Here is a 47,815-nt window from a genome sequence, read left to right as displayed (position 1 = left end):
CCGTGAACCACGCGACCACGCCGCCCGCCGCGACCGGCACCACCGCGACCGCCCAGGCCAGCGGCGACCCGGGCGCCTCCGCGGGGACCGCGGCGAGTAGCGGGAACTGGGGCAGCGCGGGGTTCCCCACCGCCGCGAGAGGCGTCGCCGTGGCGCTCGTTCCGAGTGCGAAACCCGGGCCGAGCCCGTACGCCGCCCCCCACACCGCCGCGTTCGGCACCAGCGCCAGAGCGAGCAGCAGCACCGCGAACCGCCCCGGCCAATCGCCCGCGAGCAGCAGGAACGACTTCTGCGCCGCCCCCGCATGCCATACCAGCGCCGCCGCGACGAGCAGCGCCCCGCCGCCGAGCAGCACCGCCACCGCCGCTCCCGCCGCCCGGAACGCGACGGGGACCCTGGAGCGGGCGAGGGCGATGCGAACGCGCTCGGGAATCCAGTCCGGCAGCGGCCCGAGCGGCAGGCCGTTCGCCGCCCACACCCCCGTCGCCGCCGACAGCCCCGCCACCACGGGCAGATGCAGCGCCGCGCTGAGCGGCTCCGCAGCGAGCTCCCCGCCCAGGGAGTAGAGCACCGCCGCAGCCGCGACCAGCAGATACCCACAGGTCACTCCGCACACGGCCATGCCACCTGACGGCTGGCGCCATCCCTCCCCCTCCTCGAGGGCGTCCCGCGCGGCCCGGTGCACCAGCCAGACGGGCAGTGCCACCAGCAGCATCGGCACGAGCCCGACGGGCGCGGGCGTCCCGGAGAGGGTGTCGGCTCTGATCAGCTCGGCTCCGTGCGCGAGCAGCCACAGCCCGGCGGCCACGTGCAGCGCCCCGCGCGGGCCGCTGTCCACGTACGGCGAGCTGATCCACATCACCATCACGGGCACGGCGAGCGCGCCGAGCCCCAGCCCCGCGGCGATCACCCCGCGCAGAAGCGATGTCACGAGCGCGGCGGCCGGCCTGCCGCCCTGCACGGGCACGAACGACGGACTGTGATCGGTCGTCTGGGTCACGCGGCCATGCTGCCAACGACACGCGCTTTATCCGCGTAGCGGGCGAATGACCGTTGTGTCGCTCAATATACGTTTATGTACTTTTTGGCCTGGTGCAGCTTCCCGGGGAGCCCCTCATGAGGGAGCACCCTGCGGAAGGCGCGGAGACGACCGCGCCGGCGCTGCCTTCACCCAAGGAGCGACGCAGGCTGCGCGAGGCGAAGTCATTGAGCGAGGAGCAGGTCGCGGAAGCCGTCGGCGTCACCAAGGCGACGGTCAAGTCCTGGGAGGCCGGCCGCACCAGCCCTCGCGGGCGCAAGCGCGAGGCGTACGCGAAGCTTCTCGCCCCGTACGAGGCGGAGATCTCGGCCATGAAGACCAAGGAGGCCAAGGAGGCCAAGGAGGCGGAAGAGTTGGAGACACACGAGGGCGGGGCGCTCTCCGCTTCCGCCCCTCCCGCCCCTCCCTCCCCGAGCAGGCATCGAACACCCCCCGTACCCCAGCCGCCGCCTCCCGCGCACGAGCCGGACCTCACCCCCGAGGAGGCCTTCGACGCCCTCTACGCCCGCACCGCCCCCGCTCTCGTACGCCAGGCCTGTCTGCTCACCGGACGGCGCGGGCTCGCCCTGGAATCCGTGGAGCATGCCTTCCATCTCGCCTGGGAGCGCTGGCCCGAGGTCGCCGTCGACCGGGACCCCGCGGGCTGGGTGCGGGCGGCGGCGTACGAGTACGCCCTGTCGCCCTGGCACCGGCTGCGCCGCAGCCACCGGCGCCCGGATCCGGACCCGGTCCCGGACCCGGCCCTTCCGGCCCTGCTGTCCACGGCGCCGGACCCGTGCCGGCTCACCCTGCGCAAGGCGCTGCTCGAGCTGCCCCCGGTGTACCGCCGCACCCTGCTGCTGTACGACGGACTCGGCCTCGACCTGCCCGAGACGGCGGCCGAGACCGAGGCGAGCACTCCGGCCGCCGCGAACCGCGTCCTGCACGCCCGCGCCGTCGTCGCCGATCGGCTGCCGGAACTGGCGGATCCGCAGGCGTTGCACGAACAGCTCGGCGGCCTGGTCCACGCCGTGTCCACGCCGAAGGTCCCCACCGCCCGTGCCGTACGGATCGCCGGCGAGCGCAGGACCCAGCTGCGGACGCGTGCGGTGTTCGGTCTCACCGCGCTGATCCTCGCTGCGGCGGCGTTCACCGCGGCCACCTCGGAGGGCCACTACGAGCCGCCGCAGGCGCCCGGCGAGGCGGTCGGCGGCGTACCGCCACGCGGCGGACCCCAGTCGTACACGAAGGCGGAAGTGAACCTCCGCAACATGCTCCACTCGCATCCGCACGCCGGCCCGCAACGGCTCATTCCACGCGTCGGCTGACCGCCCGTTCCGGTTCACACAGACCGTTCGGTCCCACAGGCCGTTCGGTTCAACGGGCCGTTCGGTTCAACGGGCCGTTCGCTCCAACAGTCCGTTCGCTCAAACGGCCGTTCTTCGATGCGAGCAGGCCGGCCGGATCAGGCAGACCGCGGGCTGAACATGCGCGAGGGCCCGCACCCCGGTCTCCCGGGGGCGGGCCCACACACTGCGGCGGAGCCGGTCAGGCTCGGCCGGCGAGGCCGTGTCAGCCGGCGAGAATCGCGCGCGCCAGCTTCGCCGTCTCGGTCGGCGTCTTGCCGACCTTCACACCGGCGGCCTCAAGGGCCTCCTTCTTGGCCTGTGCGGTACCAGAGGAACCGGAGACGATCGCGCCCGCGTGACCCATGGTCTTGCCCTCGGGCGCGGTGAAGCCCGCGACGTAACCGACGACCGGCTTGGTGACGTTCGCCTTGATGAAGTCGGCGGCACGCTCCTCGGCGTCGCCGCCGATCTCGCCGATCATCACGATCAGGTCGGTGTCCGGGTCGGCCTCGAAGGCGGCCAGGGCGTCGATGTGGGTGGTGCCGATGATCGGGTCACCGCCGATGCCGACGCAGGAGCTGAAGCCGAGGTCACGGAGCTCGTACATCATCTGGTAGGTCAGCGTGCCGGACTTGGACACGAGACCGATGCGGCCGGGCTTGGTGATGTCGGCCGGGATGATGCCGGCGTTCGACTGACCGGGGGTGATCAGACCCGGGCAGTTCGGGCCGATGATCCGGGTCTTGTTGCCCTTGGCGCCCGCGTACGCCCAGAACTGCGCGGTGTCGTGGACCGCGACGCCCTCGGTGATGACGACCGCGAGGCCGATCTCGGCGTCGATCGCCTCGATGACCGCGTCCTTGGTGAACTTCTCCGGGACGAAGATGACCGTGACGTCCGCGCCGGTCTTCTCGATGGCGTCCTTGACCGACCCGAAGACGGGGATCTCGGTGCCGTCGAAGTCGACGGTCGTGCCCGCCTTGCGCGGGTTGACGCCACCGACGATGTTCGTGCCGGAAGCGAGCATGCGCTTGGTGTGCTTCTGGCCCTCGGAGCCGGTCATGCCCTGGACGATGACCTTGGATTCCTTGGTGAGGAAGATAGCCATGGTGTTGGTGTCCCTCGTCCCTTACTTCGCAGCCAGCTCGGCGGCCTTGTCGGCCGCGCCGTCCATGGTGTCCACGCGCTGCACGAGCGGGTGGTTGCGGTCGTCGAGGATCTGACGACCCAGCTCAGCGTTGTTGCCGTCGAGGCGCACGACCAACGGCTTCGTCACGGCCTCGCCCTTGGACTCGAGGAGCTCCAGGGCCTGCACGATGCCGTTGGCGACCGCGTCGCACGCGGTGATGCCGCCGAAGACGTTGACGAACACGGACTTGACGTCCGGGTCGCCGAGAATGATCTCGAGGCCGTTCGCCATGACCTCGGCGGAGGCGCCGCCACCGATGTCGAGGAAGTTGGCGGGCTTCACGTTCGCGTGCTTCTCACCGGCGTACGCGACGACGTCGAGGGTCGACATGACCAGACCCGCGCCGTTGCCGATGATGCCGACCTCGCCGTCGAGCTTGACGTAGTTGAGGCCCTTGGCCTTGGCAGCGGCCTCGAGCGGATTGGCCGATGCCTTGTCCTCGAGCTCGGCGTGCGAGGGCTGGCGGAACTCGGCGTTGGCGTCCAGCGACACCTTGCCGTCCAGGGCCAGAACCCGGCCGTCGGCGACCTTGGCGAGCGGGTTGACCTCGACGAGGAGCGCATCCTCGGCGACGAAGGTCTTCCACAGGGTCTGCAGGATCTCGGCGATCGGCTCGGCGACCTCGGCCGGGAACTTCGCGGCCTCGACGATCTCGCGGGCCTTGTCGGCGGTGACGCCCTCGTTGGCGTCGACCGGGATCTTGGCGAGCTTCTCGGGGGTCGTCGCGGCGACCTCCTCGATGTCCATGCCACCCGCGACCGAGGCCATGGCCAGGAAGGTGCGGTTGGTGCGGTCGAGAAGGTACGAGACGTAGTACTCGTCGGCGATCTCGGGAGCCGTCTCGGCGATCATCACCTTGTGGACCGTGTGGCCCTTGATGTCCATACCGAGGATGTCCGTCGCACGGGCGACGGCCTCGTCCGGCGTGGCGGCCAGCTTGACGCCACCGGCCTTGCCGCGGCCGCCGACCTTCACCTGCGCCTTGACGACCGAACGGCCGCCCAGTCGCTCGGTCGCCTCGCGCGCCGCCTCAGGCGTGTCGATGACTTCACCGGCCAGCACCGGTACACCGTGCTTGGCGAAGAGGTCCCTCGCCTGGTACTCGAACAGGTCCACGCGCGTCCGTCCCTTTTCAGTGATTCGCGGTTCGTTGTCTGCGTGGGCGTGCCGCGAAGGGCAACGTGACTGCGCTGTCACTAGGGAGGCGTACACGGTGTCCGGGCACGCGGCATGTCCGTCTCGCAGGTTATCCCCGAGGGACGTGGGGGCCTAAATCGCAGATCACACCGGAGCGGTGATACCTGTCACAGATCGCGCGCGTGGCGGAACTCTGCGGTTACGGGACGGACACGGGGAGGGCCACGGACGGACACGAGCCGGGTACGGGCAAGGCCCGCGGACGGACACGAGCCGGGTACGGGCAAGGCCCGCGGACGGACACCCGGCAGGTACGAAGAAGGCCGCTGGCGGACACGAGCCGGGTACGGGCAAGGCCCGCGGACGGACACGAGCCGGGTACGGGCAAGGCCCGCGGACGGACACGAGCCGGGTACGGGGACGGGCGGCCCCCACCCCAATGGGAACCGCCCGTCGATGTCCGTGACCCGCCGGTCACCTGATGCCTGGCGTCGTCAGATGCCCTGGGTCAGGTTGTGGCCCAGGCTGTCGACGTAGCTCGGGGTCACCGCGGTGGCCGCGCCCTGCAGGCCGTAGACGGCGTTGCCGGCGACCGGGGTCGCGGCGACCGTGCCGGTCAGGTCCTGGGCGAACGGCTGGACCTCGGAGACGACCCCGCCGGCGAACGGCTGTACGTCTCCGACCACGCCGTACGCGAGAGTGCCCGCGCTGCCGCCGACGCCGTACGCGACCGGCTCGACCTGGTTCACGACGGTCTCGACCAGCGGCTGGACCGAGCCGACCACACCGCCCGCGAAGGGCTGGACCTCGCCGACCACGCCGCCCGCGAACGGCTGGACCTCGCTCACGACACCGCCCGCGAAGGGGGTCACGTCAGCGACGACGCCCGTGGCGAGGCCGCCGACGTCACCGACCGCCTGACCCGCGACCGGGAGCACGCCGTCGATCGCACGGCCGGCGACCGGAGGCAGGACGTCCTGCGCCGTCTCGTCGGCGACCGGGGTCGCCGCGGTGACCGCGCCCTGGGCGTAGCCCTGAGCCGTGCCGGGGGCCTGGTCGACCAGCTCGGGGGCGAAGGCGGAGAGCGGGCCGAAGAGGTAGTCGACCTCGCCCTGGGCGTCGGACAGCTCGCCCTCGACGTACTGGCGGGCCTGGTCCGCGGCGGACGCGACCGGGGCCTGGACGGACGTGACCGGGGCCTGGGTGACGGCCTGCGCGTCCTGTGCGGCGCCCTTGGCCTCGGCGACCGCGGCACCGGCGGTGGCCTGCACCTTGCCGGTGGCGGCGCCGGCGGCCGGAGCCTCGTCGGTGATGCCGGTGACCGTGTCCTCGGCGGTGTCGACCGCCTGGTCCGCGGTGGAGAGGGAGAGCGAGGGGAGCTCGTCCGCGCTGGCGGCCGCGGTGCCGATGGCCCACATTCCGGCTGCGCCGGCCGCGACGGCTATGGAGCGGCGGATGTTCTTGTTCATGTTCGGGAGATTCCTTCGAATTCGAGGGTTCCGGATGCCGGTTGCGTCGGTTGCGACGGCGTCAGCTCAGCTGGACGTCGGCATCCGGGCCGGCGGGCAGACCTGCTCCGCCCCCGCGCGGCAGGTCCTGAGGCGGGGGAACGGCCTGCCCTATCCGGGGAATTCGAGAATGTCGCGATGCCGGTCGCGGACGCCGGCACCGGTCAGCGGCTGCCGGGAACCGGGCTCGAGCCCGAACGCCACGGCGTTCGAGAACCACGCCGCGTGATGGTCGCCGGGGCGCGGCGTGTGGCCGTCACCGGCGGACTGAACGACGGCGCTGCCGCCCGGTCCGGCCGGGAAACGGCCGGGCAGGTCCGGGAGCCGCCCGTCACGCGTTCCGTCGCCGAGCAGGGGGACGGCGCGGGTGTCCGCCGCGCCCAGCCGGTGCGCGTACGTGGTCGCGTACCGGAGCTCATGGGAGGGCGTCGCAACAGCCTTGCTGCCCTTCGTGCGGCCACGGCCGGCGGACTCTCCGAAGCGTGGCTCGTCGCGGTGGCCGGTGACGGGCGCGGTGTCCTGCGGCCGGTCCTGCCCGGGCACGGGCAGGCCGTCGCCGGGCCATACCGGTGCGGGCAACGGCCGCGCGGGCACGTCCTCCACGACCGAGCCGACCACGTCACCGACGGGCTCCGCCACATCGTGGACAACCTGTCCCACGGCCCCTGCGACGGGCTCCACGACGGGCCTGGCCACGTGCTCCACGGCCGGGTCGACGACGCGATCGACCGTCTGCTCGGCCGTCTGCTCGGCCGCCTGCTCGACGGCCGGCTTCGTGACGCGCTCCGCAACAGGATCCGTGACGGGTTCCGTGACGGGCTTGAGGGCCCGCTCGGCGTCCTCGGCGTCCTCGGCGCCCGGGCCGAGCGGCTCGGCCGCACCCTCGGTCAGCGGCTCCGCGACGTCACGGAGCTGGCCGGCCGGACCGGCGGCAGGGGCGACCCGCTCCAGCGGGGAGCCCACGCCCGGCTGCTCCGCCGCGTGCGCCTGACCGCCGAGAACGAACCCCAGCACCAGCAGCCCGCCCACGAACAGCAACACACGCACCGCGTGCACCGCATGCCGCCCGGCCGCACGGCGCACAAGGCGCCCGGCGGCACGAGGCTGAGCAGCGGTGACAGTCAAAATGGGGCGAGCCCTCCCAGGCGCGGAACATGGCCCTCCACGGGCAACGGGGACGATGCTTGCACGAGCCTCCCGGGGTCACGCAAGTCCCTTGTTACTGATGAGTCGCCATGTCCGGTATGGGCAGTGGCCTTTTCTCGATCGCCGCGGCCATCACTTCCGGGAACAGGTCGGGCGTGCAGGCGAACGCCGGCGCACCCAGTGCCGCCAGGGCTGCCGCGTGCTCGCGGTCGTACGCAGGTGCTCCCTCGTCGGAGAGCGCGAGCAGCGCGACGAACTGAACTCCCGACGCCTTCATCGCCGCGACCCGCTTCAGCATCTCGTCCCGTATGCCGCCTTCGTATAGATCGCTGATGAGCACGACTACGGTGTCGGCGGGCCGGGTGATCTGCGACTGGCAGTAGGCGAGCGCCCTGTTGATGTCCGTACCGCCGCCGAGCTGCGTGCCGAACAGGACGTCCACCGGGTCGTCCAGCTGGTCCGTCAGATCGACGACCGCCGTGTCGAAGACGACGAGCCGCGTCGCGATCGACCGCATCGAGGCGAGCACCGCTCCGAACACCGAGGCGTAGACGACGGATGCCGCCATCGACCCGGACTGGTCGATGCAGAGGACGACGTCCTTCTTCACTGCCTGGGACGCGCGGCCGTAGCCGATCAGCCGCTCGGGCACGACGGTGTTGAACTCGGGGAGGTAGTTCTTCAGGTTCGCCCGGATCGTGCGGTCCCAGTCGATGTCCCGGTGGCGTGGGCGGTTGATGCGCGCGCTGCGGTCGAGCGCGCCGGTGAGGGTCGCGCGGGTGCGGGTGGCCAGCCGCTTCTCCAGGTCGTCGACGACCTTGCGGACGACCGCGCGGGCGGTTTCCTTCGTCGTCTCGGGCATCGCCTTGCTGAGGGAGAGCAGCGTCCCGACGAGGTGGACGTCCGCCTCGACGGCCTCCAGCATCTCCGGCTCCAGCAGCAGCGTGCGGAGGCCGAGCCGGTCGATCGCGTCACGCTGCATGACCTGGACGACGGAGCTCGGGAAGTACGTACGGATGTCGCCCAGCCAGCGCGCCACATTGGGCGCCGACCCCTCCAGGCCGGCCGATCGCTTTCCGCTCCCGCGCTCCTGACCGCTCCCCGGGCCGTAGAGCGCACCCAGGGCTCCGTCCATCGCGGCGTCCGTCCCGGTCAGGGCGCAGCCAGTACCCTCGGCCGCGCCCCCGCCGAGGACCAGCCGCCAGCGCCGCAGCCGCTCGTCGGATGCCATGTCCACCACGGTCTCCGGCGTTGTCATACGTGCTCCCCCACGGTCTCCGGTGTTGTCATACGTGCTCCCCCTCCAGGATCAGCCGCAGTACGGGCAGCACCGCGTCCGCCCGCTCCTCGTCGAGCCAGGCCCCGAATCCGGGCACGCCCCCTTCGCCGCGCGCCGGTCCGCCGCCGGCCGGGCCGCGCCGCACCAGCTCCCCCAGGGTGCGGCGTACGCCCGGCTCGTACGCCGAGAACGTGCGCCGCAGCAGCGGCAGTACGTCGGTGAACGCGTCCGCCGGGACGGATGCCAGCCAGGCGTCGACGAGTCCGAGGAGCCGCTCGTCGTGGACCAGGAGCATTCCGCCTCCCGACGCCCCGCCGACGAAGCCCTCGATCCAGGCCGCGGCGTCGGCGGGCGGGGTGCCCGGCGAGAGCGCCAGGCTCATCAGCCGCGCGGCCTCGTCCTCGGCGAGCCGCCCGTCGTCCAGCAGCAGACGGGCCGCGCGCCCTCGGATCACCCCGGGCACGGCGTCCCGCACCGCGACCTTGCGCAGGACGCCCGACCAGCGGCCGCTGAGCTCCTCGGACTTCGGAAGCAGTGCGATCGCCGTGTGGACGCCGTCGAGATGGCCGCGCATCTCGGCGGCTCCGTCCGCGTCGAGCCCGGTGCAGGCGGGCGGCAGTCCGACGCAGATGCGCTCGGCGAGACCGGCCGCGACCTCGCCGAGGGCTGCGGTGTCCGTCGCGCGCACGTCCCCGTAGCGCAGGGAGCGCGCGAGCGCGGGCAGGGCCTGGGCGAGGTGGCCGACGTCCGCGTCCAGGGCGGCCCGGTCGGCGAGGGCCTGCATCACGACGGGGAGCGCGTAGGGCAGTTCGGCCAGAAGACACCGCTCCGCGAGCGACGTGACGTCGGCGAGCGCGGTCGCCGACGCGGCCTGTCCCTCGGCCTTGGCGGTCGCGGCGGAGAGCACCGTGGTGCCCCAGACGCCCGCCTCGGCGACCTTGACGTACAGCTCGGGGTCCCAGCGCAGCCGCCACGTCTCCCGGAACGTGCCGGCCGATCCGCGCCCCGCCGTCGGTGTGCCCCAGCCGACGCCCAGGAGCCGCAGCCGGTGCAGCAGCCGGCTTCGCTCCGCGTCGGTCTCCTTGCGCAGGTCGAGCTCCAACTCCCGCTCCAGCAGCTCGGGTTTGAGCCGCAGGGTGCGATGGAGGCGGGTCAGGTCGCGCTGCAGCGGTACGGCCGGGGCCGTGTCCGGGACCTCACCGAGCACATCGCCGGTGATCAGCGCGTCCTGGATCAGTCCGAGCGGCACCTCGGAGCCGTCGCACATCACGGCCCGGATCGCGTCGGTCGTCTCGCTCAGTCCGGCGAGCGGACGGGCGCGCATCGCGGCGAGCGTCTCCGCGAGCCGGACGGCCTCGATGACATGGGCCGAGGAGACCATCCGGTCCTCGTCCCTGAGCAGTCCGGCGACCTTGGTCATCCAGCGCTCGACGGGGCGGTCGGGGGCGCTGAACAGATGCGCGTACCAGCCTGGCGAGTCGATTCCCGCGCCGTATCCGCTGTGCCGGGCGAGCCTGCGGTGCGTCCAGGGCACCCAGGTCATCTCGGTCCTGACCTTGGGCAGGCCCTTGAGCAGCGCGCGGTCCGCGGTGGCCGTCGACTTCCCGGTCAGCGCGGGGACGTGCCAGGCGCCGCAGACGACGGCGACCTCGTCCCCGAACTCCTTGCGTGCCGCGCGCAGCTGGATCCGCATATGGGCCTCACGGACGAGGTCGCGGGGGTGGCCGCCGTGTCCGTACGTCTCGCGGAGCGCGGCCATGGCCTCGCCGAGCACGGCGAACGGCGCGAGCGGGTCGCCCGGGCCCGCGCCGCCCGCCGTGGACGCGGCGCCGCGGTGCTCGATCACGTCCTCCCACCAGCGCTCGGGGTCGTCGTATCCGGCGGTCTCGGCAAGCACTGCGACCGGGTCGATCCGCAGGGTCGCCTCGCCGCCGACGACTTCGTCCTCATCGCCCCAGGTGGGATCGGCGGCGGCCGCCAGGGAGTGCGCGGCGGGCAGGTCGATGAACCGTACGGGCACCTCGTGCGCCAGCGCCCAGCGGATCGCGACCCACTCCGGGGAGAACTCGGCGAGCGGCCAGAACGCGGCCCGGCCCGGGTCGTCCACGGCGTGGGCGAGCAGCGCGACCGGCGGGGCCATGCCGTCGTCGGCAGCGAGCGGCAGCAGGGCGTCCCCCTCGGGCGGGCCCTCGATCAGCACCGCCCTGGGCTCCACCGCCTCCAGCGCGGCCCGCACCGCCCTCGCGGACCCGGGCCCGTGATGCCGCACCCCGAGCACGAGTGGACCGTCACTTGGCCATGTCCTCTCCGCGCCTGCGGCTGTGACAGGCGCCGGGACCGCGGGCCGTACGGGCGTCGCCGTCCGTGAGGTCATGCGCTCACCTCGCGGCAGGCGCGGTAGAAGTCCTTCCAGCCGTCCCGCTCGCGAACGACCGTCTCCAGGTACTCCTGCCAGATGACGCGGTCCGCCGCCGGGTCACGGACGACCGCTCCGAGGATGCCCGCCGCCACGTCGCCCGGCCTGAGCACTCCGTCGCCGAAGTGCGCCGCGAGCGCCAGCCCGTTGGTGACGACGGAGATCGCTTCGGCCGTGGAGAGCGTCCCCGAAGGGGACTTGAGCTTCGTGCGCCCGTCCGCAGTGACGCCGTCGCGCAGCTCGCGGAAGACCGTGACGACGCGGCGGATCTCGTCGGCGCCCTCGGGCGCGGCAGGCAGTTCGAGCGAGCGCCCGATCTGGTCGACGCGCCGGGAGACGATGTCGACCTCCGCCTCCGGGGTCGCGGGCAGCGGCAGGACCACGGTGTTGAACCGGCGGCGCAGCGCGCTCGACAGATCGTTCACCCCGCGGTCGCGGTCATTGGCGGTGGCGATGAGGTTGAAGCCGCGGACGGCCTGCACTTCCTGGCCCAGCTCCGGGATGGGCAGGGTCTTCTCCGACAGGATCGTGATGAGCGTGTCCTGCACGTCCGCCGGGATGCGGGTGAGCTCCTCGACACGCGCGGTCATGCCTTCCGACATCGCGCGCATGACGGGGCTGGGCACCAGCGCGTCACGGCTGGGGCCGTGGGCGAGCAGCTGGGCGTAGTTCCACCCGTAGCGGATGGCTTCCTCGGGCGTGCCCGCCGTCCCCTGCACGAGCAGCGTGGAGTCTCCGCTGACGGCCGCGGCGAGATGCTCGGAGACCCAGGTCTTGGCGGTGCCGGGAACGCCGAGAAGGAGCAGCGCGCGATCGGTGGCGAGCGTCGTGACGGCGACCTCGACGATCCGGCGCGGTCCCACGTACTTGGGCGTGATCACGGTCCCGTCGGGCAGTGTGCCGCCGAGCAGATAGGTGGCCACGGCCCACGGCGACAGCTGCCAGCGGGCCGGCCGCGGCCGGTCGTCGGACGCCGCCAGTGCCTTGAGTTCGTCGGCGAAGGCGTCCTCGGCATGGGGCCGCAGGGCCTCGGTGCCGGTGGCTGCGCTGGTTTCGGGCACGGTCATGGATCCCCCTCCAGATCGATCGACCGGATGTGGGTTCCACCGTGCACCATGCCACTGACAATCAGCCGTATCCGCAGGCCGTTGCCGTGATCGGGGCTGAAGAAAGGGGCGCTGGAGCCGAGTTGCCGGTGATCGGGGACATCGCGATGCGGTGTCGCGGCCGCGACACCCGCTCCGGACTCCTCGGTCCCAAGCTTCCGCAGGTCAGAACCGATTGTCAGTGGGGACCCCTAGCGTTTCTCGCATGAATCAGCAGGGGGTGCGCTGGACGGCGGAACAGGTGCTGGCTCTGGCTCCTGATGCCTCGTCACGCAAGGCGGGAAGCAAGCTCGGTGCGGCCGGGCCGTGGTCCGATGCGGGCAGCAGCGGCTCGGGGGCCGTCTGGGGCCTGTGCAAGGGCAGCGGCAGCAGGCCGTACCAGACAATCGTGGACACAACGGGACCGGCGTACAAGTGCAGTTGCCCGAGCCGGAAGTTCCCGTGCAAGCACGCGCTCGGGCTGCTGCTGCTCTGGGCGGGCGACGACGAGACCGTCCGGGACTCCGAGGCACCGGACTGGGCCGACGAGTGGCTGGCGGGTCGACGCAAGCGCACGGCGGAGAAGGAGGAGCGGGCTGCGGGCGAGGGGCCGTCCGCGAAGACCGCGGACCCGGAGGCGGCGCGGCGCAGGGCGGAGCGCCGGGCGGGCCGTATCACCGCGGGGGCGACGGAGCTGGAGCAGCGGCTGGCGGATCTCGTGCGCGGCGGGCTGGCCTCGGCGGAGCAGTCGGGATACGGCCTGTGGGAGGAGACGGCCGCCCGCATGGTCGACGCGCAGGCGCCCGGACTGGCCGGACGCGTAAGGGAGTTGGGCGCCATACCGGGATCCGGGCCCGGCTGGCCCGTGCGCCTGCTGGAGGAGAGCGCGCTTGTGCATCTCCTCGACCGGGCCTGGCTGGACATCGAGCGGCTGCCGGAGCCCTTGGCCGCGACCGTGCGGACGAGGGTCGGACTGACCGCGCCCGCCGAAGGGCCGGCGGTCAGGGACGACTGGCTGGTGCTCGCGCAGTACGACTCGGCCGATGCCAAGATCACCACACGGCGCATCTGGCTGTACGGGCGGGAGACCGGGCGGACGGCGCTGCTGCTCTCCTTCGGCGCGGCCGGCCGCGCACCGCAGCAGGCCCTGCCCGCGGGCCTGATGATCGACGCCGAACTGGTGCCGTACGCGGGCGCGGGGCAGCTGCGAGTCGACCTGGGCGAGCAGTTCGGCGTCCCGGTCCCGATCAAGGCGCCACCGCCGGGCGGTTCCACGGACGACGCGCTCGCCGCGTACGGGGCGGCCCTGCGCGAGGACCCATGGCTGGATTCCTGGCCGGTCACGCTGACCGGTGTCATACCGGTCCCGGCGGACGACGGATGGCAACTGGCCGACGCGGACGGGGAGTCCGCACTGCCGGTCGCCCCCACCGCACTGTCCCGGCCGGGACTGTGGAGACTCGCCGCGCTCTCCGGCGGCAGCCCGGTCACCGTCTTCGGCGAATGCGGTCACCGGGGCTTCACACCGCTGGCCGCCTGGTCCGACGAGACCCCCGAGACGGTCACCCTCACCTGAACGCACCACGGAGGACCGATGACCAGCACCACCCGCACGACCGTCTGGGAAGAGCTCGTGACCTCCGCTCTTCTCGGCACCGACCGGCGGACGCCGCCGGCCGGCGTCCTGACGCCCGGCGCAGAGGCGCCCGTCGCGCTGCTGGACGCGGCTGCGCTGCACACCGTGCGGCGGAGAGCCGGGCTACGGCCCGCGCCGGCCGGGCCGCGGCCGGAGCCCGCACCGCACGACGACCGCCGCGCCCTGCCCGAGCCCGCCCGGCGGAGACTCGCCCTGCTGCTGGCCGACCGGGCCGCGCCCACGGGCGCGGGAGGCCGCCGCGGCACGGCCCCCGACCTCACGGAACTGCTGCCGCAGTGGCTCGCCGCGGCCAACGAGCACGGTTACCGCGCCCCGGCCTCCGTGCTGCCCGCCCTGCTCGACGCGGCCCGTGCCCGCACCGATCTGCGGCCCCTCGCCCTGCGCTTCGCAGGCCCGCGCGGCCTCTGGCTCGCCCGGCTCAACGCGGACTGGAAGTTCGCCCTGCGTGGTACCTGGGGGTCCTCCCAGGCCGGAGGCTCTGGGGGAGGTTCCGCCCTGCCCGCCCCAACGGACACGGAGGCTGTCCGGCGGCTGTGGGAGGAGGGCCTGTTCGCCGAGCGGGTCGCCCTGCTCGCCTCCGTACGCGCTCACGATCCGGCGGCGGCGCTCACGCTGCTCACCGGCACCTGGCAGACCGAGCGCGCGGAGGACCGGCTGATGTTCCTGGACTCGCTGCGTACAGGCCTGTCCGACGCGGACGAGCCGTTCCTGGAGCAGGCACTGTCCGACCGCAGCCGCAATGTCCGGACGACCGCGGCCGAGCTGCTGTCCGCGCTGCCGCACTCCGCGCTCGCCGGCCGGATGGCCGCGCGGGCCGTCAGCTGCATCGGACTGGACCGCGCGGAGGGCACGGCGGCGATCGCGGTCGAGGCACCGCACGAATGCGATACGGCGATGCAGCGCGACGGGGTCGTCCCGACGCCGCCGTCCGGACGGGGCGAACGGTCGTGGTGGTTGGGACAGTTGGTGGAGGCCGCGCCACTGGCCACCTGGCCGCAGCGGCTCGGCGGGCGCACCCCGGAGGAGATCGTGTCCCTGTCCGTCGCCGACGACTGGGGCGACGAGCTGCACGCGGCGTGGTGCCGGGCGGCGGTGCGGCAGCGGGACCCGGAGTGGGCCCGCGCCCTGCTCGGCGCCCCGTCCGAGCCGCCGTCGACCGGACCCGGGACGTCATCGCTGGCGGAGCGGGCGAAGCTGCTGGCGACACTGCCGGAAGAGGAGCGGGCGGGGTGGGTCGCCGCGTTCATATCCGCGCACGGTCTGTCGGAGGCGTTCCAGCTGCTCGGTGTCTGCGCGGTGCCCTGGGCCGAGCCGCTCGGCCGCGCGGTGGTCGACGCACTGGACATCGCGCGGGACGCGGGGAGCTACCCGTGGAGCTTCAGCGGCGTCATGGGCCTCGCCGAGCGCTGCCTCGACCCGGCGGAGGCGAGCCGCCTCGACCTCCTCACCGCCACCCCGGACGAACCGGAGGGCGGCTCCCCCGGCGCGGGCGGCTACTGGTCCGAGGCCTTCCAACGCCTCGTCTCGACGCTCCGCCTCCGCGCGACGATGCACTCGGAACTGCACCCGTAGCCGGCGACAGGGGGTTTGTCCGGGTCGGCCCCGCCTCACCGGCACACCCCCACCGGTGGCGGCCGCAGGACGGCGACCCGCGCCCACGGTGCGGGGCACCCGTCCCAGGGGTTGGTCAGGCGTCCGCCGCCTGGCGAACGTTCGCGTTCACCCAGTCCACGATCGACGCCGTCGTCGCGCCCGGAGTGAAGATCTCCGCGACACCCTTCTCCTTCAGCGGGGCGATGTCCGCCTCCGGAATGATGCCGCCGCCGAAGACCTTGATGTCCTCCGCGTCGCGCTCTTTCAGCAGCTCGAGCACCTTCGCGAAGAGCGTGTTGTGCGCGCCGGAGAGGATGGAGAGACCGATCGCGTCGGCGTCCTCCTGGATCGCGGTGTCCACGATCTGCTCGGGGGTCTGGTGCAGCCCGGTGTAGATGACCTCCATACCGGCATCCCGCAGCGCCCGAGCGATCACCTTCGCGCCGCGATCGTGGCCGTCGAGACCCGGCTTGGCCACCACCACGCGGATCGGACCGGTCACACCCATCACTGCCTCCACATACCGACTGCGCCGTCATTGGCACGGGTCCCCACGCCTGTACGGGCCGGGGAGGTGAACGAACGTTATCTACAGCATCCCGCAACCTGCCGTTTCGCGGCGGATAGCGAGGGGGAAATCACACGTGGGACATGTTCGCTATGCGTCGTACCCGCATCGTGCACCACCCAGTCGCAGCCGGGGCGATCGCAAGGGGAGCCGCTACTCGGTCGCCGTACCACTGTGCCGCCAGCCGCGCGGCGCGGCGGTGGGCCCTGTCGGCAGCCCCATGAGGGCATACGGGGGACGGAGCCGTCGACCCGTGCGCCATTCGGGAGGTCGGCCATGGGTTTCCTGCCGCTCTTGCGGATACGGCTGTCGATCGCGCTGCTCCGGGCCACCGCCCTTGAGCTGGCGATCCTCGCCGGGCATCTGATCCTGTACCCGTCGGGCATCTCCCATGAGCGCCAAGCCCCGCTGCCGCCGTCCGGCGCGGCATCACCGCCGTCCGGCGCGGCGTCATCGGCGTCCGGCGCGGCGTCATCGGCGTCACCGGTGCCTACGACCCTGCCGACCGCCCAGGACCCGTCGCGTCCGCCCGCCGTCCTGCTGCACGGCTTCGTCGACAACCGCTCCGTCTTCGTCCTGCTGCGCCGCTCCCTCGCCCGGCACGGCTGGCACCATCTGGAGTCGCTCAACTACTCCCCGCTGACGTGCGACATACGGACGGCAGCCGAGCTGCTCGGCCGCCACGTCGAGGAGATCTGCGAGCGCACCGGCCATCGTGAGGTCGACATCGTCGGGCACAGCCTCGGCGGCCTGATCGCCCGCTACTACGTCCAGCGGCTCGGCGGAGACCGCCGCGTCCGCACTCTCGTCACCCTCGGCACTCCCCATTCGGGCACCAGCGTCGCCCCGCTCGCGAGCGCCCACCCCATCGTGCGCCAGATGCGCCCCGGCTCCCCCGTGCTCGAAGAGCTGCGGCAGCCCGCCCCGGGGTGCCGGACGCGGTTCGTCTGCTTCTGGAGCGACCTCGACCAGCTGATGGTGCCCCTCGAGACGGCCTGCCTGAAGCACCCCGATCTCCTCGTGCGGAACGTCCGCGTGAGCGGCATCGGCCATCTCGCGCTGCCCGTCCATCCCGCCGTCGCGGCAGGCATCCGTGAGGCGCTCGAATCGTCCGACGCGGAGGCCGGAGCCTCGGGCGCCGTTTCGGTCGCCTGAAGTCGAACAACAGTCGAACGTAAGGCCAAAGCTGTGCCCGCAGTCCGCCGAAAGACGGCCGAATGCCCGTTTCCCGTCCCCTCAAAACCTGCCGAAGATTGTCGGCGTCGCGTACCGCCGGGTACAGTCGCGCCACTGCTTTGCCTCTGGGACCCCCGCCGTGGGGTGACCCCCAGATCTTGGTCCTGCTGCCGAGGCGAGAGAGAAGTTGGTGAACGACCAGCACCCCAACGCCGGGTACGACGCGTACGCCACCGGCAGCTTCGACACCGACCCGCTCTTCGGCGCCCTGCCGGGCAGTTACGAAGCGGGGCACGGCGGACACAGCGGACAGTACGACGCCACGCAGTGGAACACGGGCTCCGCGACGGGTTACGACACCTTCGACGCGCAGGCGCACCAGCAGGCATACCCGCAGCAGTACGACGCCACGCAGTACGACACCACCGGCCAGTGGGACGCCAACGCCTGGAACCAGACAGGGCAGTTCGCGACAGGGCAGTACGAAACGGCCGCGGCCACCTTCGCGTACGACACGACCGGCCAGTGGCCGGCGGCCGGGTACGGCACGGCATCGGCGTACGAAACGGGCACGTATGACGCCACCGCCTGGAACTCCGGCGCGGAGGTCTCGGCTGAAGCCACGGCCGCGTATCCGCAGTACGTCGACACCCAGCAGTACGCCGAGCACATCGGGTACGCGGAGCAGCACCTCGACCACGTCGAGCACTCTGCAGAGCAGCACCTCGGCCACACGGAGCACGCAGAGCCTGCGGAGTACGCCGAGTATCCGGTGTACGACGGCCACCAGGACCTCACCGAGGCCGTCATCCCTGAACAGTTCTCCCCCGCGGACGAGTTCGACGCCGACCCCACGGCCGCGACCGGTTCCGACTACGACTACGGCTACGAGTCCGACGGCGACCACGACGCCGACTACGACTCCGGCCACGACTACGACGCCGACACCGACACCGACTCCGACTCCGACTCCGAGCTTGTCGCCGACGCCGACACCGCCACCGCGCCCGCCGTCATCCCCTCCGCCGCCGTACCGATCCGCCCCGTACGCCGGGCCGGTGGCAGCCGCGGACGTCGCCGCACCCCCGCCAAGCGCTCCGCGCTCCTCACCGTCGCCGTACCGTCCGCCTGCGTGATGGGCGTCGCCGGTGTCGCCGCCGCCTCGGTCGGCGGACTCACCAGCGGCGGGGAGACGAAGGACGCCGACACCGCGGTCACGGCCGCCGATCCGTCGTCCGTGAAGCCCGTCGCCGCGAACAACAAGCTGGACACCCAGCTCGCGGCGCTCAGCGCCGACGCCCGCGACTTCGGTGACCGCGCCAGCCGCACGCAGGAGCGCATCGACCTCAAGGAGCGCCAGGAGGCCGAGCGCAAAAAGCGCGAGGAGGAAGCCGCCCGGCGCGAGGCACTGCGACCCAAGTTCGCGCTGCCGGTCGCTCAGCACGGGCTGAGCGCGTACTACGGCCAGGCGGGCGTCAACTGGATGTCCATGCACACCGGTATCGACTTCCCCGTCTCGTACGGGACGCCGGTGATGGCCGCGACGGACGGCACCGTGCGCACCCAGTGGAACAGCGCGTACGGGAACATGGCGATCGTGACCGCCGCCGACGGCACGGAGACCTGGTACTGCCACCTCAGCAGCACCAAGATCCGCTCGGGATCGGTCAAGGCCGGCGAGGTCATTGCGTACTCGGGCAACTCGGGCAACTCCACCGGCCCGCACCTGCACTTCGAGGTCCGGCCGGGCGGCGGGTCCGCGATCGACCCGCTGCCGTGGCTGCGCAGCCACGGCCTCAGCCCGACCTAGGGCAAGTCCGGGCCGCACCGTGGTCCCAGTCCCGGCTCCGGGCCGCACCGCGGTCCCAGTCCCGGCTCCAGGCCGCACCGCGGTCCCAGTTCCGGCTCCGGCCCGCGCACCCTGCCCGCGGCCCGGGGCGGAAGCCGAGCCCCCGCCCCCGAACCGATTCCCTACAGCTTCTCGACCGGTGCGTACCGCAGAAGCAGCCGCTTCGGCTTGGTGTCACCGAAGTCGATCGTCGCCTGCGCGTCCGCACCCGAGCCGGTGACCGCCATCACGGTCCCCAGTCCGAACTGGTCGTGCGTGACCCGGTCCCCGACCGCCAGCGCGATCACCGGCTTGTCCGTCGTACGCCGCGTGGCGAAGCCCGAAGGGCCGGAGCGCGACCGGGACGACGAGAGCGAAGACGTGATCCCGGACGTCGGACCCGCCGGCGCCGCCATGGGCCCGGTGCGCTTCCACTGCAGATGCGCGTCCGGGATCTCCTCCAGGAAGCGCGACGGCGGGTTGTACGCGGGCTGGCCCCAGGCGCTCCGCATCGACGACCGCGTCAGATAGAGCCGCTCGCGGGCACGGGTGATCCCCACGTACGCCAGACGCCGCTCCTCCTCCAGCTCCTTGGTCTGACCCAGCGCCCGCATGTGCGGGAAGACGCCGTCCTCCATGCCGGTGAGGAACACGACCGGGAACTCCAGGCCCTTCGCCGTGTGCAGCGTCATGAGCGTGATGACGCCCGCACCCTCCTCGTCCTCGTCAGGGATCTGGTCGGAGTCGGCGACGAGCGCGACCTGCTCCAGGAACTCGGCGAGCGTGCCCGCACCCGCCCCTTCCCGCCCGCCAGGCTCCCCGCGCTCCTGCTCGAACTCCAGGGCCACCGAGGCGAGTTCCTGCAGGTTCTCGATGCGTGTCTCGTCCTGCGGATCGGTCGACGCCTGGAGCTCGGCCAGATAACCGGTCCGCTCCAGCACGGCCTCCAGGACCGTCGCCGGGCCCGCGCCCGATTCGACGATCGTCCCGAGCTCCTCCATCAGCGTGTTGAAGCGCTTGACGGCATTGGCGGAGCGGGCCGCCATGCCGTACGCCTCGTCGACGCGGCGCAGCGCCTGCGGGAAGGTGATCTTCTCCCTGAGCGCCAGGGCGTCGATCATCGCCTCCGCCCGGTCGCCGATGCCGCGCTTGGGCACATTCAGGATCCGGCGCAGCGGGACGTTGTCCTCCGGGTTGGCCAGGACCCGCAGATACGCCAGCACGTCCCGGACCTCCTTGCGCTCGTAGAAGCGCACGCCGCCGACGACCTTGTAGGGCAGGCCGACGCGGATGAAGATCTCTTCGAAGACACGGGACTGCGCGTTCGTCCGGTAGAAGACCGCCACATCGCCGGCCTTGGCAGTGCCCGCGTCCGTCAGCCGGTCGATCTCGTCGGCGACGAACTGGGCCTCGTCGTGCTCGGTGTCGGCGACATAGCCGGTGATCTGCGCGCCCGCGCCCGCGTTCGTCCACAGGTTCTTGGGGCGGCGGCTCTCGTTGCGCTCGATGACGGCGTTGGCCGCGGAGAGAATCGTCTGGGTCGAGCGGTAGTTCTGCTCGAGCAGGATCGTCGTCGCGTCCGGGTAGTCCTCCTCGAACTGGAGGATGTTACGGATCGTGGCACCGCGGAAGGCGTAGATCGACTGGTCGGCGTCGCCCACGACGCACAGCTCGGCCGGCTCCAGGTCCTCGTACCCCGTCCCGACCAACTCGCGGACCAGCGTGTACTGGGCGTGGTTGGTGTCCTGGTACTCGTCGACGAGGACATGGCGGAACCGGCGCCGGTAGTGCTCGGCGACGTCCGGGAACGCCTGGAGCAGATGGACGGTGGTCATGATGATGTCGTCGAAGTCCAGCGCGTTGGCCTCGCGCAGCCGCGCCTGGTACATCCGGTAGGCCTCGGCCAGCGTCTTCTCGAAACCGTCGGCGGCCTGGTCGGCGAAGGTCTCCTCGTCGATCAGCTCGTTCTTCAGGTTCGAGATCTTGGCGCTGAAGGACTTCGGCGGGTAGCGCTTCGGGTCGAGGTCCAGATCGCGGCAGACCAGGGCCATCAGCCGCTTGGAGTCGGCGGCGTCGTAGATCGAGAACGACGACGTGAAGCCGAGCTTCTTGCTCTCGCGGCGCAGGATGCGGACGCAGGCGCTGTGGAAGGTGGAGACCCACATGGCGTTGGCGCGCGGGCCGACGAGGTGCTCCACGCGCTCCTTCATCTCGCCCGCGGCCTTGTTCGTGAACGTGATCGCCAGTATCTGGCCGGGGTGCACATGGCGGGTCGCCAGCAGATGGGCGATCCGGTGGGTCAGCACCCGGGTCTTGCCCGAGCCGGCGCCGGCGACGATGAGCAGCGGCGAGCCCTGGTGCGCGACGGCGGCACGCTGCTGCTCGTTCAGCCCCTCGAGCAGCGCGGCCGGGTCCACGGCAGGGCGCGGCGCCCCGTCCCGGTAGTACGCGTCGCGGGCCGGAGGCGCGTCGAAAGCGCCCTCGAAGAGGTCGTGCGGGACCTCCTCGTGGGGCGGGTGCTCGTCGTGCTCGTCGGGCTCGGGCGGCGGGTGCTCCTCCGGGGCCGAGGTGCGCTGGAGGTCCGCCAGGAAGCTGTCATCAAAGAGGCTGCTCATCGCTCTATGAGTCTAGGCCGCCCCACTGACAGCCCGCCGCCGCCTTCACCACACTCACCGAGCCGGAGCGCAACGCCGGAACCGATCACATACCGTCACGTCTCGGCCACGACACGCCAAGGTCACGGAAATGTATCGGGCATATCGAACATCGTCCTTCACAACAGCAACACAGTTTGGCTAGCGTGCTCGCCCAGGCGGCCCGTACTGCCAACGGCGACCTACGCCAATCGGGCAGCCTGCGCCGAATCCGGCCTTCCGCAGGGGAGTTCGGAGCCGGGGACCCACCAGATATGTACAACTGGGGTGAATCGGGCCGCACTCCACTCGGCCCGTAGGACAGCCTTCCGTTCCGTCCGAACCCGACAGCTAACCCGGTAGGCGGTCCACGGAAGGAGATGCCGGCCTTGGCGTCGCATCGCAAGCCGCGCAGCCGTACTCGTACGAATTCATCCGCCGTCGGGTTCACGACGGCCGCCCTGGCGGGCGTGACGCTGCTCTCGACCCAGAACGCGACAGCCGACCCGAAACCGAGCATCGAAGAGGTCCAGAAGAAGGTCGACGACCTGTACCGGCAGGCGGGCTCCGCGACCCAGGACTACAACCGGGCGCAGGAGGCCACCGCGAAGCAGCGCCGCGCGGTGGACACGATCCTCGACGACGTCGCCAAGCGCACGGACTCCCTCAACGAGTCCCGCCGGGCCCTCGGTTCGTACGCGGCCGCCCAGTACCGCACGGGTGCGGTGGCCCCGACCGCCGCGCTGCTCTTCGCCGACAGCCCGCAGGCGTACTTCGACCAGACACAGTTGATGGACCGGCTGACCGACCAGCAGCGCAGCGCCATCGCCGACTTCGAGACCGAGCAGGCCGCGGCGGCGAAGCAGCGCGCGCGGGCCACCAAGAGCCTGGAGTCGCTGACCGCTTCGCAGCAGACGCTGCGTGAGAGCAAGCAGACCGTCCAGAAGAAGCTCGCCGAGGCGCGGGCGCTGCTGTCCCAGCTGACCGCCGAGGAGAAGGCGCGGCTCGAGGCGCTGGAGCGGAAGCGGGAGGAAGAGGCCCGCCGCAAGGCCGAGGCACAGGCCAAGGCGGAAGCCGAGGCGGAAGCCGAGGCGGAGGCGGAGCGGCTGCGCCAGGAGCGCGCACAGCAGGAGCAGGAGCAGAACCAGGGCACAGGTACGGGCACCGGCACCGGCACCGGCACCGGCACGGGCACCGACTCGTACGCGGCCAAGGCCGAGAAGGTCCTCTCCTTCGCCCGCGCCCAGATCGGCAAGCCGTACGTCTGGGGCGCGACCGGCCCCAGCTCGTACGACTGCTCCGGGCTCACCCAGGCCGCCTGGAAGGCGGCCGGCGTCGATCTGCCCCGGACCACCTGGGACCAGGTGGAGGTCGGACAGCGGGTGGCGACGAAGGATCTCCTCCCGGGTGATCTGGTCTTCTTCTACGACGACATCAGCCACGTCGGCATCTACATCGGCGACGGCATGATGATCCACGCCCCGAAGCCGGGTGCGAACGTCCGCGAGGAGTCGATCTACTACATGCCGATCTACGGGAGCGTCCGCCCCGCCTAGAGGCCACGCCGAGCGGGCTTGCGTGAGCCGGGCTTGCGTGAGCCGGGCTTGCGTGAGCCGGGCTTGCGTGAGCCGGGCTTGCGGATGCCGGGCTTGCGGATGCCGCGCCGGTGGAATCCGTCGCACGGCGCCCGACTCACGCCGCAACCGGCCTTTGACCAAGGGGAGTTGCGGCATGAGCGGCTCGGGCTCGGCCGACCGGCGCGGACCCCAAAATCCCCCGGGTCGCCAGGAACCTCCTGGACCCGGGCCGCATCACGTCCAGAGTGTCGCGATGAAGATGTTCGCCAGCGTCAGCGCGCCCACCGTCGCGAACGCCCCCTTGTCCACCTTCTCCTCGTCCCGCTTGACGTAGACCAGCGCGAGGATCACCACGAGCACCGCGAGCTTGATGCCGATCTTGAGGTTGTTCACCGGCTGGTCGTCCGCCTGATTCAGCCCCACCAGCACCACGCCCGTGACCAGCATGGTCAGCGCACCGTGCAGCATCGCGGGCGTGAAGCGCGCCGTCCCCTCGCCCATGGCCTTCATCTGGGTCAGGAAGCCGCCGAGCAGCGACGCGATACCGATGATGTGCAGGGCGACGAAGACATTGATGAGTACGTCCATGGCACCGGAGCCTAGCCGTACGATCCGAAAGTGACCCCGGCCGGTCCATCTCCCACCAATACCGGTCAGGACGCCGCCGTGTCGTAACCCCGAGGTTTAGCGTCCTCCCCCAGGTGGCCGGCTCTCACCACCGTCCCGTACCCGGACGGCAGCCGGTCGCCCCCGCCGAAAGAGCCGGCGGTGGACCGTCTCCCCTGTGCGGTCCGCCGCCGGTACCCGTACCGGCGGACCCTACGGAAGGACTGGCTCCCTCGTGGCAGCGCACCGCAAACCCAGGCAGCGCACGCTCTCCGGCCCCGCCGCCCGCCTCTCCGCCACCCTCGCGCTCGCCGGCGCCGCAACCGCCACCGTCTTCGAGGGGGCCGGGCACGCCGAACCGCTCCTCACCCCGGACGAGGTCAAGGCCAAGGCCGACAAACTGTACGAAGAGGCCGAGGAGGCGACCGAGAAGTACAACGGCGCGAAGGTGAAGGCCGACGCGGCAAAGGCCTCGGCGAACGAGCTGCGGGACGAGGCGGCACGGCGTACGGACCGGCTCAACGCCTCCCGCAACGCACTGGGTTCCCTCGCCACCGCGCAGTACCGGGCCGGCGGCATCGACCCCGCCGTGCAGCTCGTGCTCAGTTCCGACCCGGCCCGTTATCTGGTGGGCGCGGAGCTGGCGGAGCGCGCCGGGGAGCGGCAGGCCGCGGCGATCGCCGGGGTCCGGCGGCAGTTGAGGGAGATCGCGCAGGTCCGCTCCGAGGCGGGCGAGCGGCTCGCCGAGCTTCAGGAGCGGCAGGCGGAGCTGGCGCGGCATCGCACGACGATACGGAAGAAGCTCGCGGCGGCCGAGACGCTGCTGGCACAGCTCACCGCCGCACAGCGCGCCGCGTACAACGGCCAGGACGGCACACCGACGGGCCGGGCGGACCGGGACGCCGCCAGGACCGTCCCCGGCGCCCCGGCGGCCAACGCGCGTGCCGCGCAGGCCGTGACGTACGCGTACGGGGCGCTCGGCAAGCCGTACGTCTGGGGTGCGACCGGGCCCTCCGCGTACGACTGCTCGGGCCTGACCCAGGCCGCCTGGCGCGCCGCGGGCGTCTCCCTCCCCCGCACGACGTACACCCAGATCAACGCGGGCCGCAGCGTCCCGCGGTCCCAACTCGCCCCCGGGGACCTGGTCTTCTTCTACTCGGGCATCTCCCATGTGGGCCTCTACATCGGCGGCGGCCGGATGATCCACGCACCGCGCCCGGGGGCGCCGGTCCGGATCGCGCCGATCGACGAAATGCCGTACGCGGGGGCGACGCGGGTCGCGTAGCATCCCGGCTTCATGGAATCGATCGCCCATGACATACAGAACTCCTCACGCACGCTGACGCTGCGTTCTCCGCACCACCGGCGGGTGGGCCCGTTCACGGTGCGGTACAACCCCGACTGGGAGATCCCGCCCGCCAATTACGCGATCCCCGACGCGGGCGCGGCTGCGTCGGCCGCCGATGTCGAGGCGATGGTCGCGCTGTTCCGGGAGCTGGACCGGGTGCCGCGGCTGGAGTTCCTGCCGTCCACCGCTCCCGGCACCGAATCGGCGCTGCTGGCGGCCGGGTTCACGGTCACCAACCGCGCGCCTCTGCTGGCCTGCGCGCCCGGTGACCTCCGGCCGCCGAAGCCGGTGGACGGCATCACCGTCACCGAGCCGTCCGCACCCGCGGAATACGTCGCCGCGGCCGGCGTCCAGCACCTCGCGTACGGAGGGACGGGCGAACCGGTGGAGGGTGAGATCCGCTGGCTGCGGGAGGCGTCCGAGCGCGGTGGCGTCGCAGCCCTCGCCACGGCGCCCGACGGCACCCCCGTCGCCTCGGGCGGCTGCTCCGCGCCCGTCGACGGCCTCAGCGAACTCGGCGGCCTCGCCGTGGCGGCCCCCTTCCGCCGGCGCGGCATCGGCGCCGTGGTCTCCGCGTTTCTGACCACGGCGGCCTTCTCCCGCGGGATCCGCACCGTCTGGCTGGAGCCGGGCGACGCCGACATCGAGCGCATCTACGCGGGCATCGGCTACCGGCGCGTGGCGGAGAAGGCGGACTTCACTCTTCCGGGGTGAGGGAGCCCCCGGGCACCCCGTGGTACCTGGCGCCGGCGCCGTACGGCCTACTGGGCGCTGGCCCGGCGGCGGCTCACCGATTACGCCACCGAAGCGGGCTTCACCGACGTCACCTGGCACACGCCGCAGGACAGCGGATTCTGCCGGCCCGTGCTCACGGCCCGGGTCAGTGACCCGCCGCCGACGGGTTCGGACCGCGTTCGTACGTGACCTGGCGGGTCAGCCAGCGGAAGACATCGGGGACCTGGCGCTTCCACTCGCCGGTGTCGTGGGCACCGCCGATCTCGAAGACGTCGACACTCGTCGGGAGCTTGGCGGCTGCCCGGAGCGCAAGGCCCGATTCGTAGCCGTCGCCGCGGGCGCCGGAGACGAAGAGAGCCGTGCGCGGGGCGGTCCTGGCGGACTCCAGGATGCGCAGGGGGTTGTTGGCGCGGCGCAGCTCGGGGTCGTGGGCGGCGAGGGAGCTCTTCTCGGCGGCCGGGTCGTTGTAGCCGGACAGGCTCACGCCGGCGCGGTAGCGGTCGGGGTGGGCGACGGCGAGCTTCGCCGCGCAGTGGCCGCCGGCCGAGTATCCGGTGACGGCCCAGCCGCCGGGCTTCTGCGTGGCGCGGAAGTTGTCCATGACCATCTTGCGGACGTCGACACTGAGCCACGAGTCCGCGTTGATCTTGCCCGGAATGTTGGCGCAGCCCGTGTCCGAGCGGCCGATCAGGGTCGTGCGCGGGGCGACGAGGATGAACGGCGCGACCTCGCCGCGCTCCATCATCGGCCTGAGCTGCTCCTGCACCTTGAGCGTGCCGAACCAGGCCTTGGAGGAGCCGGGATAGCCGGGCAGCATCTCGACGACCGGGAACTTCGTGTTCCGGTAGGCGGGCTGGTCGTACTGCGGGGGCAGCCAGACGTACACCTCGCCCTGGACGCCCGACACCTGCCCGGTGAGCGAGGTGACCTGCACCCCTTCCCCGACGATCGGGTCCGTGGCGCGCTTGAAGGTCTGCTTGGTCTTCGGCAGATCGGCCCAGCGGATCCCGCCCATGCCGTCCTTCCCGAGGTCCTTCGCGGTCGTGACATGGTCACCCGTGCCCAGCAGGTCGTCCCAGCTGTCGTACAGGCTGAAGCTGTTGTTCACGGAAATGAAGACCACGAGGAGCGCGGTCGCCTGCGCGAAGCCGAGCATCATCAGCCGGACGCTGCCGCGCACCAGGGCGGGTCCGCGCACCCGGCTCCACAGGGCCAGCGGCAGCAGTACGGCGACCACGGCCAGCACGATCGCGGTCACGAAGAAGGGTGTCCCGGTCAAACTCATCACGGACAGTCAGATGGAGCCTGACCCGCCCTGGTTGCCACGGTCGTGCGGCAGTTTCATCACAGATTCCCGAATGTGCATGGCTGAATCGCATGCACGTACAGCCGCAGCACCGCGTGCGTGCACAGCCGCAACGCCACATGCGTGCACGCCCGGCCGCATCACACGAGCCGGCGTGCCGTCGCCCACCGCGTCAGCTCGTGCCGGTTCGACAGCTGCAGCTTCCTCAGCACGGCCGACACGTGCGACTCCACCGTCTTCACGGAGATGAAGAGCTGCTTCGCGATCTCCTTGTACGCGTATCCGCGCGCGATGAGCCGCAGCACCTCCCGCTCGCGCTGGGTGAGCCGGTCCAGGTCCTCGTCCACCGGCGGCGCGTCCGTCGAGGCGAAGGCGTCGAGGACGAACCCGGCCAGCCGTGGCGAGAAGACCGCGTCGCCGTCCTGCACCCGGAAGATCGAGTCGACCAGGTCGGTGCCGGTGATGGTCTTGGTGACATAGCCGCGGGCGCCGCCGCGGATCACCCCGATGACGTCCTCGGCGGCGTCCGAGACGGACAGCGCCAGGAACCGGACCGGACGCTCGGCGGCCGTCATCATGCTCGCGCAGCGGCGCAGCACCTCGACGCCGCCGCCGCCCGGCAGATGGACGTCGAGGAGCACCACCTCGGGGCGGGTCGCCGTGATCACGGTGACCGCCTGGTCGACATCGGCGGCCTCGCCGACCACTTCGACGCCCGTCTCGTCGGTCCGGCCGATCTCGGCCTGGACACCGGCGCGGAACATCCGGTGGTCGTCGACGAGCACGACCCGTACACGACGCTCCGAAGTCCCACCGGCTCCGTCGGTCTGCTCGGTCATCCGTCCGCCCTCTCCATCTCAAGCTCCACTTCGGTGCCCTCCCCGGGCACCGACCGCAGGCGCGCCGTCCCGCCGTTGCGCTGCATACGGCCGATGATCGATTCTCGTACGCCCATCCGGTCCTCCGGAACCGCATCCGGGTCGAAGCCGGGCCCCCGGTCCCGCACCGAGACGAACACCGTACGGCCCTCGACCTCCGCGTACACCCGAACGGGGCCCCCCTCGCCACCGTACTTCGCGGCATTCACCATCGCCTCGCGCGCGGCCTGCATCTGTGCGGTCAGCTTCTCGTCGAGCGGGCAGTCGCCGACGACCACGACCTCCAGCGGGACGCCGTGCTTGTCCTCGACCTCGGCAGCGGCCTTCTTCACCGCGTCGGCGAGGGTGGCGGGCTCCTCGTCCTCGTCCTTGCCGGTGCCCTCCGGCTTGTACAGCCAGTTGCGCAGCTCGCGCTCCTGGGCGCGGGCGAGCCGGCGCACCTCGCCCGCGTCGTCCGCGCTGCGCTGGATCAGGGTCAGGGTGTGCAGGACGGAGTCATGGACGTGGGCGGCGACCTCGGCGCGCTCCTGGGCGCGGATGCGCATCAGCCGCTCCTCGGAGAGGTCCTGGGTCATCCGGACCAGCCAGGGGCCCGCGAGCAGACCGACGCCGACGATCACGGCGATCGCCGCCGTCAGTACGTTGCCGAGCTGAGCCGCCGAGCCGCGGACGACCATGAAGACGGTCAGGCCCATACCGACCAGGGCGACGCCCGCGAGGCCGCGCGCCAGCTGCAGCAGTCTGCGGCGCCGGTCGTCGCCCGCCCACTGGGCCCGGCGGGCGTTGTCGGCCTGCCGCCACACCAGGACGACACCGGCGGCGATCAGCAGCACCGGCCACACATAGCGGTTGGCGGAGCCGCCCATGTCGACATTGGTGACGAAGACGACCGCGCCGACCAGCAGCGCGATCATCGCGAAGAGCTGGCCCCTGTCGGGCTTGCGCAGCCGCCGTCTGCCGTCGGGGGTCGTCTCGAAGACGGGCTTGGGCTCGACGGACCTGCCCCCCACACCGAGCGGGACGACGATCCAGAAGACCGCGTACAGCAGCGCGCCGAGTCCGTCCGCCATGAACAGGCCGAGGAAGACCAGCCGCACCCAGATCACCGGCAGCCCGAGATGCCCGGCGAGCCCGCGCGCGACACCGCCCAGCCAGCGCCCGTCGGCGCTGCGGTACAGCTTGCGGACGGCGGGCTCTTCGGTCTCGGGCGGACGGGCGGCGGCGACTGGCATGCCCCGATCGTCACACGTACGTACGGGCGCGTACATCAGGGCCGTCCCTGAGACCGACCCTGAACCTCGGGGGTCCCCCGGAGCCGGCATCGGCGCAATATCAGGGAAGGGCCAGGGTCGGGGCGGCTGCCACCCGGGCATGCGGCCCGTCACCATGGAGTCATGACTCAGCCGACCGCTCCGCCGCCCTCGCCGCCGTCGGAGCAGCAGCCTCCGCCCGTGCTGCTGCGCCGGACCCCGCGGCACAAGCTCGTGGGCGGAGTGTGCGGCGGCCTCGGCCGATACTGCGACATCGATCCGGTGATCTTCCGTATCGCCATCGGGGTGCTGTCGGTGACCGGCGGCGTCGGCCTGATCTTCTACGGCTTCGCCTGGCTGCTGATCCCACTGGAGGGCAGCGACGAGAACGAGGCGCGGCGCGCCCTGTCGGGCCGCGTCGACGGCGCCTGTCTGGCAGCGCTGCTGCTGGCCCTGCTCGGCTGCGCCGTGTTCCTGTCGATGATCGGCAACGGCGGCACGCTCGCGTTCTCCGCACTGCTCGCGCTGGCCGTGACCGGCGCCGCCGTGTGGTCGCAGCGGCGCACGATGGTCGCACCGGACGGCGGTCCGCTCGACGGCGCGACCGCGCAGGCGGTGGCGGAGGCACCGCCGGAGGCCACGGCGCCGCCGACGCCTGGCAGCCCCTCCTGGTGGCGCGACCCGATCATCAAGGACGGCTCCACGGGCCCGGTCGCCACCGGCTATCTGTGGGGGCCGGCCGACGCGGCGACGGACGTGGCGCCGCCACGCCGGGGCGGGCGCGACCGGGTCGCCCTCGCGCCACGCCCCCGCGGACCACGCGGCATCGGCGGCCTCGTCCTCCTGCTCGCCCTGGTGGCCGGCGGTCTGGGCACGGCACTGTCCTGGGGCGGCCGGCCACTGGGCACGAGCCTGCAGATCGGACTGGCCTGCGCGCTCGCGGTGTTCGGCCTCGGCCTCGCGGTGGGCAGCTTCCTCGGGCGGATCGGCGTGGGCACGATCCTGATGACGGTGATCACGGCCATCCTGCTGGCGGGCGCTTCCGTGCTGCCCAAGGAGATCAGCGCCGACTGGACGCGGACGCAGTGGCAGCCCGCCACGGTCGCGGCCGTCGCGCCGCGTTACGAACTCGGCTCGGGCGACGCCACACTCGACCTCAGCCGCGTCGCGATCCCGGCGCAGACGACCGTGAGCACCGGGGCCGAGGTCGGCGCGGGACGCCTGAAGGTCGTCGTGCCCGAGGGAGCGAAGGTGAATGTGTCGGCGCAGGCGGGGATCGGCGACATCAGGCTGCCCGGCGACCCGGCCAACGATGTGGACATCGCCCCGGACAAGGACCGTACCCGTACGCTCGCCCCGCCGGCCGGCGCGAAGCCCGCGGGCACGCTCGATCTCGATCTCGAGGTCGGGCTCGGACAGGTGGAGGTGACCCGTGCTGCTTCATGAGTTCCGGCCGGGCCGGCTGATCGCGGGCGCGGCGGCTCTGACGACCGCCGCGGCCTATCTCGGGGACGCGGCGGGCGCCTGGGAGACCGAGTGGTTCATGGCCTTCCCGGTCGTCTTCGGCGGTCTCTTCCTCGCCGGGGTCGTGACCTTCACGCACTACCGCATACGGCGGCGCCGCTCAGCGATGGCGGCGTCGAGCGAGAACATCGACGCACCGGCCAGCACCAGCGGCAGCCAGGCCATCAGATAGGCCAGGTCACTGGCGTACAGCTGTTGTAGGGTCACCGTCCATGAAGCCTGTGCGTGTACTGATCGCCCTCAGGATCAGCAACGAGACGGACGCATCCACCTCGCTGGAACGGCAGCTCCAGGACTGCATGGCCTACGTGGCCGAGAGGCAACACCTCGGGTGGCAGGTGGTAGGCGTAGCCAGAGACGCTCACATCTCCGCCACCAAGTCCCATCCCTTCGAGAGGCTGGAACTCGGGGAATGGCTGAACAATCGAGCACCTGAATTCGATCTGCTGCTCTTCTGGAAGATGGACAGGTTCGTCCGCAAAGTCGTCGACATGCAGGACATGATCAAATGGGCGACTGCTCACGGCGGCAAGTCCCTGGTTTCAGCCAAGGAACCTGTACTCGACATGGTCGGCCCTTTCCGGCACGTCATCATCGATCTGTTTGCGGCCATCGCGGAGACTGAAGCACAGAACATCTCCATGCGAGTTAAGTCGTTCCAGAGCTACGCCAAGTCCAAGAATGTATGGGCCAAGGGAAACCCTCCCTACGGTTACGAATCCTTCCGTGACACTGACGGAACAATGAGGCTCCGGGTGCGCGAGAACCAGAAGGATGTAATTCGGGAGATTTACAGGCGAGTAGTTGAGGACGGAGAGCCGTACTCGACCATCTGTGATGACTTCAACGCCAGAGGCGTACCGTCCCCTGGAGCCGAGAGGATGTCGAATCGCCGGAAGAACAACGGCGATTCTCCGCCGGTATGGCGGAGTCGCACTCTCACTTCCATTCTGAGGTCTGAAACCATCCTCGGCTGGAAGTGTGAGGAAGTGAAGGTACCCGGAAAGAAGTACGGAGCATCACAGCCGATTCTGAATTCCGAGGGAAAGATCCGTATGGCCGATCCGGTTCTTACCGACGACGAATGGGCCAAGCTCCAGGATGAAATGAATGGGCGCCCCGGCGTTGCCCGTCGCTCTACGAAGAACACGACCGCATATCGTGGAGTTGTACTGTGCGGGGGATGCGGCAGGAACCTGTATCTCTTCAATCCGGAGAGGCAACAGGGTAAGCCGGTGTACCGCTGCAACAAGTCGGCCAATCGGGATTCCTGCGGTAAGGGCTACGCCTTCCGGGCCGAGAAGGTGAGGGAGATCGTAGAGAAAATGGTCCTAGGAGTCATCGGAGACTTTCCCATGCATGAGCGTCACTACGTCAAGGGCTCGAACAACACTCAGAGACTCCATGAGATTGAGCAATACGTGACGGAACTCCAGAGGTCCATCCGCCCCGACGGAAGGAACTCTTCTGGATTCGCCAGGAAGTCCACCGAGGAAGAGATTGCAGCCCTGTACGAGGAACACGACTCCCTCTCGGCCGAAGGCGATAAGCCCGACCGTTACGAGTACCGGGATACCGGGGAAACTTTCCGTCACATGTGGGAGAGGAACAAAGATAATGAAGACGAGAGGACACGTCACCTACTGAAGGCAGGAATCAGTATCCGGCTGCACCCTCACGCCAAGGGGGTTTCAAATACAGTCGACTTCGGAGCCGAGGTTGACCTAGGGAATCCGTCTCAGCCCTTCACCATCCACTGACAAACGGGCCTCATTGAAGGCCGGGGCATGAGGAAGGGAAGTACCCAACACTCACTCAGCGGGCACCCCTGTCGAGGGGGATGCCCACTAGCATAAGTGACTACTGGAGACTCTTTTCGTGGGGGTATATACAACCCCCCACATAAAATATGTACGTGTCCTTTGAACAATTCCGGGACGACATCCCGAGCAACTGAGAGCAGAGTCACACCACATGAGGTCAGCCACCCTGGAAGTGCTCCTGTTACGGGGATCGGCACAGCCAGCAGCGTTCCTGCATGACATCCAGGGCGCCCAAGAGGCTCCACCGGCAGCCAAGTGAGGCCGCAGGGGCAAACGCCCCGCAGGAAGCCTCACAGGGCAAGAGACGGCGTCACCAAAATCGTTTATTCCGTATCAGGAATAGTTCGGAGTTGGCATGGACGAAGAACAACGGCCTGCGTAGCGTCGATCAACAAGAGCCCCAACAGGGGTCGCAGACAAGGGGGCACCATGACGCGTGAGGAACTGACCCGTCTAACCGGCAAGTTCGACGGACCCAACTGCGATGACGACGACTGCCCGAACGTCTACCGCACGGCAGGCGGCTCCATCGTGGTCCAGGGGGATGTCTCCAACGCCTTCCAACCGCCGGAGGGTGAGGCCCTGGTGGAGATCCCCGAAGCAGTCCTCAGGGAGGCCGTACGTGCTCTTGGATGGTGACGAGTGGCGCAGGACGTTCGACGCCTACGAGCGTGACGCATGGCGGTTCGAGGCTCAGCCCACGTACACCATGCCCAAGGAGACCGAGAACGTTGCCCGGTTCCTTCGAGGTGAACCCAAGCCCACAGACCACAACGCACGATGGCATGAGCGCGTGCACGACTATGCGGCATCGGGGCGGACCATCGGACGAGTACGGATCGTGCGACAACCATTGACGGACTATCAGCGATACCAATTCGCTTGGGGTATCCCCGGAAACATTCAAGCCGGGGAGGATATCCGAATTCTGGATGTCACGCACGATGACTACGGCCTACCACTCTCGGGAACTGACTGGTGGATGTTCGACGAGACACGAGTAGTGCACCTCAACTTCCGACCGGACGGGACACAGATAAACCGGGAGTTGTTCGCTGGCGACATCACCCCGTACCTGGAGTGGAAACGCATAGCCCTGGCGCACTCCGTACCGTTCTTCGAGTACATGAAAGAACCCGAGTGACGAGTGACGTTCGATCCTGAGCAGCTAGGGCAGTCGAAGACTGATCTGGCAGAAAAGCTTCGCGAGTTGCGCAAGCGGGCCGGTCTCACAGGTGATCGGCTCGCAAGGCGCTGCAATATGTCCCAGAGCCAGATCAGCAAGTTCGAGACCGGCAAGAAGACACCGAAGCTGGTCGATGTCGAACGCATCCTTCGAGCCCTGGATGCTCCCCCTGAGCTGGTGACGGAGATTACCGCCCTTGCTCGAATCGCTAACACCGAATGGCAGGACAAGCGCTCTTCCTGGCGCAGGGGAATGGAGAAGCGTCAGGCAGAGTTGGCCTCACTGGAAGTCCGAAGCGGCGGAGCTGAGATACTTTCTGCCAGCGATGATCACAGGGCTGTTGGCGACACCGGAGTACATCCGTGCCAGCCTGGGCCACACGCCGGGTGATCCTTCGAAGACAATAGCGAGAAAGCTGGAGCGTCAGGCTGTTCTCTACGATACGGCGAAGACGTTCACATTTCTCCTCACTGAGCAGGCAGTCAGGTGGGCGATCGTCCCGCACTCTGCTCTCGCCGTTCAGATTGACCGCCTCGCGTCAGTCTCCCACCTTCCCAATATCCGCATGGGAGTTGTCCCGATGGGGACGGTGATACCACGCGGCCCGATGAACACCTTCACGGTCTACGACGATCGGTTGGCCACTGTTGAGAACTTCACCGGTCGCATGGTCTTTCGCGATCCCAGCGATGTCTCTGAGTACCTCGCCGTCTTCACCTCGTTCGAGCGTCGCGCTCTCTTCGGAAGTGAAGCAAGAGAACTGCTTGAGCAGTGTGCAGCCCACTACCGGTGATCTTTAGTCAGGAACGGGAATACTCATCGGCGTTGCTCGCAAACCGGTGGACCATGGATGGGTCATGAAACCGGGGAGGACTGATGGCGGGCACACAGCAACCCAAGGGTTATGGACTCACCGAACTGCCACCGGAACCAAAGGCCGTATCGGGATGCAGCACTTGTCTCGGCATCTGCGTACGTCGGGAGAATTCCCGGTCGAGAAGCGACTACAGCGCCGTGTCTGATGCGAACGTCGAGCTGCGCCGGCATCACTCCGAGGCGCACAACTCATGATCCGCAAGAAGGCAGTTGGACTCTTCAGCGACCGCCCCTTGATGACCATGCGCGTCTCCCGTGACTCAGGGAAGACCTGGGAGCCTAAGCAAACCGTGTCCACGACGGACGATCTTCAACCCCTCATCACGCCCGCTTGGCCTCCCTGCCAGTGCACACGGTGCACGGAGCGCGGAGCGCGGTAAGTCCTCAAACCCGTACAGCGTCGAAGGAACGTCCGCCTGCGGTCCCAGCGAGGGATTCCCACCTGCATTACCCGGGGATGCGCGTCTCAGGGCACAGCGGACGGCGTCTCAGAAACCTTGGTTTACGAGACGGTGGACGGCGGGACCCGCAGAGCCCCCTAGAGTTGTTCAAAACCCGTCTCACAACCACCTGAAGCGTCTTGATGTTCTGAGACGAGTTATGAGACGCTTGGGGCGTGACGACGAACACTGCCACCGGTCACCTCGTCGGCTACGCCCGAGTCTCAACAGATGACCAGGAAGCACAGCTTCAACGGGATGCACTCGCCGAAGCGGGATGCTCTCGGATCTTCGAAGACAAGGCATCCGGCAGGAACACCGATCGCCCCGAACTGACAGCCGTACTCGACTACCTGAGAGAGGGAGACACCCTCGTTGCCTGGAAGCTCGACAGGCTTGGAAGGTCCCTCATCGACCTTGTGAGCATCGTTGACGGCCTGAGGGAACGGGGTATCGGCTTCAAGGTGCTGACAGGGGCTCTCAGCGCCGTAGACACAACCTCCGCCGACGGCCGTCTCTTCTTCCAGATCATTGCCGCCATGGCGGAGTTTGAGCGCTCTCTCATCAAGGACAGGACCAAGGCCGGACTTGAAGCGGCCAAGGCACAGGGGCGCACCGGGGGACGACCCACGGTGATCACTGATGATCTCCTCGTCGTGGCCAAGGCAAGGAAGGCCAAGGGCGAGAGCGTCAGCGCCATAGCGAAGGCTCTGGGAGTGTCCAGGGCAACGCTGTACCGGCACCTGTCCTAGTAGGCCGCCCGGTCATGACGTCGGCGCCTGATCAAGGCGTCCAGCGACCAGACGGACGCCCCGGCCAGCACGAGAGGTACCCAGCAAAACATGTACGGGAGGTCGTTGCCGTAGTAGTACGGCTCGGTCTGCCAGCTCACCGTCAGCCACAGGCTCAGCGAGATCAGCGCCCCGCCGAGCGCGGCGAGCCGCGCCAGCAGCCCGACCAGGGTGCCGATGCCGACGGCCAGCTCGCCGAAGGCCATGGCGTAGCCGAAACCTTCGGGGTTGCGCAGGGCCATGTCCACCAGTCCGGGGACGGCGGAGGTGTTCCGCACATTGTGCATGAGCTCCCCGATGGACCCGGGGCCGGTCGCCGACACGAACGCACTGTCGGTGAGCTTGTCGAGCCCCGCATAGATGAACGTCACCCCGAGGAAGAGCCGTAGCGGCAGCAGCGCGTAGGGCTGCACGCGCTCCTTCCAGCTGCTCCCGACCTGATCGCTCGAGTAGGTGGCCGTCGTTCGGTACACATGCGTCATCGTCGCCTCCGTGTTTGACCCGGCTGGAACGATTCTCCCCACGCTCCGCGCCTATGCATACGGAGATGACGGCCGTACGGCTCAGTGCACGACGACGGCTCGGTGCACGACGACGGCTCGGTGCACGACGCCGCCTCGGTGCACGACGCCGCCTCGGTGCACGACGACGGCTCAGTCCGCGACGTCGATGGTCACCCGGTTCGACTCGGTGCCCGCCGCCGTCACCACCTGCACATCGACCCTGCCCGGTTCGACCTCGGCCGGAACCGGGACCGTGACGCTCGTGTCGGTGGGGTTGATGAAGCCGCCCGGGACGGGGATCAGCGGGACATGGACGTGGACAGGGCCGATACGGACGGTCATCCGGGCCAGCCGGTCGGGGCTTCCCGCGCCCGGCGGCACGAAACCGGCGCCGCGGATCTCGATGTCGTCGCCGGTGCGGATGGGGCCGTCGAGGTCACCGGGCTCACGGGCGCGGACGACGGAGAGGACGACCGGCCGGCCGCCCTCCGCGTACTTCCCGGCGAGATAGACGCCGGCGGAGACCAGGACCAGCACCGTGAGGCCCCACGGCAGTCCGGGCAACTGGTCGGGGCGGCGGGCGAGCAGGACCCCCGCACAGGCCAGCGCGGCAGCGCCGACGAGGACGTACTGCGCGTCCGGGAAACTGCCGCGCCCCGCGTCGTCGCACAGCAGATCGGCGGGGCGCGGCCGGTCCGCCTGCACCTTCTGCAGGCGCTGCGTGATGATGCGTACGGTGACGACGCGGCGTACGACGACGGCGATCAGGCAGACGACCGTGACGATGGTCAGCAGGGCGGCGCCCTGGGCGAGTCCGAGTCCGGCCGGCTCCGACGCGGCGAGGCGGAACGCCAGGAACAGGACGCTGTAGGCGGCGAAGAGCACCCACGCGGCGGCGACGGCCCGCGAGGTCGACAGCCGGTTGTCCTCGCCGACGAGCGGGGCGAGCAGGCCGCCGTGCGTCCGGTGCAGCCGGGCCGCCCCGGTGAGCAGGGCCGCCAGGCAGACCGCGGCGGCCAGTCCCGCGGTGCGGGAGACGCTCCAGCCGGAGCCGAGCGCGGTCCCGGCCTGGGCGATGAGCAGCACTGCGACCCAGCCCCACAGGGCGAGGAGTGTGCGCCGCCAGACCCTGGTGAGCCAGGCCTCGCCTGCCGCCCGGCTTCGTTCCGCGACGGCACGGGCCGACTCGGTCAGCTCGTCGGAGACCCACTGACGGGACGCGCCCGCGGAGTAGGCGACCTGGGCGGGCAGCCCCTGCCCCCCGGCCAGTCCGTCGCGCAGGGCGAGGAACCCGGCGACGGCTCGCCGATGGCCCTCGCGTGCTCCGTGCGGGCAGTCGCCGCACGTGCAGCCTCCACCGTGCACGCTGTGTCCCGCTTCTTGCACCGCCACGGCGACGCACCCTTCCCCGGCAGGCAGCTTCGGCAACTACCCCGTAATTCCAAGGAATTGTGCCGTACGGGCGGGGACAATCACGCACCGGAAAGCCGCCGCAAGGGTGATTTGCGCACGATCAAATTGACGTACTACGACATGAGTTCGGGCTCCGCCGCCGCGATCTGCCACCACATCGGCTGGTAGTTGATCCATGCGACAAGATCGGTGCCGAGCTGCTCGCGGGTGGCGAGGGCGTCGCGGTGGTCGATGAGGAGCGGCTTTCCCGCCGCCCGGGCCTCGAGCTGGATCTGGGCGCAGCGCTCCATCGAGAGGAACCACCAGGCGGCCGCGTCCACCGAGTCGCCGACGGTGAGCAGCCCGTGATTGCGCAGGATGATGCCCTTGTGCGCACCGAGCGCGGAGGCGATGCGCCGGCCTTCTGCCGCGTCCACCACCACACCCGTGTACGCGTCGTACAGAGCGTGGTCCTCGTAGAAGGCGCACGCCTCCTGGGTGATCGGATCGAGCAGCTCCCCCAGCGCCGCCAGCGCCCGGCCGTGCACGGAGTGGCTGTGCGCGACGGCGACGGCCTCGGGCCTGGCCCGGTGGATCTCGGCATGCACGGCGAACGCGGCCTGGTTGACGTGCCGGGTGCCCAGCACGACCTGTCCGTCACCGTTGACCAGGATGAGCTTGCCCGCGGTCATCGTGGCGAACGGTTCCCCGAACGGATTGACCCAGAAACAGTCCGGGACCTCCGGATCCCGCGCGGTGATGTGCCCGGAAACACCCTCCTCGTACCCGAACCGCGCGAAGAGCCTGAGCGCCCCGGCGAGCCGCTGTTTCCGGTACGCCCGCTCGTCGGCCGGGGACTCGTGCACGGGCGGCATGGCGAAATGGAGCTGCTCGACAGGGACGGGCGCGGGAACGGGGAGCGGTGCCCCGGACGACGTCTGGGCGGGCGTCTCGGTCATGCGGCGGAAGGTACCTCCGGTCACCCCAACTGACCAGAGGTTTCACGCGCCGAAGCCGCCGCCCGCGCGAGGCGGGCGACGGCTTCGTCCTTGTTCGTACGGGGAGGGGTCACTCCCACTCGATGGTGCCCGGCGGCTTCGACGTCACGTCCAGCACCACCCGGTTGACGTCCGCGACCTCGTTGGTGATCCGGGTCGAGATCTTGGCGAGCACCTCGTACGGCATGCGCGTCCAGTCCGCCGTCATGGCGTCCTCGCTGGACACCGGGCGGAGCACGATCGGGTGGCCGTACGTCCGGCCGTCGCCCTGGACACCGACGCTGCGCACATCGGCGAGCAGGACCACCGGGCACTGCCAGATGTCGCGGTCGAGTCCGGCCGCGGTGAGCTCCTCGCGGGCGATCGCATCCGCCTCGCGCAGCAGGTCGAGGCGGTCCTTGGTGACCTCGCCGACGATACGGATACCGAGACCCGGTCCCGGGAACGGCTGACGCTGGACGATCTCCTCCGGAAGGCCCAGCTCCTGGCCGACCATCCGGACCTCGTCCTTGAACAGCTTGCGCAGCGGCTCGACCAGCTCGAACTCGAGGTCCTCGGGGAGGCCGCCGACGTTGTGGTGCGACTTGATGTTCGCGGTGCCGGTGCCGCCGCCGGACTCCACCACGTCCGGGTAGAGGGTGCCCTGCACCAGGAACTGGACCGGCTGGTCGCCGTGCGCGCCCGCCTCGGCGATGATCTCGGCCTGCGCCTGCTCGAAGACCCGGATGAACTCCCGGCCGATGATCTTCCGCTTCTCCTCGGGGTCGGAGACCCCGGCGAGCGCGGTCAGGAAGCGCTCCTGCGCGTCGACGACCTTCAGCGAGACGCCGGTCGCGGCGACGAAGTCCTTCTCGACCTGCTCGGTCTCGCCCTTGCGCATCAGGCCGTGGTCGACGTACACGCAGGTCAGCTGGGAGCCGATGGCCTTCTGGACGAGGGCGGCGGCGACCGCCGAGTCCACACCGCCGGACAGCCCGCAGATCGCGCGCTTGTCGCCGACCTGCTCACGGATCAGCGCGACCTGCTCCTCGACCACGTTGTGGGTCGTCCAGGTCGGCTCGATGCCCGCGCCCCGGTAGAGGAAGTGCTCCAGGACCTGCTGGCCGTAGGTGGAGTGCATCACCTCGGGGTGGTGCTGCACGCCGTACAGCTTCTTCTCGTCGTTCTCGAAGGCCGCGACCGGGACGACGTCCGTGGACGCGGTGACGGTGAAGCCCTCGGGCGCGGCGGAGCAGGCGTCGCCGTGGGACATCCACACCGGCTGTTCGGCCGGGGTGCCCTCGAAGAGCGTGGAGCCCGTCTTGCTCACGTGCAGCTCCGTGCGGCCGTACTCACGCGCACCGGAGTTGTCGACGGTGCCGCCGAGGGTCTGCGCCATCAGCTGGAAGCCGTAGCACATGCCGAAGACGGGGACACCGGCCTCGAAGAGCGCACGGTCGAGGCGCGGGGCGCCCTCCTCGTACACGGACGACGGGCCGCCGGAGAGGATGATCGCCGCCGGCTTCTTGGCCAGCATCTCCGCCACCGGCATGGTGGAGGGGACGATCTCGCTGTAGACCCGGGCCTCACGGACGCGGCGGGCGATGAGCTGGGCGTACTGCGCGCCGAAGTCGACAACGAGGACTACGTCCGGGTTGGGTGCGGGCGCGGCAGCAGGGGACGCTGAGGACACTACGGCGGCCTTCCGGCGGTGGTGGGAGGGGTCTCTATTTGTCGATTCTACCGGCGGAGGAGGGTGGCTCTTCGTCTCACCATCCGAACCCGCGTTGGCCCCGCCCTCGGGGCCGGGCCATACTGACCCCCATGCGCAAGCACTCGACCTTCGTCTTTACCTATGGCACCCGGCCCGCCGGCTGCCATGGTCGTGCTGCTTGAGCAACTGACAAGCGACTTCCCAGGCGCCCCGGGCCACCAGGCCCGGGGCGCTCTGTGGTTTCCGGGCCCGGTTGTTCCGGGGCCTCCACCAAGGAGCCCTTCACCATGACCGTCACCCCCGTCACCGACACCGGCGCCCGCACCTCCGAGGCCGCGGATGTGATCACCGGAGCCCGTGAGCGCATCGACACGCTCGACGACCGGATCATTGGTCTGATCCAGGAACGGATGGCCGTCTCGGCCGTCATCCAGGAGGCCCGCATCACCTCCGGCGGCCGCCGCGTGAACCTCTCGCGCGAGATGGAGGTGCTCGGCCGCTACAGGGACGCGCTCGGCAAGCCGGGTACGTCGCTGGCGATGACGCTGCTGGAGCTGTGCCGGGGCCGCATCTGAATGGCCGGGGCCGCATCTGGACACGCACGCCAGTACGGGCGTCCTCTCACCCGTACGGCCCGTGACCGCTCCCGTACGGCTTCGTTGGTCCCGATGTCCGTGCCAGCCAGGGGCGGGCCCCGAAGGAAAGAACCACGCGTGGCTCCGCTGGGGCGTGTGGCGTACCGCAGGTGCGTCGTGGGACCTCGCTCCGGCGCGCGTGACCGGTCGGCAGGGGACAGCAGCCCGGTCACCCCAAGGGCGGTCGGCTCCGGGGACGCCCGGGGCCGACCGCATCCGGTCGAAACGGTTGCGCAGGCCGCAACCTTCCAGCACGATGCAGGCACTCCCCGTCCCACCCGCACAGCAGCACTGCACTCCACCATTGCCATTGGTCCACACCACTCCGCGCGCCCTTCTGTGCGCCGGTACGGATGCGGTATCCGGCAACCCCACGCCAGCGGCGCCCTACCCCCCCCCCCGGCGCCGCACTCGGCACCGGCGCAGCCCTGACGTCGGTGCTGACAGCCAAGGGCCCCGCGGAAACGCTTCCGCGGGGCCCTTCCTGTTTCGGTTTCGCCCCCGCCTCCGCCTTTGCCTCGCCCCCGACGGATGTGGCGCACGACACATAAAGATTCTGTGAGGGGCCGTACAACCAATCCCCCTGGTCACAGGTCATGCATGCGGAACCAACAGCCACACCCGTGACCCCACAGCCGGGAATGGCACCCCGACTCCGTACCGCACGACGCGGTACGCCAGACTTCCCTGAGGTCTTCATGAAGCTTCGCCGCGCTATGGCTGTCGCCGCAGCGACCGCTGTCATAGCCCCCGCCGCCTTCCTGGCGGCGCCGTCCGCGTTCGCGGACGACACCAACGGCACCACAAGCACGACCTCCGCCGGCTCCACCGGCACCACAGGCTCCACCGACGGCACCACCGGCGGCGACGCGACCGCCGGCACGACGGGCTCGACCGACGGCACCACGGGTGGCGACGCGACCACCGGCACGACGGGCTCCACCGACGGCACCACGGGTGGCGAGGCCACCACTGGCACCACCGGCGGCGAGGCCACCACCGGCGGCGACGCCACGACGGGCACCACGGGCACCACGGGTGGCGAGGCCACCACCGGCACGACCGGCGGCGAAGCCACCACCGGCGGCGACGCCTCGACCGGCACGACCGGCACCACCGGCGGAAACAGCACCACGGGTGCCACCACCGGCGGCGACGAGGAGGAGCCGGGCGAGGACGACGAGGACGCCGACGAGGGCGAGTGCGAGATCGCTCAGGTCGACGTCAAGCTCTCCGGCTTCCCGAACAAGATCGTCGCGGGCGGGGAGTGGAAGACCTTCAGCCTCGACGTCAAGAACAACAGCAAGTCCGAGATCAAGGACTTCTACCTCTTCACCTTCGCCTCCTACGAGGACGAGCTGATCAGTGACGAGAACCAGCTGATCGAGAAGTACGCGCACTTCGAGTACAAGGGCACCGACGGCAAGTGGACCAGCGGCGGTAACCTCTCGGGCGCCAACAACGGTCTCTTCTTCGACGTCATCGACCTGAAGAAGGACGAGAAGCGCTCGATCAAGATGCGTCTGCGCATCGACAAGGCCGCCCCGGCCGGCAAGAGCCTCGCCCTCGCCGTCGGTGGTTACGACAAGGACGAGACCTGCTACGAGAACGGCGAGTTCTACGAGTTCGACGTTCTGAAGTCGGGCAGCGAGCCGGGCGACGTCGACGAGGCCAAGCCGAACGGTGACAAGCCGAAGGACGTCAAGCCTCAGGGCGGCGCCGAGGAGATCCCCGTCACCGGCAACCTCGCCGAGACCGGCTCCTCCTCGGTACTCCCGACCATCGGGATCGCCGGTGGCATCGCCATCGTCGCCGGTGCCGGTGTCGTCTTCGCGATGAAGCGCCGCAAGAGCGACGTCACCGCGTAACACACCGCACAAAAGCAGGAAGAGCGCTGCACTCGGAGGGGGGTGCAGCGCTCTTCTTTTGCCTGGAACTACTTCTTCGGCGGGACCGCCGGCATCCCCAGGAACGGCAGGTTCAGCGCGCCGAACGCGTCCGCCGGGACCGCCGGGGACTTCGGGGCGACCGGGGAGAGGCGTGCGTACGAGACGCCCTGCTCCGGGCGGGGGTCCGTGTCGCCCTTGTTGGGCCAGAAGGACATCGCCCGCTCGGCCTGGGCCGTGATCGTGAGGGACGGGTTCACGCCGAGGTTCGCGGAGACCGCCGCTCCGTCGACGACCGAGATGCCCGGGTGGCCGTAGAGGCGGTGGTACGGGTCGAGGACGCCCGACTCCGCGGAGGCGCCGATCGGGCAGCCGCCCAGGAAGTGGGCGGTGAGCGGGGTGCCCATCAGTTCACCGACGTTGGAGCCGGCGAAACCGTTGATCTCCTCGGCCAGGATCGAGGCGGCACGGGTGGCCTCGGGAATCTGCTTGGGGTTGGGGGCGCCGTGGCCCTGGCGGGCGGTGAGCAGCCCCTTGCCGAGGCCCTTGGGCTTGCGGTACGTCGTCAGCGAGTTGTCCAGCGACTGCATGACCAGGCCGATGATGGTCCGCTCCGACCAGCGGCGGTTGGACAGTGCACGGACGGCGAGCCAGGGGTGCTTGATCATGTTGCCGGCCCAGGCCGCGACCCGGTGCGTCGCGCTGTAGGGCACCTGGAGCACGGTCATGCCACCCATGGCGTTGGAGCCCTTGCCGTAGCGGACCGGCTCGATGTGGGTGTTGGCGTCGGGGTGGATCGAGGACGTGATCGCGACGCCGCGCGTGAAGTCGACCTTCTCCTCGCCGTGCCGCTTGCGGTAGCGGCGGTTGTCGGTCTGCGCGCCCACGATCGCCTCGGAGTTGGTGCGGGTCAGCTCGCCCAGGCGTCCGGAGATGCGCGGCAGCAGCCCGGTGTCCTTCATCCGGTGGAGGAGGGTCTGGGTGCCGTACGTACCGGCGGCGATGATGACGCGCTGCGCCGTGAACGTACGCCCCTTGCCCTTGCGCTTGTTGTCGCTGCGGAGCGTCTTGACGGCGAAGCCGCCGCGCGAGTCCTCGGCGACGGCGACGACGGACGTCATGGGGTGGATGACCGCGCCCGCCTTCTCGGCGAGGTAGAGGTAGTTCTCGTTGAGGGTGTTCTTCGCGCCGTGGCGGCAGCCCGTCATGCATTCGCCGCACTCGGTGCAGGCGCGGCGGGACGGACCGGCCCCGCCGAAGTACGGGTCGGGGACCTCCGCGCCGGGCTTGGCCTTCGCCTTGCCGGCCCCGTCCTCGCCGGCCCCGTCCTCGCCGACGGCGTCTCGCCCGTCGCCGAAGAAGACACCCACCGGGGCCATGTGGAAGGTGTCGCCGACGCCCATCGCCTGGGCGGTCGCCTTCAGGTGGACGTCGGACGGGGTCATGGTCGGGTTGAGGCGGACCCCGAGCATGCGCCGTGCCTGGTCGTAGTACGGCTTCAGCTCCCCCTCCCAGTCCGTGATGTCCTTCCACTGCGGGTCGTTGAAGAACGGCGCGGGCGGTACGTAGAGCGTGTTGGCGTAGTTCAGTGACCCGCCGCCGACGCCCGCGCCCGCCAGCACCATCACATTGCCGAGCAGATGGATGCGCTGGATGCCGAAGAGGCCGAGGGCAGGGGCCCAGAGGTAGTTGCGCAGGTCCCAGGAGTTCTTGGGCAGCGTCTCGCGGGTGAAGCGGCGGCCTGCCTCCAGGACGCCTACGCGGTAGCCCTTCTCGGTGAGACGCAGGGCCGAGACCGAGCCGCCGAAGCCCGATCCGACGACGATGACGTCGTAGTCGTAGGCGGATTCCGCGTCACTCTCGCCCTGTTTTTGGGCAGGGAAGTCCTCGGGCATGGCTCTCCTCGTCAACAAACGTGCGGGTACCGGGTGGTGCTAGGTCGTGTCTTCAAAGTCGCGTCTGCCCGGCGACGCCTGGCACGCACTCCCCCGTAGCCCTTCGGGCACGGGAGGTGCCCCCACGCTGCGTTGTCGTCAGTCGCCGATGCTCCGCATGGACTCCTTTCTCCGCCTTGCGATCGCACGCACCAGACGCCGCCGGGCCCGCCCTTCGGGCGGACGACGCTACTTTGAAGACACTCCCTAGCGCAGGCGCAGGGCCTTCATCGCCTTCAGGGACATGCTCATGAAGGCCGCGTACTTCTCGTCGTCCATGCCGAAGGACGGGGCGAGCGGGATCAGTCGCTGCTGGGCGACGGTCTGGGCCTCGGTGTACTTGAGGATGCCCTCGGAGCCGTGCCGTCGGCTCAGACCGGAGTCCTTCATGCCGCCCATCGGAGACTGCACGCTGCCGTACGCGGGCGCGTACCCCTCGTTGATGTTGACGGTGCCGGTGCGCAGGCGGGCGGCGACGGCGTGGCCGCGCCTGCCGTCCTTGGTCCAGACGCTGGAGTTGAGGCCGTACGGGGTGGCGTTGGCCTGCTCGATGACGTCGTCCTCGTCCTTGAAGCGGTAGATGGAGACGACCGGGCCGAAGGTCTCCTCGGTGCAGACGGCCATCGGTGCCTCGACACCGTCGAGGATGGTCGGCTCGTAGAAGTACGGGCCGATGTCGGAGCGGTGCGCTCCGCCCGCCACCAGGGTCGCACCCTTGGCCACGGCTTCCTCGACATGGCGCTTGACGGTCTCCAGCTGGCGCTCGCCGACGAGGGAGCCCATGTCGGCGCCGTACGCGAGGGAGTTGCCGAGGCGCATCGCCTTCGTACGGGCCGCGAAACGCTCCACGAACGCGTCGGCGACGGACTCGTGGACGTAGAGCCGCTCGATGGAGATGCAGAGCTGGCCGGCGGAGGAGAAGCAGGCACGGACGGCACCGGCCGCCGCCTTGTCGATGTCGGCGTCGTGGAGCACCAGCATGGCGTTCTTGCCGCCGAGTTCGAGGGAGACGCCGATGAGACGGGCGGCGGCACCCTGGGCGACCTCGCGGCCGGTGCGGGTGGAGCCGGTGAACGAGACGTAGTCGGCGTGCTTGACGACCTCGGGGCCGACGACCGGGCCCTCGCCGAGGACGACCTGGAACACACCGGCCGGGAGCCCGGCCTCGATGAGCAGGTCACGGGCCCAGAGTGCGGTCAGCGCGGTCTCGGTGTCGGGCTTCATGACCACCGCGTTGCCGGAGACGAAGGCGGGCAGCGCATCGCCGACGGACAGCTCCAGGGGGTAGTTCCAGGGGGCGATCTGGCCGACGACGCCGCGCGGCTGGCGCAGTTCGGTGGTCCTGGTGAGGACGGGGACGACGCCGGTGTGCCGCTTGGGCCTGAGGTAGGCCGGGGCTTTGCGGCCGTAGTGGCGGGAGGCGACGGCGACGGCCAGGACCTCTTCGTGGGCGTGGAGACGGGCTTTGCCGGTCTCCAGCTGGATCAGGTCGAGGACTTCGGCCTGGCGCTCCAGGATCAGGTCGTGGAAGCGGAGCAGTACGGCGGCGCGGGCGCGGGGGGAGGTGGCGGCCCAGGCGGGCTGGGCGGCGCGGGCGCGGGCGAAGGCCTCCGCGACGTCCTCGGGGGTGGACTCGGGCAGGTCGGCCAGCTTCTCCGCGGTGAAGGGAGAGTGGTTGGCGGTACGGCCGGAGCCGACGACTCCACGGGTGAGCTGGGCGACCACCTCGGGCGTGACCACATCGGCGGCGGTGCGCGCGCCTGCCGGGGCGGCGGCGGTGGGGTTGGTGCCGAGGGGGCCGGTGTGCTGGGCGGCGGGGGCCTGCGAGTCCGTCATGGGGGCGAGAGTATGACGCAATCAAGACTTTGGGTACCCGTCGGTAACAGCTTTTCGCCAGGTCCTCACATCGCGCCAGCGATCACTGGCAGATAAGCCCTGATCAGGGGCTTGTGGCCGCATCCGACGTCCCTGTCGCCACTTTTCCGAGTTTGACGCGCTCCCGTACGCCCTTGAAGAGGTCGATGCCTTCGGCCTCTTCCTTGCCGCCTTTGGGCATCTCGACGAGGACGGTGAACCGCTCGTCCTGGTCGGTGAGGACGTAGAGGGCCATGCGCCGGACAGTGCGGCCCGTGTCGCCCTCCTGGGCGTCGTACGTGACATCGAGGAGAGCGGCGTCCATGCCGTCGAGGTTGGTGGGCACGACGGTGCCCTTCGCGTTGGCCGCGGTGAAGCTGCCGCCGCGCGCACCGCCGTCCTTCAGCCACGTCAGCTCGCGGCCGGCCCAGGCGACGGGGGTGCCGGTCTCGGCGTCCGCGCGTTTCAGCTCGATCCAGGAGGGGTTGCCGCGCTCCTCGAAGGTGATCGCTTTGTCCTGCGCGAGCTCCGCCTCCGAGGTGACGGGCTCGCGCCGGTACGAGGCGGGCACCGAGATCTCCGCGTCGAGCCGCGACTCCGAATAGGGGCGCCAGCGCCAGGCGTCGGGGGTGGGCATCGCCCCGGATGTGCCGCTGCGCGCGGGGGCGGACGCGGACGCCGGGGGCCGCGTCCGGTCGTGTCCCCCCTCATCAGCCTTGTCCGCCCTGTCCGCCACCAACCATGCGGCCACGCCACCGACGATGGCGAGCGCCCCGGCGCCTGCGACCGCGGCGCGGAGCCGGGCGCGTCGGCGACGCGCGTCGCCGCGCCCGGGTGCGTCCGCGTCCGCGCGCGCCGACGCGGCGTCCGGCCCGACGGCGGAGCCGGGACGGCCAGGGCCGTGTGCGGCATCTGCCCCGGACCCGGCAGCTCCCGGCCCTGCGGGCGCAGGCGGCCCGGCGGCCTGCGCAGCGCCGCTGTCCCCGTCAGGGCCCGGC

The 47,815-nt window shown here is 70.3% G+C and carries 37 protein-coding genes, 1 pseudogene and 1 riboswitch; of the genes and pseudogenes, 17 read left to right on the top strand and 21 right to left on the bottom strand.

All coding sequences use genetic code 11. From position 1 onward, the window contains the following. Positions 1-1,000, bottom strand: a 1,000-nt coding sequence (locus tag ACWGI8_RS03895) for a cell division protein PerM (RefSeq protein WP_453658430.1), incomplete at its 3' end; no start/stop codon positions are given. 116 nt (positions 1,001-1,116) lie between these two features. Between ACWGI8_RS03895 and ACWGI8_RS03890 the strand changes: the two genes are divergently transcribed. After that, entirely contained in the window at positions 1,117-2,346 is a 1,230-nt protein-coding gene (locus ACWGI8_RS03890; RefSeq protein WP_453658428.1) for a sigma factor-like helix-turn-helix DNA-binding protein, read from the top strand. 244 nt (positions 2,347-2,590) lie between these two features. Here ACWGI8_RS03890 and sucD read toward each other — a convergent pair whose 3' ends face one another. The 7 genes from sucD to ACWGI8_RS03855 form a co-directional block, all read right to left on the bottom strand. Further along, positions 2,591-3,475 (bottom strand): succinate--CoA ligase subunit alpha, encoded by an 885-nt coding sequence (gene sucD / locus ACWGI8_RS03885; protein WP_453658426.1) that lies wholly within the window; start codon positions 3,473-3,475, stop codon positions 2,591-2,593. A gap of 21 nt (positions 3,476-3,496) precedes the next feature. Next, positions 3,497-4,672: an ADP-forming succinate--CoA ligase subunit beta gene (gene sucC / locus ACWGI8_RS03880; protein WP_453658424.1), complete on the bottom strand. Its 1,176-nt coding sequence runs from the start codon at positions 4,670-4,672 to the stop codon at positions 3,497-3,499. 515 nt (positions 4,673-5,187) lie between these two features. After that, on the bottom strand, positions 5,188-6,162 hold the full coding sequence (locus ACWGI8_RS03875) for a hypothetical protein (protein ID WP_453658422.1): 975 nt from the start codon (positions 6,160-6,162) through the stop codon (positions 5,188-5,190). A gap of 150 nt (positions 6,163-6,312) precedes the next feature. Then, positions 6,313-7,248, bottom strand: coding sequence for a hypothetical protein (locus tag ACWGI8_RS03870; protein ID WP_453658420.1), 936 nt, complete (start codon positions 7,246-7,248; stop codon positions 6,313-6,315). Positions 7,249-7,420: 172 nt separating this feature from the next. Beyond that, positions 7,421-8,605: a VWA domain-containing protein gene (locus ACWGI8_RS03865; RefSeq protein WP_453658418.1), complete on the bottom strand. Its 1,185-nt coding sequence runs from the start codon at positions 8,603-8,605 to the stop codon at positions 7,421-7,423. 28 nt (positions 8,606-8,633) lie between these two features. Next, positions 8,634-11,000, bottom strand: coding sequence for a DUF5682 family protein (locus ACWGI8_RS03860; RefSeq protein ID WP_453658416.1), 2,367 nt, complete (start codon positions 10,998-11,000; stop codon positions 8,634-8,636). Next, entirely contained in the window at positions 10,997-12,109 is a 1,113-nt protein-coding gene (locus ACWGI8_RS03855; protein WP_453658414.1) for an ATP-binding protein, read from the bottom strand. The genes ACWGI8_RS03860 and ACWGI8_RS03855 overlap by 4 nt, the downstream gene beginning before the upstream one ends. Positions 12,110-12,353: 244 nt before the next feature. On the opposite strand from ACWGI8_RS03855, the gene ACWGI8_RS03850 reads away from it, so the two are divergent. Continuing rightward, the gene (locus ACWGI8_RS03850; protein WP_453658412.1) at positions 12,354-13,703 is read left to right on the top strand and encodes an SWIM zinc finger family protein; all 1,350 of its coding nucleotides are present in this window, start codon (positions 12,354-12,356) and stop codon (positions 13,701-13,703) included. A gap of 18 nt (positions 13,704-13,721) precedes the next feature. Next, positions 13,722-15,356, top strand: a complete 1,635-nt coding sequence (locus tag ACWGI8_RS03845; protein ID WP_453658410.1) for a DUF5691 domain-containing protein — start codon at positions 13,722-13,724, stop codon at positions 15,354-15,356. A gap of 115 nt (positions 15,357-15,471) precedes the next feature. Here the strand turns inward: ACWGI8_RS03845 and ACWGI8_RS03840 are convergent, their stop codons facing one another. Next, positions 15,472-15,885, bottom strand: a complete 414-nt coding sequence (locus ACWGI8_RS03840; RefSeq protein WP_453658408.1) for a cobalamin B12-binding domain-containing protein — start codon at positions 15,883-15,885, stop codon at positions 15,472-15,474. 336 nt (positions 15,886-16,221) lie between these two features. On the opposite strand from ACWGI8_RS03840, the gene ACWGI8_RS03835 reads away from it, so the two are divergent. Together ACWGI8_RS03835 and ACWGI8_RS03830 are read left to right on the top strand one after the other, a co-directional pair. Further along, the gene (locus ACWGI8_RS03835; RefSeq protein WP_453658406.1) at positions 16,222-17,100 is read left to right on the top strand and encodes an esterase/lipase family protein; all 879 of its coding nucleotides are present in this window, start codon (positions 16,222-16,224) and stop codon (positions 17,098-17,100) included. Positions 17,101-17,311: 211 nt separating this feature from the next. After that, on the top strand, positions 17,312-18,931 hold the full coding sequence (locus ACWGI8_RS03830; RefSeq protein ID WP_453658404.1) for a M23 family metallopeptidase: 1,620 nt from the start codon (positions 17,312-17,314) through the stop codon (positions 18,929-18,931). Between the two features lie 161 nt (positions 18,932-19,092). Here ACWGI8_RS03830 and pcrA read toward each other — a convergent pair whose 3' ends face one another. Beyond that, on the bottom strand, positions 19,093-21,564 hold the full coding sequence (gene pcrA / locus ACWGI8_RS03825) for a DNA helicase PcrA (protein ID WP_453658402.1): 2,472 nt from the start codon (positions 21,562-21,564) through the stop codon (positions 19,093-19,095). Between the two features lie 232 nt (positions 21,565-21,796). Then, positions 21,797-21,964: riboswitch (cyclic di-AMP (ydaO/yuaA leader) on the top strand. Here pcrA and ACWGI8_RS03820 point away from each other — a divergent pair. Further along, entirely contained in the window at positions 21,963-23,138 is a 1,176-nt protein-coding gene (locus ACWGI8_RS03820; RefSeq protein WP_453658400.1) for an NlpC/P60 family protein, read from the top strand. Its footprint overlaps the riboswitch before it by 2 nt. A gap of 255 nt (positions 23,139-23,393) precedes the next feature. Here the strand turns inward: ACWGI8_RS03820 and ACWGI8_RS03815 are convergent, their stop codons facing one another. Further along, complete coding sequence (locus ACWGI8_RS03815) at positions 23,394-23,747, bottom strand: hypothetical protein (RefSeq protein WP_453658398.1); 354 nt, start codon at positions 23,745-23,747, stop codon at positions 23,394-23,396. Between the two features lie 253 nt (positions 23,748-24,000). Here ACWGI8_RS03815 and ACWGI8_RS03810 point away from each other — a divergent pair, with 253 nt between their 5' ends. Continuing rightward, positions 24,001-25,050, top strand: coding sequence for an NlpC/P60 family protein (locus tag ACWGI8_RS03810; protein WP_453658396.1), 1,050 nt, complete (start codon positions 24,001-24,003; stop codon positions 25,048-25,050). 12 nt (positions 25,051-25,062) lie between these two features. Next, entirely contained in the window at positions 25,063-25,827 is a 765-nt protein-coding gene (locus tag ACWGI8_RS03805; protein WP_453658394.1) for a GNAT family N-acetyltransferase, read from the top strand. Positions 25,828-25,993: 166 nt separating this feature from the next. On the opposite strand, the gene ACWGI8_RS03800 is transcribed toward ACWGI8_RS03805, so the two are convergent. The 3 genes from ACWGI8_RS03800 to ACWGI8_RS03790 form a co-directional block, all read right to left on the bottom strand. Beyond that, complete coding sequence (locus ACWGI8_RS03800; RefSeq protein WP_453658392.1) at positions 25,994-27,133, bottom strand: alpha/beta hydrolase; 1,140 nt, start codon at positions 27,131-27,133, stop codon at positions 25,994-25,996. A 161-nt stretch (positions 27,134-27,294) separates the two neighbouring features. After that, positions 27,295-27,993: a LuxR C-terminal-related transcriptional regulator gene (locus ACWGI8_RS03795; protein WP_453658390.1), complete on the bottom strand. Its 699-nt coding sequence runs from the start codon at positions 27,991-27,993 to the stop codon at positions 27,295-27,297. Beyond that, positions 27,990-29,264, bottom strand: coding sequence for a PspC domain-containing protein (locus tag ACWGI8_RS03790; RefSeq protein ID WP_453658388.1), 1,275 nt, complete (start codon positions 29,262-29,264; stop codon positions 27,990-27,992). The genes ACWGI8_RS03795 and ACWGI8_RS03790 overlap by 4 nt, the downstream gene beginning before the upstream one ends. Before the next feature lie 162 nt (positions 29,265-29,426). On the opposite strand from ACWGI8_RS03790, the gene ACWGI8_RS03785 reads away from it, so the two are divergent. From ACWGI8_RS03785 to ACWGI8_RS03755, 7 genes and pseudogenes are all read left to right on the top strand, one after another. Continuing rightward, the gene (locus ACWGI8_RS03785; protein WP_453658386.1) at positions 29,427-30,728 is read left to right on the top strand and encodes a PspC domain-containing protein; all 1,302 of its coding nucleotides are present in this window, start codon (positions 29,427-29,429) and stop codon (positions 30,726-30,728) included. After that, a complete protein-coding gene (locus tag ACWGI8_RS03780; RefSeq protein WP_453658432.1) occupies positions 30,715-30,978 on the top strand; it encodes a hypothetical protein in 264 nt (87 codons plus the stop codon). The genes ACWGI8_RS03785 and ACWGI8_RS03780 overlap by 14 nt, the downstream gene beginning before the upstream one ends. A gap of 40 nt (positions 30,979-31,018) precedes the next feature. Continuing rightward, positions 31,019-32,566 (top strand): recombinase family protein, encoded by a 1,548-nt coding sequence (locus ACWGI8_RS03775; RefSeq protein WP_453658384.1) that lies wholly within the window; start codon positions 31,019-31,021, stop codon positions 32,564-32,566. A 492-nt stretch (positions 32,567-33,058) separates the two neighbouring features. Then, a complete protein-coding gene (locus ACWGI8_RS03770) occupies positions 33,059-33,268 on the top strand; it encodes a hypothetical protein (protein WP_453658382.1) in 210 nt (69 codons plus the stop codon). After that, positions 33,252-33,773 (top strand): DUF6879 family protein, encoded by a 522-nt coding sequence (locus tag ACWGI8_RS03765; protein WP_453658380.1) that lies wholly within the window; start codon positions 33,252-33,254, stop codon positions 33,771-33,773. Before ACWGI8_RS03770 ends, ACWGI8_RS03765 begins: the two co-directional genes overlap by 17 nt. A gap of 3 nt (positions 33,774-33,776) precedes the next feature. Next, a pseudogene (locus ACWGI8_RS03760) lies at positions 33,777-34,608 on the top strand (helix-turn-helix domain-containing protein). A 699-nt stretch (positions 34,609-35,307) separates the two neighbouring features. Beyond that, positions 35,308-35,883, top strand: coding sequence for a recombinase family protein (locus tag ACWGI8_RS03755; protein ID WP_453658378.1), 576 nt, complete (start codon positions 35,308-35,310; stop codon positions 35,881-35,883). Here the strand turns inward: ACWGI8_RS03755 and ACWGI8_RS03750 are convergent. The 4 genes from ACWGI8_RS03750 to guaA all read right to left on the bottom strand — a co-directional run bounded on the left by ACWGI8_RS03750 (position 35,880) and on the right by guaA (position 40,487). Beyond that, positions 35,880-36,404, bottom strand: a complete 525-nt coding sequence (locus ACWGI8_RS03750; protein WP_453658376.1) for a DoxX family protein — start codon at positions 36,402-36,404, stop codon at positions 35,880-35,882. The genes ACWGI8_RS03755 and ACWGI8_RS03750 overlap by 4 nt on opposite strands. Before the next feature lie 171 nt (positions 36,405-36,575). Next, positions 36,576-37,817, bottom strand: a complete 1,242-nt coding sequence (locus tag ACWGI8_RS03745; protein WP_453658374.1) for a hypothetical protein — start codon at positions 37,815-37,817, stop codon at positions 36,576-36,578. A 134-nt stretch (positions 37,818-37,951) separates the two neighbouring features. Further along, a complete protein-coding gene (locus ACWGI8_RS03740; protein WP_453658372.1) occupies positions 37,952-38,776 on the bottom strand; it encodes a class II aldolase/adducin family protein in 825 nt (274 codons plus the stop codon). 109 nt (positions 38,777-38,885) lie between these two features. Further along, positions 38,886-40,487, bottom strand: a complete 1,602-nt coding sequence (gene guaA, locus ACWGI8_RS03735; protein WP_453658370.1) for a glutamine-hydrolyzing GMP synthase — start codon at positions 40,485-40,487, stop codon at positions 38,886-38,888. 308 nt (positions 40,488-40,795) lie between these two features. Here guaA and ACWGI8_RS03730 point away from each other — a divergent pair, with 308 nt between their 5' ends. Further along, positions 40,796-41,083 carry a chorismate mutase gene (locus tag ACWGI8_RS03730; RefSeq protein WP_453658368.1) on the top strand — a complete coding sequence of 96 codons (288 nt, stop codon included), beginning with the start codon at positions 40,796-40,798 and terminating at the stop codon, positions 41,081-41,083. Positions 41,084-41,859: 776 nt separating this feature from the next. Continuing rightward, positions 41,860-43,011 (top strand): LPXTG cell wall anchor domain-containing protein, encoded by a 1,152-nt coding sequence (locus tag ACWGI8_RS03725; RefSeq protein WP_453658366.1) that lies wholly within the window; start codon positions 41,860-41,862, stop codon positions 43,009-43,011. A gap of 68 nt (positions 43,012-43,079) precedes the next feature. On the opposite strand, the gene ACWGI8_RS03720 is transcribed toward ACWGI8_RS03725, so the two are convergent. The 3 genes from ACWGI8_RS03720 to ACWGI8_RS03710 all read right to left on the bottom strand — a co-directional run. Next, positions 43,080-44,924, bottom strand: a complete 1,845-nt coding sequence (locus ACWGI8_RS03720; RefSeq protein WP_453658364.1) for a GMC oxidoreductase — start codon at positions 44,922-44,924, stop codon at positions 43,080-43,082. Between the two features lie 246 nt (positions 44,925-45,170). Then, complete coding sequence (locus tag ACWGI8_RS03715) at positions 45,171-46,799, bottom strand: succinic semialdehyde dehydrogenase (RefSeq protein WP_453658362.1); 1,629 nt, start codon at positions 46,797-46,799, stop codon at positions 45,171-45,173. Between the two features lie 103 nt (positions 46,800-46,902). Continuing rightward, positions 46,903-47,815: hypothetical protein (locus ACWGI8_RS03710; protein WP_453658360.1), on the bottom strand; the 913-nt coding region annotated here is incomplete at its 5' end.

The sequence above is a fragment of the Streptomyces sp. NPDC054841 genome, from assembly GCF_053611045.1.
The sequence above is the reverse complement of the archived record's forward strand: the minus strand, read 5'-3'. Positions and strand labels throughout refer to the sequence as shown.

Bases quoted from the DNA above. Each gene is read 5' to 3' on its own strand.
- ACWGI8_RS03845 (WP_453658410.1), top strand. From the start codon at position 13,722: ATGACCAGCACCACCCGCACGACCGTCTGGGAAGAGCTCGTGACCTCC.
- ACWGI8_RS03770 (WP_453658382.1), top strand. From the start codon at position 33,059: ATGACGCGTGAGGAACTGACCCGTCTAACCGGCAAGTTCGACGGACCC.
- ACWGI8_RS03790 (WP_453658388.1), bottom strand. From the start codon at position 29,264: ATGCCAGTCGCCGCCGCCCGTCCGCCCGAGACCGAAGAGCCCGCCGTC.
- ACWGI8_RS03775 (WP_453658384.1), top strand. From the start codon at position 31,019: ATGAAGCCTGTGCGTGTACTGATCGCCCTCAGGATCAGCAACGAGACG.
- ACWGI8_RS03750 (WP_453658376.1), bottom strand. From the start codon at position 36,404: ATGACGCATGTGTACCGAACGACGGCCACCTACTCGAGCGATCAGGTC.
- ACWGI8_RS03740 (WP_453658372.1), bottom strand. From the start codon at position 38,776: ATGACCGAGACGCCCGCCCAGACGTCGTCCGGGGCACCGCTCCCCGTT.
- ACWGI8_RS03785 (WP_453658386.1), top strand. From the start codon at position 29,427: ATGACTCAGCCGACCGCTCCGCCGCCCTCGCCGCCGTCGGAGCAGCAG.
- pcrA (WP_453658402.1), bottom strand. From the start codon at position 21,564: ATGAGCAGCCTCTTTGATGACAGCTTCCTGGCGGACCTCCAGCGCACC.
- ACWGI8_RS03795 (WP_453658390.1), bottom strand. From the start codon at position 27,993: ATGACCGAGCAGACCGACGGAGCCGGTGGGACTTCGGAGCGTCGTGTA.
- ACWGI8_RS03865 (WP_453658418.1), bottom strand. From the start codon at position 8,605: ATGACAACGCCGGAGACCGTGGTGGACATGGCATCCGACGAGCGGCTG.
- ACWGI8_RS03875 (WP_453658422.1), bottom strand. From the start codon at position 6,162: ATGAACAAGAACATCCGCCGCTCCATAGCCGTCGCGGCCGGCGCAGCC.
- ACWGI8_RS03890 (WP_453658428.1), top strand. From the start codon at position 1,117: ATGAGGGAGCACCCTGCGGAAGGCGCGGAGACGACCGCGCCGGCGCTG.
- ACWGI8_RS03720 (WP_453658364.1), bottom strand. From the start codon at position 44,924: ATGCCCGAGGACTTCCCTGCCCAAAAACAGGGCGAGAGTGACGCGGAA.
- ACWGI8_RS03800 (WP_453658392.1), bottom strand. From the start codon at position 27,133: ATGAGTTTGACCGGGACACCCTTCTTCGTGACCGCGATCGTGCTGGCC.
- ACWGI8_RS03855 (WP_453658414.1), bottom strand. From the start codon at position 12,109: ATGACCGTGCCCGAAACCAGCGCAGCCACCGGCACCGAGGCCCTGCGG.
- sucD (WP_453658426.1), bottom strand. From the start codon at position 3,475: ATGGCTATCTTCCTCACCAAGGAATCCAAGGTCATCGTCCAGGGCATG.
- ACWGI8_RS03860 (WP_453658416.1), bottom strand. From the start codon at position 11,000: ATGACCTCACGGACGGCGACGCCCGTACGGCCCGCGGTCCCGGCGCCT.
- ACWGI8_RS03730 (WP_453658368.1), top strand. From the start codon at position 40,796: ATGACCGTCACCCCCGTCACCGACACCGGCGCCCGCACCTCCGAGGCC.
- ACWGI8_RS03815 (WP_453658398.1), bottom strand. From the start codon at position 23,747: ATGGACGTACTCATCAATGTCTTCGTCGCCCTGCACATCATCGGTATC.
- ACWGI8_RS03850 (WP_453658412.1), top strand. From the start codon at position 12,354: ATGAATCAGCAGGGGGTGCGCTGGACGGCGGAACAGGTGCTGGCTCTG.
- ACWGI8_RS03715 (WP_453658362.1), bottom strand. From the start codon at position 46,799: ATGACGGACTCGCAGGCCCCCGCCGCCCAGCACACCGGCCCCCTCGGC.
- ACWGI8_RS03840 (WP_453658408.1), bottom strand. From the start codon at position 15,885: ATGGGTGTGACCGGTCCGATCCGCGTGGTGGTGGCCAAGCCGGGTCTC.
- ACWGI8_RS03820 (WP_453658400.1), top strand. From the start codon at position 21,963: ATGCCGGCCTTGGCGTCGCATCGCAAGCCGCGCAGCCGTACTCGTACG.
- ACWGI8_RS03725 (WP_453658366.1), top strand. From the start codon at position 41,860: ATGGCTGTCGCCGCAGCGACCGCTGTCATAGCCCCCGCCGCCTTCCTG.
- ACWGI8_RS03805 (WP_453658394.1), top strand. From the start codon at position 25,063: ATGGAATCGATCGCCCATGACATACAGAACTCCTCACGCACGCTGACG.
- ACWGI8_RS03835 (WP_453658406.1), top strand. From the start codon at position 16,222: ATGGGTTTCCTGCCGCTCTTGCGGATACGGCTGTCGATCGCGCTGCTC.